The organism is Mycobacterium lacus (genome assembly GCF_010731535.1).
GTDB lineage: Bacteria > Actinomycetota > Actinomycetes > Mycobacteriales > Mycobacteriaceae > Mycobacterium > Mycobacterium lacus.
This window is the reverse complement of the sequence record NZ_AP022581.1, coordinates 3,109,676-3,167,071: the sequence shown is the minus strand read 5'-3', so window position 1 is coordinate 3,167,071 and position 57,396 is coordinate 3,109,676. Positions and strand designations below refer to the sequence as shown.

General features: G+C 67.4%; 53 protein-coding genes, 2 tRNA genes and 4 pseudogenes (2 of these 59 only partly in view). 40 read left to right on the top strand and 19 right to left on the bottom strand.

From position 1 onward, the window contains the following. The 4 genes in view from G6N24_RS14460 to G6N24_RS14445 are tightly spaced (at most 40 nt apart) and all read left to right on the top strand, a layout consistent with a single transcriptional unit that may run on beyond the window. Positions 1-145, top strand: the end of a protein-coding gene (locus tag G6N24_RS14460; RefSeq protein ID WP_163745521.1) for a PPW family C-terminal domain-containing PPE protein. Its footprint begins 494 nt before the window's first position; only the last 145 of its 639 coding nucleotides appear in the window; the start codon falls outside the window, past its left edge; its stop codon occupies positions 143-145. 40 nt (positions 146-185) lie between these two features. Beyond that, complete coding sequence (esxG, locus tag G6N24_RS14455) at positions 186-479, top strand: type VII secretion system protein EsxG (protein WP_163745520.1); 294 nt, start codon at positions 186-188, stop codon at positions 477-479. Positions 480-513: 34 nt separating this feature from the next. Continuing rightward, a complete protein-coding gene (locus tag G6N24_RS14450) occupies positions 514-801 on the top strand; it encodes a WXG100 family type VII secretion target (protein ID WP_163745519.1) in 288 nt (95 codons plus the stop codon). Positions 802-821: 20 nt separating this feature from the next. Beyond that, positions 822-1,691 (top strand): ESX secretion-associated protein EspG, encoded by an 870-nt coding sequence (locus G6N24_RS14445; protein ID WP_085157632.1) that lies wholly within the window; start codon positions 822-824, stop codon positions 1,689-1,691. Between the two features lie 20 nt (positions 1,692-1,711). Here G6N24_RS14445 and G6N24_RS14440 read toward each other — a convergent pair. Continuing rightward, positions 1,712-2,025: pseudogene (locus tag G6N24_RS14440) on the bottom strand (hypothetical protein); the annotation flags it as partial. 95 nt (positions 2,026-2,120) lie between these two features. Here G6N24_RS14440 and G6N24_RS14435 point away from each other — a divergent pair. After that, positions 2,121-3,146, top strand: a complete 1,026-nt coding sequence (locus tag G6N24_RS14435; RefSeq protein ID WP_085157762.1) for a uroporphyrinogen decarboxylase/cobalamine-independent methonine synthase family protein — start codon at positions 2,121-2,123, stop codon at positions 3,144-3,146. Positions 3,147-3,151: 5 nt separating this feature from the next. Here G6N24_RS14435 and G6N24_RS25390 read toward each other — a convergent pair whose 3' ends face one another. Then, positions 3,152-3,508, bottom strand: coding sequence for a hypothetical protein (locus G6N24_RS25390; RefSeq protein WP_179963433.1), 357 nt, complete (start codon positions 3,506-3,508; stop codon positions 3,152-3,154). A 38-nt stretch (positions 3,509-3,546) separates the two neighbouring features. On the opposite strand from G6N24_RS25390, the gene G6N24_RS14420 reads away from it, so the two are divergent. The 3 genes from G6N24_RS14420 (at position 3,547) to G6N24_RS14410 (ending at position 6,498) form a co-directional block, all read left to right on the top strand. Then, entirely contained in the window at positions 3,547-3,873 is a 327-nt protein-coding gene (locus G6N24_RS14420) for an ArsR/SmtB family transcription factor (RefSeq protein WP_085157634.1), read from the top strand. Positions 3,874-3,969: 96 nt separating this feature from the next. Next, the gene (ligA, locus tag G6N24_RS14415) at positions 3,970-6,063 is read left to right on the top strand and encodes an NAD-dependent DNA ligase LigA (protein WP_085157637.1); all 2,094 of its coding nucleotides are present in this window, start codon (positions 3,970-3,972) and stop codon (positions 6,061-6,063) included. Positions 6,064-6,069: 6 nt separating this feature from the next. Further along, positions 6,070-6,498 (top strand): tautomerase family protein, encoded by a 429-nt coding sequence (locus tag G6N24_RS14410; protein ID WP_085157640.1) that lies wholly within the window; start codon positions 6,070-6,072, stop codon positions 6,496-6,498. Between the two features lie 4 nt (positions 6,499-6,502). Here G6N24_RS14410 and G6N24_RS14405 read toward each other — a convergent pair whose 3' ends face one another. Next, positions 6,503-7,159, bottom strand: a complete 657-nt coding sequence (locus G6N24_RS14405; RefSeq protein WP_139822226.1) for an ACT domain-containing protein — start codon at positions 7,157-7,159, stop codon at positions 6,503-6,505. A 200-nt stretch (positions 7,160-7,359) separates the two neighbouring features. On the opposite strand from G6N24_RS14405, the gene gatC reads away from it, so the two are divergent. The 7 genes and pseudogenes from gatC to G6N24_RS14375 all read left to right on the top strand — a co-directional run bounded on the left by gatC (position 7,360) and on the right by G6N24_RS14375 (position 14,014). Beyond that, positions 7,360-7,659: an Asp-tRNA(Asn)/Glu-tRNA(Gln) amidotransferase subunit GatC gene (gatC, locus tag G6N24_RS14400; RefSeq protein WP_085157644.1), complete on the top strand. Its 300-nt coding sequence runs from the start codon at positions 7,360-7,362 to the stop codon at positions 7,657-7,659. Next, on the top strand, positions 7,656-9,137 hold the full coding sequence (gene gatA, locus G6N24_RS14395; protein WP_085157646.1) for an Asp-tRNA(Asn)/Glu-tRNA(Gln) amidotransferase subunit GatA: 1,482 nt from the start codon (positions 7,656-7,658) through the stop codon (positions 9,135-9,137). The genes gatC and gatA overlap by 4 nt, the downstream gene beginning before the upstream one ends. 92 nt (positions 9,138-9,229) lie before the next feature. Further along, positions 9,230-10,261 carry an ATP-dependent 6-phosphofructokinase gene (locus tag G6N24_RS14390; protein ID WP_085157648.1) on the top strand — a complete coding sequence of 344 codons (1,032 nt, stop codon included), beginning with the start codon at positions 9,230-9,232 and terminating at the stop codon, positions 10,259-10,261. Between the two features lie 453 nt (positions 10,262-10,714). Next, a pseudogene (locus tag G6N24_RS24715) lies at positions 10,715-11,116 on the top strand (AAA family ATPase); the annotation flags it as partial. Between the two features lie 110 nt (positions 11,117-11,226). Continuing rightward, complete coding sequence (locus tag G6N24_RS24710; protein WP_232070569.1) at positions 11,227-11,535, top strand: hypothetical protein; 309 nt, start codon at positions 11,227-11,229, stop codon at positions 11,533-11,535. 52 nt (positions 11,536-11,587) lie between these two features. Further along, the gene (gatB, locus tag G6N24_RS14380; RefSeq protein WP_085157650.1) at positions 11,588-13,117 is read left to right on the top strand and encodes an Asp-tRNA(Asn)/Glu-tRNA(Gln) amidotransferase subunit GatB; all 1,530 of its coding nucleotides are present in this window, start codon (positions 11,588-11,590) and stop codon (positions 13,115-13,117) included. Between the two features lie 342 nt (positions 13,118-13,459). Continuing rightward, a complete protein-coding gene (locus tag G6N24_RS14375) occupies positions 13,460-14,014 on the top strand; it encodes a flavin reductase family protein (protein WP_275997168.1) in 555 nt (184 codons plus the stop codon). Positions 14,015-14,023: 9 nt separating this feature from the next. On the opposite strand, the gene G6N24_RS14370 is transcribed toward G6N24_RS14375, so the two are convergent. Further along, a complete protein-coding gene (locus tag G6N24_RS14370; protein ID WP_085157652.1) occupies positions 14,024-15,145 on the bottom strand; it encodes a PQQ-dependent sugar dehydrogenase in 1,122 nt (373 codons plus the stop codon). Positions 15,146-15,309: 164 nt separating this feature from the next. Between G6N24_RS14370 and G6N24_RS14365 the strand changes: the two genes are divergently transcribed. After that, positions 15,310-16,155 carry a DoxX family protein gene (locus tag G6N24_RS14365; RefSeq protein WP_085157654.1) on the top strand — a complete coding sequence of 282 codons (846 nt, stop codon included), beginning with the start codon at positions 15,310-15,312 and terminating at the stop codon, positions 16,153-16,155. Between the two features lie 192 nt (positions 16,156-16,347). Here the strand turns inward: G6N24_RS14365 and G6N24_RS14355 are convergent, their stop codons facing one another. Next, positions 16,348-16,692 carry a PH domain-containing protein gene (locus G6N24_RS14355; protein ID WP_085157766.1) on the bottom strand — a complete coding sequence of 115 codons (345 nt, stop codon included), beginning with the start codon at positions 16,690-16,692 and terminating at the stop codon, positions 16,348-16,350. 283 nt (positions 16,693-16,975) lie between these two features. On the opposite strand from G6N24_RS14355, the gene G6N24_RS14350 reads away from it, so the two are divergent. The 3 genes from G6N24_RS14350 to ilvC are packed head-to-tail and all read left to right on the top strand — an operon-like array spanning position 16,976 to position 20,376. Next, a complete protein-coding gene (locus G6N24_RS14350) occupies positions 16,976-18,832 on the top strand; it encodes an acetolactate synthase large subunit (protein ID WP_085157656.1) in 1,857 nt (618 codons plus the stop codon). Beyond that, entirely contained in the window at positions 18,832-19,338 is a 507-nt protein-coding gene (ilvN, locus tag G6N24_RS14345; RefSeq protein WP_085157658.1) for an acetolactate synthase small subunit, read from the top strand. The genes G6N24_RS14350 and ilvN overlap by 1 nt, the downstream gene beginning before the upstream one ends. Positions 19,339-19,374: 36 nt before the next feature. Then, on the top strand, positions 19,375-20,376 hold the full coding sequence (ilvC, locus tag G6N24_RS14340; RefSeq protein WP_139822231.1) for a ketol-acid reductoisomerase: 1,002 nt from the start codon (positions 19,375-19,377) through the stop codon (positions 20,374-20,376). Between the two features lie 56 nt (positions 20,377-20,432). On the opposite strand, the gene wrbA is transcribed toward ilvC, so the two are convergent. Beyond that, positions 20,433-21,035 (bottom strand): NAD(P)H:quinone oxidoreductase, encoded by a 603-nt coding sequence (gene wrbA / locus G6N24_RS14335; RefSeq protein WP_085157662.1) that lies wholly within the window; start codon positions 21,033-21,035, stop codon positions 20,433-20,435. Next, positions 21,032-22,462, bottom strand: coding sequence for a phytoene desaturase family protein (locus G6N24_RS14330; RefSeq protein ID WP_085157664.1), 1,431 nt, complete (start codon positions 22,460-22,462; stop codon positions 21,032-21,034). The genes wrbA and G6N24_RS14330 overlap by 4 nt, the downstream gene beginning before the upstream one ends. 116 nt (positions 22,463-22,578) lie before the next feature. Between G6N24_RS14330 and serA the strand changes: the two genes are divergently transcribed. Further along, complete coding sequence (serA, locus tag G6N24_RS14325; RefSeq protein WP_085157666.1) at positions 22,579-24,165, top strand: phosphoglycerate dehydrogenase; 1,587 nt, start codon at positions 22,579-22,581, stop codon at positions 24,163-24,165. A 49-nt stretch (positions 24,166-24,214) separates the two neighbouring features. Further along, positions 24,215-25,225, top strand: coding sequence for a 3-isopropylmalate dehydrogenase (locus tag G6N24_RS14320; RefSeq protein ID WP_085157668.1), 1,011 nt, complete (start codon positions 24,215-24,217; stop codon positions 25,223-25,225). Here G6N24_RS14320 and G6N24_RS14315 read toward each other — a convergent pair. Beyond that, positions 25,222-26,430, bottom strand: coding sequence for an MFS transporter (locus G6N24_RS14315; RefSeq protein WP_232070808.1), 1,209 nt, complete (start codon positions 26,428-26,430; stop codon positions 25,222-25,224). The genes G6N24_RS14320 and G6N24_RS14315 overlap by 4 nt on opposite strands. Before the next feature lie 215 nt (positions 26,431-26,645). Here G6N24_RS14315 and G6N24_RS14310 point away from each other — a divergent pair, with 215 nt between their 5' ends. The 4 genes from G6N24_RS14310 to G6N24_RS14295 all read left to right on the top strand — a co-directional run bounded on the left by G6N24_RS14310 (position 26,646) and on the right by G6N24_RS14295 (position 29,265). After that, a complete protein-coding gene (locus G6N24_RS14310) occupies positions 26,646-27,467 on the top strand; it encodes a fumarylacetoacetate hydrolase family protein (protein WP_085157671.1) in 822 nt (273 codons plus the stop codon). 71 nt (positions 27,468-27,538) lie between these two features. Further along, positions 27,539-28,939 (top strand): glutamate--tRNA ligase, encoded by a 1,401-nt coding sequence (gene gltX, locus G6N24_RS14305; RefSeq protein WP_232070807.1) that lies wholly within the window; start codon positions 27,539-27,541, stop codon positions 28,937-28,939. A gap of 109 nt (positions 28,940-29,048) precedes the next feature. Further along, positions 29,049-29,120 (top strand) — tRNA-Gln (locus G6N24_RS14300). 72 nt (positions 29,121-29,192) lie between these two features. Continuing rightward, positions 29,193-29,265 (top strand) — tRNA-Glu (locus G6N24_RS14295). 99 nt (positions 29,266-29,364) lie between these two features. Here the strand turns inward: G6N24_RS14295 and G6N24_RS14290 are convergent. Together G6N24_RS14290 and G6N24_RS14285 are read right to left on the bottom strand one after the other, a co-directional pair. Beyond that, positions 29,365-29,865, bottom strand: coding sequence for a PPOX class F420-dependent oxidoreductase (locus G6N24_RS14290; RefSeq protein ID WP_085157674.1), 501 nt, complete (start codon positions 29,863-29,865; stop codon positions 29,365-29,367). Positions 29,866-29,923: 58 nt separating this feature from the next. Further along, positions 29,924-30,679, bottom strand: coding sequence for an IclR family transcriptional regulator (locus G6N24_RS14285; RefSeq protein ID WP_085157676.1), 756 nt, complete (start codon positions 30,677-30,679; stop codon positions 29,924-29,926). 75 nt (positions 30,680-30,754) lie between these two features. Here G6N24_RS14285 and leuC point away from each other — a divergent pair, with 75 nt between their 5' ends. From leuC to G6N24_RS14270, 3 genes are all read left to right on the top strand, one after another. Continuing rightward, a complete protein-coding gene (gene leuC / locus G6N24_RS14280) occupies positions 30,755-32,197 on the top strand; it encodes a 3-isopropylmalate dehydratase large subunit (protein WP_085157678.1) in 1,443 nt (480 codons plus the stop codon). A 27-nt stretch (positions 32,198-32,224) separates the two neighbouring features. After that, positions 32,225-32,821: a 3-isopropylmalate dehydratase small subunit gene (gene leuD / locus G6N24_RS14275; RefSeq protein ID WP_085157680.1), complete on the top strand. Its 597-nt coding sequence runs from the start codon at positions 32,225-32,227 to the stop codon at positions 32,819-32,821. 221 nt (positions 32,822-33,042) lie between these two features. After that, entirely contained in the window at positions 33,043-33,693 is a 651-nt protein-coding gene (locus G6N24_RS14270) for an HU family DNA-binding protein (protein WP_085157682.1), read from the top strand. Positions 33,694-33,761: 68 nt separating this feature from the next. On the opposite strand, the gene mutT1 is transcribed toward G6N24_RS14270, so the two are convergent. The 3 genes from mutT1 to cofC form a co-directional block, all read right to left on the bottom strand. Beyond that, positions 33,762-34,727: an 8-oxo-(d)GTP phosphatase MutT1 gene (mutT1, locus tag G6N24_RS14265; RefSeq protein ID WP_085157684.1), complete on the bottom strand. Its 966-nt coding sequence runs from the start codon at positions 34,725-34,727 to the stop codon at positions 33,762-33,764. Positions 34,728-34,781: 54 nt separating this feature from the next. Further along, positions 34,782-36,998 carry an RNA degradosome polyphosphate kinase gene (locus tag G6N24_RS14260; RefSeq protein ID WP_085157686.1) on the bottom strand — a complete coding sequence of 739 codons (2,217 nt, stop codon included), beginning with the start codon at positions 36,996-36,998 and terminating at the stop codon, positions 34,782-34,784. 81 nt (positions 36,999-37,079) lie between these two features. Further along, positions 37,080-37,730 (bottom strand): 2-phospho-L-lactate guanylyltransferase, encoded by a 651-nt coding sequence (gene cofC, locus G6N24_RS14255; protein WP_085157687.1) that lies wholly within the window; start codon positions 37,728-37,730, stop codon positions 37,080-37,082. A 98-nt stretch (positions 37,731-37,828) separates the two neighbouring features. On the opposite strand from cofC, the gene G6N24_RS14250 reads away from it, so the two are divergent. Then, the gene (locus tag G6N24_RS14250) at positions 37,829-38,860 is read left to right on the top strand and encodes an NAD(P)H-dependent glycerol-3-phosphate dehydrogenase (RefSeq protein WP_085157768.1); all 1,032 of its coding nucleotides are present in this window, start codon (positions 37,829-37,831) and stop codon (positions 38,858-38,860) included. Positions 38,861-38,939: 79 nt separating this feature from the next. Continuing rightward, on the top strand, positions 38,940-40,052 hold the full coding sequence (locus G6N24_RS14245) for a D-alanine--D-alanine ligase family protein (protein ID WP_085157689.1): 1,113 nt from the start codon (positions 38,940-38,942) through the stop codon (positions 40,050-40,052). Between the two features lie 231 nt (positions 40,053-40,283). On the opposite strand, the gene G6N24_RS14240 is transcribed toward G6N24_RS14245, so the two are convergent. From G6N24_RS14240 to G6N24_RS14230, 3 genes and pseudogenes are all read right to left on the bottom strand, one after another. Beyond that, on the bottom strand, positions 40,284-40,823 hold the full coding sequence (locus G6N24_RS14240; RefSeq protein WP_139822227.1) for a DUF3515 domain-containing protein: 540 nt from the start codon (positions 40,821-40,823) through the stop codon (positions 40,284-40,286). 54 nt (positions 40,824-40,877) lie between these two features. Continuing rightward, positions 40,878-42,245 carry an IS607 family element RNA-guided endonuclease TnpB gene (gene tnpB / locus G6N24_RS14235; protein ID WP_085157693.1) on the bottom strand — a complete coding sequence of 456 codons (1,368 nt, stop codon included), beginning with the start codon at positions 42,243-42,245 and terminating at the stop codon, positions 40,878-40,880. Next, positions 42,245-42,830 (bottom strand): annotated as a pseudogene (locus G6N24_RS14230) (IS607 family transposase). The gene tnpB and the pseudogene G6N24_RS14230 overlap by 1 nt, the downstream one beginning before the upstream one ends. Positions 42,831-42,950: 120 nt before the next feature. On the opposite strand from G6N24_RS14230, the gene G6N24_RS14225 reads away from it, so the two are divergent. Then, the gene (locus tag G6N24_RS14225) at positions 42,951-43,928 is read left to right on the top strand and encodes a thiamine-phosphate kinase (protein ID WP_085157695.1); all 978 of its coding nucleotides are present in this window, start codon (positions 42,951-42,953) and stop codon (positions 43,926-43,928) included. 183 nt (positions 43,929-44,111) lie between these two features. Then, positions 44,112-44,795, top strand: a complete 684-nt coding sequence (locus tag G6N24_RS14220; RefSeq protein WP_085157697.1) for a uracil-DNA glycosylase — start codon at positions 44,112-44,114, stop codon at positions 44,793-44,795. Between the two features lie 21 nt (positions 44,796-44,816). Here the strand turns inward: G6N24_RS14220 and rpmB are convergent, their stop codons facing one another. After that, the gene (rpmB, locus tag G6N24_RS14215; protein WP_085157699.1) at positions 44,817-45,011 is read right to left on the bottom strand and encodes a 50S ribosomal protein L28; all 195 of its coding nucleotides are present in this window, start codon (positions 45,009-45,011) and stop codon (positions 44,817-44,819) included. A gap of 295 nt (positions 45,012-45,306) precedes the next feature. Between rpmB and G6N24_RS14210 the strand changes: the two genes are divergently transcribed. Genes G6N24_RS14210 through G6N24_RS14200 form a run of 3 tightly spaced genes read left to right on the top strand, consistent with a single transcriptional unit; the run spans position 45,307 to position 49,903 of the window. Next, a complete protein-coding gene (locus tag G6N24_RS14210) occupies positions 45,307-46,971 on the top strand; it encodes a DAK2 domain-containing protein (protein ID WP_179963502.1) in 1,665 nt (554 codons plus the stop codon). Between the two features lie 2 nt (positions 46,972-46,973). After that, on the top strand, positions 46,974-49,193 hold the full coding sequence (gene recG, locus G6N24_RS14205) for an ATP-dependent DNA helicase RecG (protein WP_085157703.1): 2,220 nt from the start codon (positions 46,974-46,976) through the stop codon (positions 49,191-49,193). After that, positions 49,190-49,903, top strand: a complete 714-nt coding sequence (locus G6N24_RS14200; RefSeq protein WP_085157705.1) for an HNH endonuclease family protein — start codon at positions 49,190-49,192, stop codon at positions 49,901-49,903. The genes recG and G6N24_RS14200 overlap by 4 nt, the downstream gene beginning before the upstream one ends. A 92-nt stretch (positions 49,904-49,995) precedes the next feature. Here G6N24_RS14200 and G6N24_RS14195 read toward each other — a convergent pair whose 3' ends face one another. Together G6N24_RS14195 and G6N24_RS14190 are read right to left on the bottom strand one after the other, a co-directional pair. Next, positions 49,996-50,844, bottom strand: coding sequence for an aldo/keto reductase (locus G6N24_RS14195; protein ID WP_139822228.1), 849 nt, complete (start codon positions 50,842-50,844; stop codon positions 49,996-49,998). 6 nt (positions 50,845-50,850) lie between these two features. After that, positions 50,851-51,093: pseudogene (locus tag G6N24_RS14190) on the bottom strand (aldo/keto reductase); the annotation flags it as partial. 163 nt (positions 51,094-51,256) lie between these two features. On the opposite strand from G6N24_RS14190, the gene G6N24_RS14185 reads away from it, so the two are divergent. The 5 genes from G6N24_RS14185 to rsmD form a co-directional block, all read left to right on the top strand. Beyond that, on the top strand, positions 51,257-52,375 hold the full coding sequence (locus G6N24_RS14185) for an alpha/beta hydrolase (RefSeq protein ID WP_085157707.1): 1,119 nt from the start codon (positions 51,257-51,259) through the stop codon (positions 52,373-52,375). Positions 52,376-52,463: 88 nt separating this feature from the next. Further along, complete coding sequence (locus G6N24_RS14180; RefSeq protein WP_085157709.1) at positions 52,464-53,228, top strand: DsbA family protein; 765 nt, start codon at positions 52,464-52,466, stop codon at positions 53,226-53,228. An 8-nt stretch (positions 53,229-53,236) separates the two neighbouring features. Further along, positions 53,237-53,854, top strand: a complete 618-nt coding sequence (locus G6N24_RS14175; RefSeq protein ID WP_179963432.1) for a vitamin K epoxide reductase family protein — start codon at positions 53,237-53,239, stop codon at positions 53,852-53,854. A gap of 11 nt (positions 53,855-53,865) precedes the next feature. Beyond that, a complete protein-coding gene (locus G6N24_RS14170) occupies positions 53,866-57,276 on the top strand; it encodes a pyruvate carboxylase (RefSeq protein ID WP_085157713.1) in 3,411 nt (1,136 codons plus the stop codon). Further along, positions 57,273-57,396 carry the 5' end (the start) of a 16S rRNA (guanine(966)-N(2))-methyltransferase RsmD gene (gene rsmD / locus G6N24_RS14165; RefSeq protein WP_085157773.1) on the top strand. The gene runs 443 nt beyond the window's last position, so 124 of the gene's 567 nt are visible here — the first part of the coding sequence; its start codon is at positions 57,273-57,275; its stop codon lies beyond the right edge, outside the window. Before G6N24_RS14170 ends, rsmD begins: the two co-directional genes overlap by 4 nt.

Genomic DNA, 57,396 nt, shown 5'->3' with positions numbered 1-57,396 from the left:
GGGGTTTGCCGGGACGGCCGGTAAGGAGGCGGTTGCGGCGCCGTGTGGTTTGACGGTGTTGGCCGGCGATGGGCTTGGTGGTGGTGTGCGGGTGCCGATGCTGCCGGCGAGCTGGGAGCCGAATGTGGTTGGCGCCGTGTGTTAACGGCGTTGTCAAGGGAAACCCGAAAAAGAGAGGGATCGTGATGAGTTTGTTGGATGCCCATATTCCGCAGTTGGTGGCCTCGCAGTCGGCGTTTGCCGCCAAGGCGGGGTTGATGCGCCACACGATCGGTCAGGCCGAGCAGTCGGCGATGTCGGCGCAGGCGTTTCACCAGGGGGAGTCCGCGGCGGCGTTTCAGGCCGCCCATGCCCGGTTTGTCGCCGCGGCCGCCAAGGTCAACGCCTTGCTGGATCTCGCGCAGGCCAACCTGGGGGATGCCGCGGGCACCTATGTGGCCGCCGATGCCGCCGCTGCGTCCAGCTACACCGGGTTCTAAAGCCGCCCGTTACTGATTATCGAAAGGGTTTGTGATGTCGCAGATTATGTACAACTACCCGGCGATGATGGCCCATGCCGGGGACATGTCGGGGTATGCGGGCACGCTGCAGAGCCTGGGCGCCGATATCGCCAGCGAGCAGGCCGCGCTGTCGAATGCCTGGCAGGGTGATACCGGGATCACCTATCAGGGTTGGCAGGCGCAGTGGAACCAGGCCCTAGAGGACCTGGTGCGGGCCTATCAGTCGATGGCCTCCACGCATGAGGCCAACACCATGGCCATGTTGGCCCGCGACGGCGCCGAAGCCGCCAAATGGGGCTAGCCCGTTCGTCGGTTAGCTAGATGCAAACAGCACCCAACGCCGTCGAGCTGACGGTCGATCACGCCTGGTTCATCGCCGAAACCATTGAAGCGGGCAGCTTTCCGTGGGTGCTGGCAATCACCACGCCGTATCGCGATGCCGCAGAACGCGATGGGTGGGCGAGTCGTCAGGCCACGGAGTTGGCCCGGATGGGCGTGCTGTCCGCGGGCGGCGTCGTCAACCGGGCAGTGGCCGACTGGGTCAAGGTGCTGTGCTTCCCGGACCGGTGGCTCGACCTGCGCTATGTGGGTCCAGCACCGGCCACCGGCGCCGAGGAACTACTGCGCGGCGTCGTCGCGCGGCGTGGCGATGTCAGCGACAAGACCGTCGTCGCGCTGCGCAACGCGCAGCTGATCACGTTGACAGCTTTGGATATTCACGAACCCCGGGCGCTGGTTCCGGTCCTGGGCGCCGGGCTGGCGAACCGGCCCCCGGCGCGGTTCGATGAGTTCAGCCTGCCGGCGCGGGTCGGGACTCGGGCCGACGAGCGCCTGCGGGCCGGGGCGTCACTAGCGGAAGTCGTTGACTACCTGGGTATCCCGGAATCGGCGCGCGCGGTGGTGGAGTCGGTGTTCAACGGCCCGCGCAATTACGTCGAGGTCGTGGCGGGCGCCCGCGACCAAGACGGCCAGTCCGCCACCACTGAAGTGGGCCTGAGCATCGTCGACACCACCGGGGGCCGCATTCTGGTCAGTCCGTCCCGCGCATACGACGGCGAGTGGGTATCGACGTTTAGCCCCGGGACGCCGTATGCGATAGCCGTCGCGATCGACCAACTCACCGCCGGTTTGCCCGACGGCCAATGGTTCCCGGACGTACGGCTGTCCCGGGATTTCGCCGTCCAATCTTGACGACGGCCCCGACGGCGCGAACCTGGCACGTTCGCCGCGATGTTCGTTAGCGCGATGTCAGACACGATTCCGGAAAGCCGCAAAAGGTGACTTCCAGCAACGCCACCGACAGGACCCGATACCTGCCGTCCATCGAGGCAATGATCGTCAGGTGCTCGCCCGCGCCGGTGATCGCGCGCATCCGCGATTGGCCCAGCAGGATCGTGGCGACGTCGAGCACACCCCGCTGCCCGGCGCCGAACGCCGGCAGTGCGGTGCCACCCACCACCCGCGTGCACGCCGCTGTCGGCAACGTTGCGCAGCACAACAGCGGCGGCCGCATCAGTCTCGCCATTTGCCGCCCTTCCGGGCTCGAACCTGCTCGCGTGACGTGGTGGTGACTCCCCCCTGCCGGCCTGGGCGCGAGAGGTGGTCGAATACGGTTGCCGGGTGAGTGTTTTCGCCTCGCCTTTTGCGAAGGCCACCGGCATCGGATCCTGGCCCGGCATCGTCCCGCGGCAGGCCGCCGAGGTCGTCGTCGGTGAGTTGGCGGGCGCGCTGGCCCACATTGTCGAGCTGCCCGCCCGGGGGGTGGGAGCCGACATGCTCGGGCGCGCCGGCGGGTTGCTGGTCGACGTGGCCATCGACACCGTGCCGCGCGGTTACCGCATCGCCGCCCGGCCCGGCGCGGTGACACGTAGGGCCGCGAGCATGCTGGACGAAGACATGGACGCGCTGGAAGAGGCCTGGGAGACCGCCGGCCTGCGCGGCGGCGGGCGGGTGGTCAAGGTGCAGGCTCCCGGGCCGATCACGCTGGCCGCGGGGTTGGAGCTGGCCAACGGCCACCGGGCGATCACCGACCCCGGTGCGCTGCGTGACCTTGCGGAGTCGCTGGCCGAAGGCGTTGCCGCACACCGCGCGGAGCTGGCCCGTCGACTCGACACGCCGGTGGTGGTGCAGTTCGACGAGCCGTCGCTGCCGGCGGCATTGGGCGGACGGCTGGCCGGGGTGACCGCGCTGAGCCCGGTCGCCGCGCTCGACGAGGCGGTGGCGGGCGCCCTGCTCGACACCTGTGTGGCGGGCGCCGGCGCCGACGTCATGCTGCATAGCTGCGCTCCCGAGTTGCCGTGGAATCTGTTGCAGCGCAATGGTATTAGTGCGGTAGCGGTGGACGCCGGCACGCTGCAAGCCGCGGATCTGGACGGCATCGCGGCGTTCGTCGAGTCGGGGCGGGTCATCGTGCTGGGCGTCGTGCCCGCGACCGCGCCGGAGCGGCGGCCGTCGGTGGAGGAGGTGGCGGCCGCGGTGGTGGCGGTGACGGATCGGCTCGGTTTCGGGCGCGCGGTGCTGCGCGACCACCTCGGTGTGGCCCCGGCGTGTGGTCTGGCTGGTGCAACCCACGAGTGGGCGCGGACCGCGATCCAGCTTGCCCGCAAGGCCGCCGAGGCGTTGGCCCACGACCCGGACGCCCTCTGACCGCGTCAGCCCGGACGTCCGGCTGCGCCCGTAGTTCCGGTGGCGCCCTGATTGCCGGTGCTGCCGGTGATGCCGTTGATGGCGCCCTTGCCGCCGGCACCGCCCGCGCCCCCGACGCCGCCCGTCCCGCCCTGACCGCCGGCGCCGCCCAGGCCGGCGCTGCCCGACTGGCCGCCGAATAGTCCGCCCGCGCCGCCGTGGCCGCCGATGCCGCCGTCACCGCCGTCGCCGCCGGCCTGGCCGGCGACGGTGGCGTTGCCACCCATGCCGCCCTTGCCGCCGTTGCCGTATAGCCATCCGCCATTCCGGAGGCGCGCCGCTCCACCTCGTTCGAGGCCAATTCCGAGGGCTGGGCCATCCAAACCGGCCTGGTGCGTAGGTATTTGGAAGAAACCCGGGTGTGAGCACGGTCGCGGCACCGCTCTTCGATGCGCTCGGGGACCCGCATCGGCTGCGCATCATCGTCCGGCTCTGCGATCTCGGCCCGAGCTCAACGTCTCAAGTCAAACGGGCGATTCCGGTCAGTCGGCAGGCGGTCACCAAGCATTTGCAACTGTTAGAGTCCGCGGGATTGGTCACCAGCACGCGACGCGGCCGGGAGCGCCTCTGGACTGTGCAGACCGCGCCGCTGGCCTGGGCTAGCGATTTCCTCACCCAGCTGTCGCGCAAGTGGGACGCCGCGGTGGATCGTCTGCGGGCTCATGTCGAAGAGGAGGCCGAGGACTGATCTCGTCGAGATTGCCACCACGGCTGTGGCTGGGCGACCGGGCACGACCATCACGGCAATCTCGGCTGTGTCAGCCGGTTTCGATAGCCTGCCAGGGTGACTTCGCCTGAGGTGTTGCGCCCAGAAGTGTTGCGCGAGTGGCAGGAGCTGGCCGAGGAGGTGCGCGAACACCAGTTCCGCTACTACGTGCGGGACGCGCCGATCATCTCCGACGCGGAGTTCGACGCCCTAGTGCGCCGGCTGGAGGCCCTCGAGGAGCAGTACCCCGAGCTGCGCACCCCCGACTCACCCACCCAGCTGGTCGGCGGCGCCGGCTTCGCCACCGAGTTCGAGCCGGTTGACCACCTGGACAGAATGCTCAGCCTGGACAATGCATTCAGCACGGAGGAACTCGACGCCTGGGCCACCCGCATCCGTGCGGAGGTCGGCCCGGACATCGGGGCCGCGCACTATCTATGTGAGCTCAAGATCGACGGTGTCGCATTGTCGCTGGTCTACCGGGGCGGACGCCTGACCGCGGCGGCGACCCGGGGCGACGGGCGCACCGGCGAGGACGTCACGCTGAACGCCCGCACCATCGACGACGTCCCCGAACGGCTCAGCGCCAGCGACGATTACCCGGTGCCCGAGGTTCTCGAGGTCCGCGGCGAGGTGTTCTTCCGGCTGGAGGACTTCCAGGCGCTCAACGCCAGCCTCGTCGAGGCGGGCAAGGCGCCGTTCGCCAACCCTCGCAACAGCGCGGCGGGATCGCTGCGTCAGAAAGACCCTGCGGTTACGGCGCGCCGTAAGCTGCGGATGATCTGCCACGGGCTGGGGCACACCGAAGGCTTTCGCCCGGCCACGCAGCACGAAGCCTATCTGGCATTGCGGGCCTGGGGGCTGCCGGTTTCCGAGCACACCACCGTCGTGAACGACATCGCCGGCGTGCGGGAGCGCATCGACTACTGGGGCGAGCATCGCCACGAGGTGGACCACGAAATCGACGGTGTGGTAGTCAAAGTCGACGAGATGGCGCTGCAGCGCAGGCTGGGTTCCACCTCGCGGGCTCCGCGCTGGGCCATCGCCTACAAGTACCCGCCCGAGGAAGCGCAGACCAAGCTGCTCGACATCCGGGTGAACGTCGGTCGCACCGGGCGGGTCACGCCGTTCGCGTTCATGACGCCGGTGAAGGTCGCCGGGTCGACGGTGGGGCAGGCGACGCTGCACAACGCCTCGGAGGTGAAGCGCAAGGGCGTGCTGATCGGCGACACCGTGGTGATCCGCAAGGCTGGCGACGTGATCCCCGAGGTGCTGGGTCCCGTGGTCGACCTGCGCGACGGGTCCGAGCGCGAATTCGTCATGCCCACAACATGTCCCGAGTGCGGCGCCCCGTTGGCGCCGGAGAAGGAAGGCGATGCCGACATTCGCTGCCCCAATGCCCGCGGCTGCCCGGCGCAATTGCGGGAGCGGGTATTTCACGTCGCCAGCCGAAACGCCTTGGACATCGAGGTGCTGGGCTATGAGGCCGCGGTCGAGCTGCTGCAGACACACGTGATCGCGGACGAGGGCGACCTGTTTGCCCTCACCGAAGACGGCCTGTTGCGCACCGAACTCTTCCGGACCAAGGCCGGCGACTTGTCGGCCAACGGCAAACGGCTACTCGCCAACCTCGACAAGGCAAAGGCCGCACCGCTGTGGCGGGTGCTCGTGGCGTTGTCGATCCGCCATGTCGGCCCGACGGCCGCCCGCGCACTGGCCACCGAGTTCGGCAGTCTCGACGCGATTATCGCCGCATCCACTGACCAGCTGGCCGCGGTGGAGGGTGTGGGACCTACCATCGCTGCCGCGGTCACCGAGTGGTTCACCGTCGACTGGCACCGCGAGATCGTCGACAAGTGGCGCGCGGCCGGGGTTCGACTGGTCGACGAGCGCGACGCCACCGTCCCACGCACCCTGGCCGGGCTGACCATCGTGGTCACGGGCTCGCTGACCGGCTTTTCCCGCGACGACGCCAAGGAGGCAATCGTGGCGCGCGGCGGCAAGGCCGCCGGATCGGTGTCAAAGAAGACCTCCTACGTTGTCGCCGGCGACTCCCCGGGATCCAAATACGACAAAGCGGTGCAGTTGGGCGTGCCCATTCTCGATGAGGACGGGTTCCGAAGGCTCTTGGCGGAAGGGCCTGGTGACACCGAAGCAGCAGGCGTGCCATAGTGGCTGATGCCGCTGTATCAATGTGTCGTTCCAGCAGGATCGCTCAGCGCGGATAACCGCTCCGCATTGGCCGAAGCCATCACCGAAATTCATTGCACCGTAACGGGTGCACCCCGCGGATTCGTCAACGTCTTGTTCGTCGAGTACGACCCGGCGGCATACTTCACCGCCGGCAAACCCAACACGTGTTCGGTGATCAACGGGAACATTCGCGCAGGCCGGGACCGCGAGACGCGGGCGCGACTGCTCACCGAACTGTCGCAAGCGTGGGTGTCGATCACCGGCCAGGACGCTCGCTCGCTGCTGATCGGCCTGAACGAAGTCGACCCCACCTCGATCATGGAAGCCGGGCTGATCATGCCGGCGCCCGGTGAAGAGGCGGACTGGTTGCAGCGCAACCATGACGTGCTCGGGGAGTTGCTCTCCAGCCAATGACCGATCAGCGCAGCATGGTCGCCACGATGCCGGCCAGATAGCCCAGCCGAGCCACCTCCGAAGGCCGGAATTCGGGCCCCGGACGGCCCAGCACCACCGCGGTGTGCGGGTCGCCCAACGGTGCCGCCACCATCGTGGTGTCCATGTCGCGCCATGCCTGCGGCACCCACTCGGCATTACCGTCCAGCGGCGCCGCGTGCTCAATCGGCAGCCACGGCGCCGAATCAGCCCGAGTCTCCGGCGCACCCGGACTGCCGGCGAGCCGGCGCAGCTCGCCGTGGGAACTGCGCAACACCGTGCACCAGCTCACCCGCAGCACCCGGGGCGCCTCGTCGGCCAGAACCTGCAACCTGGACGCATTGTCCCCGGCCGCTGCGACGTGGTCGAGGAGCTCCAGCTCGCGGTGCGCTTCCAGCAGGCCGGTATGTGGGCGGAGGCTATCGACCCGGACGCCGGGGAGTTTCTCCGCGGCGGTAATCAGGGTGTCGGGCATCGCTCCCGGGGGCAGTTCGACCACCAGGTCATCGATCGCATAGCCGTTGCCGCGCTCGACGACGTCGAGCGAGAGGATGTCGGCACCCACCGAACCGAGCGCGACCGCCAGCGACCCCAGGCTGCCAGGTCGGTCGGCTAGCTCGATGCGCAACAGATAAGAACGCACGGCCAACACTGTCGCACAGCGATGTATCCACGGCATTTCGGCAGCGTTGGATTGCCCGGCTCCCTCTGGGTCGCGTCGGCCGGCTTCACACTCCCCTAGCCTGAGTGCCCGGCTCGCCCCCGCAAGCGGGTGGTGCCCCCACCTCAGGCCGTTCCGGCCTACTCTTAACGATCCGAGCCGCCGGGCTAGGCTTTTCGCTCGTGTCCCAGATCTCCCGCGACGAGGTAGCCCACCTGGCCCGGCTGGCCCGGCTGGCGTTGACCGAGGCCGAGCTGGACAGCTTCGCCGGTCAACTCGACGCCATCCTGACCCACGTCAGCCAGATCCAGGCCGTCGACGTCACCGGCGTCGAACCGACCGACAACCCGCTCAAGGACGTCAACGTCACCCGCGCGGACGAGACGACACCGTGCCTGACGCAGCAGGAGGCGCTGGCCGAGGCGCCCGAAGCCGTCGACGGCCGCTTCGCCGTCCCCCAAATCCTGGGAGACGAAGAGTGACGGACATCATCCGATCCGACGCCGCCACGCTGGCCGCCAAGGTCGCCGCCAAAGAGCTGTCATCCACCGAAATCACCCAGGCTTACCTGGACCAGATCGAGGCGACCGACGACCGGTATCATGCGTTCCTGCATGTGGCCGCCGACGAGGCGCTTGGCGCCGCGGCCGCCGTCGACAACAAGCTGGCCGCCGGTGAACAGCTGCCTTCGGCGCTGGCCGGGGTGCCGCTGGCGCTCAAGGACGTCTTCACCACGATCGACATGCCCACCACCTGCGGGTCCAAGATCCTGCAGGGCTGGCGATCTCCCTACGACGCCACCCTGACCGCGCGGCTGCGCGCGGCCGGCTTACCGATCCTGGGCAAGACCAACATGGACGAGTTCGCGATGGGCTCGTCCACCGAGAACTCCGCCTACGGCCCGACCCGCAACCCGTGGAACCTCGACCGGGTGCCCGGTGGGTCCGGCGGCGGCAGCGCGGCGGCACTGGCCGCGTATCAGGCGCCGCTGGCCATCGGATCCGACACCGGGGGCTCCATCCGTCAACCCGCCGCGCTGACCGCGACGGTCGGCGTCAAACCCACCTACGGCACGGTGTCGCGCTACGGGCTGGTGGCGTGCGCGTCGTCGCTGGATCAGGGTGGCCCGTGTGCGCGCACCGTGCTGGACACCGCGCTGCTGCATCAGGTGATCGCCGGGCACGACACCCGCGATTCGACGTCGATTGACGCCGAGGTGCCCGACGTCGTCGGCGCGGCCAGGGCCGGCGCGGCCGGTGATCTGCGCGGCGTGCGCATCGGGGTGGTCAAGCAGCTGCGCGGTGAGGGCTATCAGCCGGGCGTCTTGGCGTCGTTTCAGGCCGCTGTCGAGCAGCTGACCGCGCTGGGCGCCGAGGTGAGCGAGGTCGATTGCCCGCATTTCGATCACGCGTTGGCCGCCTATTACCTGATCCTGCCGTCGGAGGTGTCGTCCAACCTGGCGCGCTTCGACGCGATGCGGTACGGGCTGCGGGTCGGCGACGACGGCACCCACAGTGCCGAAGAGGTAATGGCGTTGACCCGGGCGGCCGGTTTCGGGCCGGAGGTCAAGCGCCGCATCATGATCGGCACCTACGCGTTGTCGGCGGGCTACTACGACGCCTACTACAACCAGGCGCAGAAGGTGCGCACGTTGATCGCGCGCGACCTCGACGAGGCCTACCGGTCGGTCGACGTGCTGGTGTCGCCGGCGACCCCGACCACCGCGTTCCGGCTGGGCGAGAAGGTCGACGATCCGCTGGCGATGTACCTGTTCGACCTGTGCACGTTGCCGCTGAACCTGGCCGGCCATTGCGGCATGTCGGTGCCGTCCGGGCTGTCCCCGGACGACGGGCTGCCGGTCGGGCTGCAGATCATGGCGCCCGCGTTGGCCGACGACCGGTTGTATCGGGTGGGTGCCTCCTACGAGGCCGCCCGCGGCCCGCTGCCGAGCGCCATCTAGCGCGAAAAGACGCAAAAGCACCCAAAACGTGCCGTTTTGGGTGCTTTTGCGACTGCTCGCGCCACTCACCCGGCACGAGGCAAGATGAAGGCATGCGGATCGGAGTTCTCACCGGGGGCGGGGACTGCCCCGGGCTTAATGCCGTCATCCGGGCGGTGGTGCGCACCTGCGACGCCCGGTACGGCTCGTCGGTGGTCGGATTCCAGGACGGGTGGCGCGGGTTGCTGGAGAACCGGCGCATGCAGCTGCGCAACGACGACCGCAACGACCGCTTGCTGGCCAAGGGCGGAACCATGCTGGGCACCGCGCGGGTGCATCCCGACAAGCTGCGCGCCGGGTTGGAGCAGATCAAGCAAACCCTGGACGACAACGGCATCGATGTGCTCATCCCTATCGGCGGCGAAGGCACGCTGACCGCCGCGCACTGGCTGTCGGAGGAGAACGTCCCCGTGGTCGGCGTGCCGAAGACCATTGACAACGACATCGACTGCACCGACGTAACTTTCGGCCACGACACCGCGTTGACGGTGGCCACCGAGGCCATAGACCGGTTGCACAGCACCGCCGAATCCCACCAGCGGGTGATGCTGGTGGAGGTGATGGGGAGGCACGCCGGCTGGATCGCGCTGAACTCCGGGCTGGCGTCCGGCGCTCACATGACGCTGATCCCCGAACAGCCCTTCGACGTCGAAGAGGTATGCAGGCTCGTTAAGCGACGCTTTCAGCGTGGCGACTCGCACTTCATTTGCGTGGTGGCGGAAGGAGCCAAGCCGATTCCGGGGTCAATGCAGTTGCGTGAGGGCGGGCTTGACGAGTTCGGCCATGAGCGTTTCACCGGGGTCGCGGCGCAGCTCGGGCTCGAGGTGGAAAAGCGCATCAACAAGGACGTCCGGGTGACCGTGCTGGGCCACGTCCAGCGGGGCGGCACCCCGACGGCCTTCGACCGGGTGCTGGCCACCCGGTTCGGCGTCAACGCGGCCGACGCCGCGCATGCGGGCGAATACGGCCAGATGGTATCGCTGCGCGGGCAGGACATCGGCCGAGTTCCGCTGGCCGATGCGGTGCGCCAGCTCAAACTGGTGCCGCCGAGCCGCTACGACGATGCTGCGGCGTTCTTCGGTTAGCCCCGAATTCGTCGAACGCGGGCTTAACGACTGGCTGAATGCGGTGTGGTATTCGCTGGTTTTCGGTTTTCGGACAATCTGAACGGCTATACCGTCAACCATGAGCAACCGCGGTCATTCTCGCGGAGATCTCACGCGGGCCGCTCGTCGGGCGCCCTCGCCAAGCTGGCGCGTTACCGACCGGGCGTCCACTACGGTGCCGCGGCCCTGCGTGGCAGATGCGCCCCAGCGCCGCGAGTCCCCCGGGTGGTCTCGGTCCCGCGCACCGACCCCGTCGGCAACGCAGCTGCAGACACCGGTCCGTCGTGAGCGGATCCCGGGCGGGACGGCGCTCGACGGCCTCGATCAGCGGGTTACCGCGGGCTCCGCGGGATTGGGCTGGCGAGACCTGATCTATCCGCCTCACCAGGATCGACCTTGGGCCAAGCAAAGACTTGACGTGACGAACTCAGGCTGCGCGAGCGCATCCGCGCAGTCGTCGAGAGCGCGTTTCCTATCGCGGTCCTCAACCTCAAAGGTGGGGTCGGCAAGACCACGGTCGTTGAGGCGCTCGGGTCAACTTTCGCCGACGTGCGCGACGACCGGGTCATCGCCGTCGACATCGATGGTGGCGATCTGTCCGAGCGGCATGGTCGCCGGAGCCGACTCAATATGGTCGACATCCTCAGGGACGATTCGGTCACGGGGTATCTCGATGTGCGCGCGCATACATACATGAACAGCTGCGGGCTGGAAGTGCTTGGTCTACCGGAATATGCGAACACCAATTGGCGTATCGAGCGCTTCGACGTGGTCAAAGTGTTTTCGATTCTGAGGAACCATTACTCGGTGGTGCTGGTGGACTGCGTCAAGGCGCTGAAGTCCGGTGTCATGGAAGCGGTTCTGCCGGCGCCACGGGCCTTGGTGGTGGTCAGCAACACCTCTATCGACGCGATAGAGAAACCAGAATCACCCTGGAAGAGTGGTTGCGTAACAACGGATATCAGCGATTGCTTACCTCGACGGTGCTGGCGATCAACCACACCGAACTGGCCAAGCCGAATACTTTGGCCGCGAAGGAACTTGAGCAGTTGTCCGCCCAGGTGCCCGCCACGGTGGCGTTGCCGTTCGATCGGCCTATACATGCAGGCGAAGAGATTGGCCTGGACCGGCTGAGCAAGCAAAGTCGACGCAGCTACCTGGAGATGGCGGCGGCGTTGGCCGACATGTTCGCCGGCAAGGGTAGAGAGCGCGACCTTGCCGCGGGATCTCGGATACATTTGCGTCCCCGCTAGCCGGTCTTCGCCCGGCTCCGCCGGCCTCGCGATCACCACTAGGATCGGATCCATGACTGTTGCTGCCGGGGCACCCAAGGCTGCTGGGGCTGACCTGCTGGACTACGACGACGTCGTCGCGCGCTTTGACCCAGTGCTGGGACTCGAAGTGCACGTCGAACTGTCCACCGTCACCAAAATGTTCTGCGGCTGCGCCACCACATTCGGCGCCGAACCGAACACTCAGGTGTGCCCGGTGTGTCTGGGCCTGCCCGGCTCGCTGCCGGTGCTCAACCGGGCGGCGGTGGAGTCCGCCATCCGGATCGGGCTGGCGCTGAACTGCGAGATCGTGCCCTGGTGCCGCTTTGCCCGGAAGAACTACTTCTACCCGGACATGCCCAAGAATTACCAGATCTCGCAGTACGACGAGCCGATCGCCATCAACGGATACCTCGACGCGCCACTAGACGATGGCACCACCTGGCGTGTGGAGATCGAGCGGGCGCACATGGAGGAGGACACCGGCAAGCTGACTCACATCGGCAGCGAGACCGGCCGCATCCACGGCGCGACGACGTCGCTGATCGACTACAACCGCGCCGGCGTGCCGCTCATCGAAATCGTCACCAAACCCATTGTGGGAACCGGGGCCCGGGCACCGCAGATTGCCCGCGCCTACGTGACTGCGCTACGAGACCTATTGAGAGCGCTGGATGTATCCGACGTGCGGATGGACCAGGGCTCGATGCGGTGCGACGCCAACGTCTCCCTGAAGCCGATCGGAACGACCGAGTTCGGCACCCGCACCGAAACCAAGAACGTCAACTCACTGAAAAGCGTCGAAGTGGCCGTCCGTTACGAAATGCAGCGCCAAGCCGCGATCTTGGTGGCCGGCGGCCGGATCACCCAGGAAACCAGGCACTTTCACGAGGCCGGGTACACCAGCCCAGGTCGCACCAAGGAGACGGCACAGGACTATCGTTATTTTCCCGAGCCGGACCTGGAACCCGTAGCGCCCAGCCGCGAGCTGGTCGAGCGGCTGCGCCAGACCATTCCCGAGCTGCCGTGGTTGACCCGCAAGCGGATTCAGCAAGAATGGGGTGTTTCCGACGAGGTGATGCGCGACCTGGTCAACGCCGGCGCGGTCGAATTGGTCGCCGAGACCGTCAAGCACGGCGCGTCCAGCAAGGAAGCGCGCGCCTGGTGGGGAAACTTCCTGGTGCAGAAGGCCAACGAGGCCGGCGTCGGCCTCGACGAATTGGCCATCACCCCCGCGCAGGTCGCCGACGTGGTGGCGCTGGTCGAGGAGGGCAAGCTGTCCAACAAGCTCGCCCGCCAGGTCGTGGAGGGTGTGTTGGCCGGTGAAGGCGAGCCCGAGCAGGTGATGACGGCCCGCGGCTTGGCGCTGGTGCGCGACGACTCATTGACGCAGGCCGCAGTCGCTGAGGCTTTGGCCGCCAATCCCGATGTGGCGGAAAAGATTCGCGGCGGCAAGGTGGCCGCGGCGGGCGCGATCGTCGGCGCGGTGATGAAGGCCACCCGCGGGCAGGCCGACGCGGCGCGGGTGCGCGAACTCGTCCTGGCGGCCTGCGGTCAGGGTTAGCGCTAACCGCTGGTACCGTCGGCGCCGGTGGTGCCGTTGGCGCCGGCGTCGCCGGTGACGGCGGGTCGCCGCTGCCCGTGACCTGCGCGGTGCCGCCGTGTCCTCCGGTGCCGCCGATCACGTTGGGGCCGCCGTTGCCGCCCGTCGCGCCACTGTCATCGGTGGCGGGGCCGCTAGCGGATTGACCGCTGCCAGTGCAGGGGCGTGGCGTTTCATGGTTTGCACGACACCGCTACCAGGCGGCGTACGTCGAACTTGCCGACCGATCGCTCGGAACCAGTGTTGCAACGCGTCGTACGCATTCATGATGGTCATGTGATCGGTGAAGCGTTCGACGACTTGATGGGCATGCTGGACGGCCCAGTGTTCGTGGTGACGACCCAGGCCGACGGTCACCCTTCGGGTTGTCTCGTCGGCTTCGCCACCCAAACGAGCGTGCTCCCCCCGAGTTTTATGGTCGGTCTGCCGAGGAACGCCGACATCGCCGAGGTGGCGAGCCGATCCGAGCACCTCGCGGTCCACGTGCTTGCACAGCGCCAGCATGTGCTCGCCGGACTGTTCGCCAACCAAACCGACGAAGAGATCGACCCATTCATGCGTTGCAGGTGGCGCGCCGGCCCCTACGGGATGCCGATTCTCGACGATGCGGTGGCCTGGTTTGTCGGCAGGACGGCCAGTCGCAGTGAAGTCGGGGACTATGTGGCCTACCTGTTGGAGCCCGTGAGTGTGTGGGCTCCGGAGTGCACGGAAGACCTGCTCTACCTCTCCGACCTCGATTTTGAGGTTGACGATATCGACCCCGGTCAGGAGGCTGCGCAGCAGCGGTTCTACAACCGCGAAAGGGGCGAAGAGACACGCCGATACGGCGGCGTGAGGTTCACACTCGACGTGCCGTGACCGGGCGCGTCAGGTCTTGTCGTCGTTGTTCCGCGGGAAGCCGCCACCCTGCGGGAACAGGGGGAACACCACGTCGTCGAGCTTCTCGGCGTCACCGGCGGTCTTGTTGACGGTCGCGCCCCAGACGTTGCCGTCCGGCGACATCCTCAGTGCCCACGCGTGCGCGTGAGTGTCCTTGCGGACCACGTCGGGTTCACCCGTGACGGCACCGGTCGACGGCGCCAGCCGGACCGCCACGGTCAACTTGGTGTCGATCAGGTTGACCAGCACAGTGCCGTCCATGGCCGCACACCCGGCCACGCCGGGCTTGTCGGGCCAGGTCCACACGGTGGAGACCTCCGACTTCTTGGTGATGCGCTGCAGCCGGTCCGCGGTGGCAGTGCGGTCGGCGACGTACAGGGAGCCGTCGACGGGATCGATGCACAGGCCGCCGCCCGAGCCGACGCCGGACAGCGCCGTCGTCGGCGGCGCCTGCCCGATGGTGGTGGGCTGCTCGATCCGCAGCACCTTACCTGCCAATGATTTGGGATCGGCCGCCATCGCCGGGTTGCCCGCATCGCCGGTCATCACCACCAACGTGGTGGGGCTGGTGAAGATCAGCGCCCCGGTGTTCCCGGCGGCGCCCTTGGGGATCCCGGTCAGGATGTCCTTCGGGACGTCGCCGTCGGCGATCCGGATGACCCGGTTGTCGGTGGGCGTGCTGACGTAGGCGTACATCAGCCGGTCCTGGTTGTAGGTGGGTGAGAGCACGATGTCCATCAAGCCGCCATCACCGGACGGGTCGACCGGGATGACCATCTTCACCTTCGGCTCGGCGCTGATGGAAATCTCCTTGATCGCCCCGGTGGCGCGTTCGGCGACCAGTGCGGTCTTGCTGTCCATGCCCATGATTAGGCCGCTGGTGCTTTCCAGGCAGCCCTGCATGACCCCGGGGGCCGGACATGCCTTGGGGAAAGGCGTGGGCGGCAGTGGCGGCGGCGGGGGAGGCGTCGAGCTGGGCGGGGGCCGCAGTTCCGGGTTGGTCGTGAACGGCTGGGACTGGGCGTCGTTGAAGCGGGCGCAGCCGCTCGATGCCAGCACTGCCGCGCACAGCGCGGCAAGCCCGTATCGAACCGACCGTCTTATCCGCATGATCGACAGGCTACGGGAATGGTCGACGCATGGCTCCCGTCACGCCCGTCTGGGGCCCGATCTGGGCGGTTTGGCGGGCTCTTGGCGGTCCAGATGCGGATTTGTCTGGCGAAAGCGCCGCTCAAATCCCCAATACGGGACTAAATGCCCTTACCCTGGCACGCGTGACCAGTCAATCGAACGAATCGCATTGGCGGCGGCCGGGCGACTCACCGGAGTCAATCCCGGGACGTCCCGTCTCGGCCAGCGTAGTCGACCCCGAAGACGACCTGACACCAGTCGGGTATCCAGGTGAGTTTGGTACCACCACCGTCATCCCGCCGTACGACCCCGCAAACGCGGGTGTCTCCGCCGGCACGGGATACAACTTGATCGACCAGCAGGAGCCGTTGCCGTACGTCCAGCCCCAGCCCGCGGCCCGGCACGCTGCGCTGGAGCCCGTCGAGATCGATCCGGAAGCGCGCGACGAGCGGCTGCGCGCCGTCGGTCGGCGTGGAACCCAGCACCTCGGTCTGCTGATCTTGCGGGTTGGGCTGGGAGTGGTGCTGGGCGCCCACGGACTGCAGAAGCTGTTCGGCTGGTGGGATGGTCAGGGGCTGACTGGGTTCAAGCACTCGTTGTCCGACGTCGGCTACCAACACGCCGACGTCCTCGCTTACGTGAGTGCCGGTGGCGAGATCGCCGCTGGGGTGCTTCTGGTGCTCGGATTGTTCACACCGCTGGCCGCTGCGGGCGCGTTGGCGTTCCTGATCAACGGCCTGCTCGCTACCCTCGCGGCGCGGCCGCACCCGCATTTCTCGTACTTCCTGCCGGACGGCCACGAATACCAGATCAGCTTGATCGTCATGGCCGTCGCCGTCATCTTGGCCGGTCCCGGACGTTACGGCCTCGATGCCGGCCGTGGCTGGGCCTATCGGCCTTTCATCGGGTCATTTGTCGCGCTCCTCGGTGGCGTTGCCGCCGGTATCGGCGTGTGGGTGGTGCTCAACGGCGTCAATCCGCTCGCCTAACGCCCGGCTACGCCGCGCTCGCGATCACCACGGGCGTCGATGGTGGTGACCCGCTTCGCCCGGCTACGCCGCGCTCGCGATCACCACGGGCGTCGATGGTGGTGACCCGCTTCGCCCGGCTACGCCGCGCTCGCGATCACCACGGGCGTCGATGGTGGTGACCCGCTTCGCCCGGCTACGCCGCGCTCGCGATCACCACGGGCCGTACGGGTTGGGGACCCGTCCCGAGCTGGCCTCGGCCAGCAGCGGCAGGGTCGCAAACGTCACCGCGGGCAATCGCAGTTCCGCACCGCTCTTGAGCCGGGCGCGTGCCCAGGAGCCCCTGTTGAAGCGCAGCCCGTCGATCTCGTCCCAGGACACGGTCCGGCTGCCCAGTAGCGTCCGTGCGGTCACGCCCTGATCATCGGCGACCGTGCGCTGCCGGATTATCAGAGCCGACAACAGCATCGGGATGACGAGCAGGGGGGCGGTCGCCGGCCAGGTCAGCACCGGCACCGGCAGGCCCAGGGTCAGGAATCCGACGGCGAAGTGCGCCATCGGCGACACCTTGATCACCACCGGCGAGCCAGTAACCACCCTGGCATCATTCCATCGCCCGGATTGTGCCGTCGGTGCGATCGGATGACGGCCCCGGATTTGACGGCTGAGCTGTGCGAAGGCTACCGTCGGACGCTATGGATACCGCCGGAATGCTCGTAGTAATTGGTCGGCGCGTTGGTGCCTGACTAGCCCGATCGAGCACCAACGCGACCCTCGTGCAGCAGCTGAGCTGACGGGGGTTTTTTCTTGCCCAGGGACTAAGAGGACAAAGAGGACCACAGTGAGCGCACCTACCAAGCCACAGGCGCAGACGACCAATGGAGCGCCTGACACCGGGCAACCCGCACCAAAGCCCCCGGCTGCCCATCCGAAACGCGTTGCACCACAGCAACTTACCGGAGCCCAGTCGGTAATCCGGTCGTTAGAGGAACTCGACGTTGACATCATCTTCGGGATCCCCGGCGGCGCCGTGCTGCCGGTGTATGACCCGCTGTTCGACTCGAAAAGGCTGCGCCACGTGCTGGTCCGCCACGAGCAAGGCGCCGGTCACGCGGCCAGCGGCTACGCGCACGCCACCGGCCGGGTTGGGGTGTGCATGGCGACTTCTGGTCCCGGCGCCACCAACCTGGTGACACCGCTGGCCGATGCGCAGATGGACTCGATCCCGGTGGTCGCCATCACCGGGCAGGTCGGGCGTGGGCTGATCGGTACCGATGCCTTCCAAGAGGCCGACATCTCGGGCATTACGATGCCGATCACCAAGCACAACTTCCTGGTCCGCTCCGGCGACGACATTCCCCGGGTGTTAGCCGAGGCCTTCCACATCGCGGCCTCGGGGCGTCCCGGCGCGGTGCTCGTCGACATCCCCAAGGACGTGCTGCAGGGCCAGTGCACGTTCAGCTGGCCACCGCGAATGGATCTGCCCGGCTACAAGCCGAACACCAAACCGCACAGCCGCCAGGTCCGGGAGGCCGCCAAGCTAATCGCCAGGGCCCGCAAGCCGGTGCTGTACGTCGGCGGAGGCATCATCCGCGGCGAGGCGACCGATCAGCTCCGGGAGTTGGCCGAGCTGACCGGCATCCCGGTGGTCACCACGCTGATGGCCCGCGGCGCGTTTCCGGACAGCCATCGGCAGAACCTGGGCATGCCCGGCATGCACGGCACGGTGGCCGCGGTGGCGGCGTTGCAGCGCAGCGACTTGCTGATCGCGCTCGGCACCCGGTTCGACGACCGGGTGACCGGAAAGCTCGACTCCTTCGCCCCCGAGGCCAAGGTCATCCACGCCGATATTGACCCGGCCGAGATTGGCAAGAACCGCCACGCCGACGTACCGATCGTCGGCGACGTCAAGGCCGTCATCACCGAGCTCATCGCGATGCTGCGCCATTGCCAGACCCCCGGCAACATCGACATGACCGACTGGTGGGCATACCTGGAGGACGTGCGGGCCAGGTATCCGCTGAGCTACGGGCCGCAGAGCGACGGCAGCCTGAGCCCGGAGTACGTGATCGAGAAGCTGGGCGAAATCGCCGGCCCGGACGCCGTTTACGTCGCCGGAGTCGGCCAGCATCAGATGTGGGCGGCGCAGTTCATCAAGTACGAGAAGCCGCGCACCTGGCTCAACTCCGGCGGGCTGGGCACCATGGGGTTCGCTATTCCGGCGGCCATGGGCGCCAAGATCGCGCTGCCTGACACCGAGGTCTGGGCGATCGACGGCGACGGTTGCTTCCAGATGACCAACCAGGAGCTGGCCACCTGCGCGATCGAGGGCGTGCCGATCAAGGTGGCGCTGATCAACAACGGCAACCTGGGCATGGTGCGGCAGTGGCAGAGCCTGTTCTACGAGGAGCGTTACTCGCAGACCGACCTGGCCACCCATTCACACCGCATCCCGGACTTCGTGAAACTGGCCGAGGCGCTGGGTTGCGTCGGATTGCGTTGCGAGCGTGAAGAAGACGTCATCGACGTCATCAGCCAGGCGCGGGCGATCAACGACCAACCGGTGGTGATCGACTTTATCGTCGGCGCCGACGCGCAAGTGTGGCCGATGGTGGCAGCGGGGACCAGCAACGACGAGATCCAGGCCGCCCGGGGCATCCGTCCGTTGTTCGACGACATCAGCGAAGGGCACGCCTGATGAACGCGAAGACCCACACGCTGTCGGTACTCGTCGAGGACAAGCCCGGCGTGCTCGCGCGGGTCGCGGCGCTATTCTCGCGGCGCGGTTTCAACATCGAGTCGTTGGCGGTCGGGGCCACCGAGCAGAAGGACAGGTCGCGGATGACCATCGTGGTCTCCGCGGAGGAGACTCCGCTCGAGCAGATCACCAAGCAGCTCAACAAGTTGATCAACGTCATCAAGATCGTCGAACAGGACGACGAGCATTCGGTGTCACGCGAGTTGGCGCTGATCAAGGTGCGGGCCGACGCCGGTAGCCGCAGCCAAGTGATCGAAGCGGTTAATCTGTTCCGCGCCAACGTGATTGACGTTTCTCCGGACTCCCTGACCGTCGAGGCCACAGGCAACCGCGGCAAGCTGGAGGCCCTGCTGCGGGTACTGGAGCCGTTCGGTATCCGCGAAATCGCCCAATCGGGAATGGTGTCGTTGTCCCGCGGCCCGCGCGGCATCGGCACCGCTAAGTAGTCAACAAGAAGGAGAAATGCAGCAGTGGCATTAGAGATGTTCTACGACGACGACGCCGACCTGTCCATCATCGGTGGCCGCAAGGTCGGTGTGATCGGATACGGCAGCCAAGGCCACGCCCACTCGCTGAGCCTGCGCGACTCTGGGGTCCAGGTGCGCGTCGGCCTGAAGGAGGGCTCGAAGTCCCGGCCCAAGGTCACCGAGCAAGGCTTGGACGTCGACACCCCCGCCGAGGTCGCGAAGTGGGCTGATGTGATCATGCTGCTGGCGCCCGACACCGCGCAGGCCGAGATCTTTGCCAACGACATCGAGCCCAACCTGAAGCCCGGTGACGCACTGTTTTTCGGTCACGGACTCAACATCCACTTCAACCTGATCAAGCCGCCCGCCGACGTCACCGTCGCGATGGTGGCCCCGAAGGGTCCCGGCCACCTGGTGCGGCGCCAGTTCGTCGACGGCAAGGGCGTGCCGTGTCTGGTTGCGGTAGAGCAGGATCCGGATGGCGACGGCTTGGCGCTCGCGCTGTCCTACGCCAAGGCGATTGGCGGCACCCGCGCAGGCGTCATCAAGACCACGTTCAAAGACGAGACGGAAACCGACCTGTTTGGCGAGCAAACGGTGTTGTGCGGCGGTACCGAGGAATTGGTCAAGGCCGGATTCGAGGTCATGGTCGAAGCCGGCTACCCCGCGGAATTGGCCTACTTCGAGGTGCTGCACGAGCTAAAGCTGATCGTCGACCTGATGTACGAGGGCGGCCTGGCGCGGATGTATTACTCGGTGTCTGACACCGCCGAATTCGGTGGCTACCTCTCGGGTCCGCGCGTCATCGATGCCGGCACCAAGGAGCGGATGCGCCAGATCTTGCACGAGATCCAGGACGGCACCTTTGTCAGGAAGCTGGTCGCCAACGTCGAGGGTGGCAACAAGCAGCTCGAGGCGCTGCGCAAGCAAATTGCCGAGCACCCCATCGAGGTCACCGGCAAGAAGCTGCGTGACTTGATGAGCTGGGTCGACCGCCCGATCACCGAGACTGCTTGAGTCGCCGTCGCGAAACTGTAGTTGCCGCACACGCTCGCGGCGTGTCGTCGCGGTAACTACAGTGTCGCGAGTCGCCCGGCGACTGTTACCACCCGGTGCGCCAGGTGGTCGAGCGCGTTGGCCGTGGCATCGTCGATTCCGTTGATGTTGTCGCGGGTGGCAACCAGGCTCACCCCGTACGGATTGCCGTCGACGAACTTCAGGTGATCGGTGTATCCCGGCGGCACGATGATGCCGCCGAAATGCATCAGCGAGACATAGAGGCCCATGAGGGTGGTTTCCTGACCGCCGTGCGGCGATTCCGTCGAGGTCCACGCCGCGTAGACCTTGTCGGCCAGCTTGCCTTCCGCCCAAAGGCGGCCGAGGGAGTCCATGAATGTCTGGAATTGCGATGTGGTGGAGCCGAAGCGGGTCGGCGAACCGAAAATCACTGCGTCGGCCCAAACGATATCCTCCCCGGTCGCAACGGGAAGGTCCTTCGTCGCTTCATAGTTCGCCGTCCAGGCTGGGTTCTGCGCGAACGATTCCGGGTCCCGTGTCTCGGCGACGTGCCGCACTCGGACTTCGGCGCCGGCGGATTCGGCCGCCGCGGCGACGCGACGCGCCATCGTCGTTCCGTGGCCGGTGGCGGAATAGTAGATGATCGCGAGTTTCGTCATGGCGTCAGCTTAGGCATTTCGGTGATGCCGAATTCGCGGCGCAGCAGAGTGCGGGCGGCGTAGTAACCGGCCATGCCGTGCACCCCGGGACCGGGCGGGGTGGCCGCCGAACACAGGTACACCTTGGGAACCGGTGTGCACCAAGGGTTTAGGCGTGGTATGGGACCGGCGATGGCGCGCCAGACCGAACCAGTGCCCAGCGTGATGTCGCCGCCGACGTAGTTGGCGTTGTGGTCCGTCATCCGCGAGGCGGGCACGGGCCGCACGGCCACGACGACATCGCGGAAGCCCGGCGCGAACCGCTCAACAACGCGGGTCACCGCCTCGGTCGCATCGACGTTAGACCCCGATGGCACATGGGCGTAGGTCCAGAACGGACGGCGACCGTCGGCGTCTATCCGCCCGGGGTCGGCCACGTGCGGACAGGCGGCCAGCACCATCGGCCACTGTGCGTGGCGTCCGGCGGTGACATCGGCTTCGGCCTGCGCCATCTGCTCGCGGGTGCCGCCGAGATGCAGCGTCGGCGCCTTGAGCAGCCGCGGATCCGACCACGGAATCTCGTCGCTGAGCACGAAGTCGACCTTCGCCGCGCCAGCACCAAATCGGTAGCGGCGCAATGCCTTAGCGTAACGGCTCGGCAGCGCGCCACCGTAGATCGGTAGCAGCGCGGTCGGAGCGGTATCAAAAACGGCGACGCCGCCTGGAGGTTCGGTGACCTCGACACCGGCGGTCAGCTCGCCGCCGTGCGCGCGCAGGTCGGCAATCAACGCGTCGGCGATCGCTTGGCTGCCGCCCAACGGAATCGGCCAGCCGACCGAATGGGCAAGGGTCGCTAGCATCAACCCGGCGCCCGCCGACACCAAGGATGGCAACCGTGAAATCGCGTGGGCGGCAACACCGGTGAATAGTGCGCGGGCATCCTCGCCCACCAGCGACCGCCACGCCGGGGTGCCTTGGGCCAGCATCCGCACGCCGAGGCGCAGAGCCGGTCCCAGCGGCCGGGGTACCGACCGCTTGTCGCCGAGCATGAAGTCCTTGACAGCGGCGGCGTCCCGCACCAGCGGGCCGAGCAGGCGCCGCCACGACGCGCCGTCTTCCAACTCGGCACAGGTGCGCGTCAGATCGCGGTAGGCGACTGCCGCGGGACGGCCCGGCAGTGGGTTGGCATACGCGATCTCCGGAACGGCCAGCGTCACGCCGCGCGCCCGCAGGTCGAACTCGGCGAGAAACGGCGACGCCAGCGCCAGTGGGTGAACCGCCGAGCACACGTCGTGAAACACCGAAGGGAAAGTCGAGTCGGCCGCGGTGCGGGCGCCGCCGCCAAGCGTCGGCTGCGCCTCGATCACCTGGACTTTGAGGCCCGCGCGGGCGCAGATTACGGCGGCGGCGAGCCCGTTGGGGCCGCTGCCCACGACGGTGACGTCCACACAGTCGATTACAGCCGACTGACCCGCTTGCGGGCGACCCGTCGCCCGCAAGCGGGTGGTATCCCAGCGCCCGGCTCCACCGCGCCGCTGACGGCGAACACCGCTACGCTGGCCGCGTGAACCTGCCTGTTGTGTTAATCGCCGACAAACTTGCCCAATCAACCGTCGCCGCCCTGGGAGACCAGGTCGAGGTGCGCTGGGTCGACGGTCCGGATCGGGAGAAGCTGCTGGCCGCGGTGCCCGAGGCCGACGCGCTGCTGGTGAGGTCGGCCACCACGGTCGACGCCGAGGTGCTGGCCGCGGCCCCCAACTTGAAGATCGTCGCGCGCGCCGGCGTTGGGCTCGACAACGTCGACGTGGAGGCCGCCACCGCCCGCGGTGTGCTTGTGGTCAACGCGCCGACGTCGAACATCCATAGCGCGGCAGAACACGCGGTGGCGCTGCTGCTGGCCGCCGCCCGTCAGATTCCGGCCGCCGACGCGTCTTTGCGCGAGCACACCTGGAAACGGTCGTCGTTCTCGGGCACCGAAATCTTTGGCAAGACCGTCGGTGTGGTGGGCCTGGGCCGGATCGGGCAGCTGGTCGCGCAGCGGGTCGCCGCCTTCGGCGCCGACGTCGTGGCCTACGACCCCTACGTGTCCCCGGCCCGGGCCGCCCAGCTGGGCATCGAGCTGTTGTCCCTGGACGACCTGCTCGCGCGGGCCGACTTTATCTCGGTGCATCTGCCCAAGACGCCCGAGACGGCAGGCTTGATCGACAAGGAAGCGCTGGCCAAGACCAAGCCCGGTGTCATCATCGTCAACGCCGCGCGCGGCGGTTTGGTGGATGAGGCCGCGCTGGCCGATGCGATCACCAGCGGCCATGTGCGCGCGGCGGGCCTCGACGTGTTCGCCACCGAACCATGCACCGACAGCCCGCTTTTCGAGCTGTCGCAGGTGGTGGTCACCCCGCATCTGGGAGCGTCCACCGCTGAGGCGCAGGACCGGGCGGGCACCGACGTCGCCGAGAGCGTGCGACTGGCGTTGGCGGGGGAGTTCGTTCCCGACGCGGTCAACGTCGGCGGCGGTGTGGTCAGCGAGGAGGTGACGCCCTGGCTGGACCTGGCGCGCAAGCTCGGGGTGCTGGTGGCCGCGCTGTCCGACGAACTGCCGGTGTCGTTGTCGGTGCAGGTGCGCGGTGAGCTGGCTGCCGAAGACGTCGAGGTGTTGAAGCTTTCGGCGCTGCGCGGCCTGTTCTCGGCGGTTATCGAGGATCCGGTGACGTTCGTCAACGCGCCGGCTTTGGCCGCCGAACGCGGAGTCACCGCCGAGATCACCAAGGCCTCGGAAAGCCCCAATCACCGCAGTGTCGTCGACGTGCGGGCGGTCGCCGCTGACGGTTCGGTCGTCAACGTCGCCGGCACGCTGTACGGGCCGCAAGAGGTGCACAAGATCGTGCAGATCAACGGCCGGCACTTCGATATGCGTGCCGAGGGCAGCAACCTGGTCATCCACTACGTCGATCGGCCCGGAGCGCTGGGCAAGATCGGCACCCTGCTTGGCAGTGCGGGGGTCAATATCAATGCCGCGCAGCTGTCCGAGGACGTCGAGGGTCCGGGCGCGACGATTCTGCTGCGCCTGGACCGCGACGTGCCCGACGACGTGCGGTCGGCGATCGCTGCGGCCGTCGACGCCTACAAGCTCGAGGTGGTCGATCTCTCGTGAGGCGCGCAGGCGACGATGCAGAGCGACGCGATGAGGAGGAGCGGCGCCAATGAGGTTGGCTGTGATCGCCGGCGACGGCATCGGTCCTGAGGTGGTCGCCGAAGCGGTCAAAGTTCTCGACGCGGTCCTGCCGGGCGTCCAGAAAACCACGTACGACCTCGGAGCCCGGCGCTTTCATGCCACCGGCGAGGTACTGCCGGATTCGGTCGTCGCAGAACTGCGTGAGCACGACGCGATCCTGCTCGGGGCGATCGGTGATCCGTCGGTCCCCAGTGGCGTGCTGGAGCGAGGTCTGTTACTGAGGCTGCGCTTCGAACTGGATCATCACATCAATCTGCGACCGGCCCGGCTCTATCCGGGGGTGAGCAGCCCCCTAGTGGGCCACCCCAGCATCGACTTCGTGGTGGTCCGCGAGGGCACCGAGGGGCCCTACACCGGCAACGGCGGCGCGATACGCGTCGGCACACCCAACGAGGTGGCCACCGAGGTCAGCGTGAACACGGCGTTCGGGGTGCGACGAGTGGTCGCCGACGCGTTCGAGCGGGCCCGGCAGCGTCGCAACCACCTGACGCTGGTGCACAAGACCAACGTGCTGACGTTCGCCGGAGGGCTGTGGTCGCGGACCGTGCAGGAGGTCGGCGAAAAGTATCCCGACGTCGAGGTGGCCTATCAACATGTCGACGCCGCCACCATCCACCTGGTCACCGACCCCGGTCGGTTCGACGTGGTCGTCACCGATAATCTGTTCGGCGACATCATCACCGACTTGGCCGCCGCGGTGTGCGGTGGAATTGGCTTGGCCGCCAGCGGAAATATCGACGCGACTCGGACCAATCCTTCGATGTTCGAGCCGGTGCACGGCAGCGCGCCAGATATCGCCGGCCAGGGCATCGCCGATCCGACCGCGGCGATCATGTCGGTGGCGTTGTTGCTTTCCCACCTCGGCGAGCACGACGCCGCCGCTCGGGTGGACCGGGCCGTCGAGACCCATTTGGCAAGTCGCGGGAACGAACGACTTGCCACCAGCGATGTCGGCGAACGGATCGCAGCCGCGCTCTAGCCTGGCGACGATGCAGACGGCGGGGTCGTCCGAGGTGGCGCCGGGCCATCAGACCTGGTCTGCAAGCCCGGTGGGAGCACATGTGTCGGCACCAGCGGAACTGCCAGGAGCGGGAACAATCCGCATAGGGCCCATGCCGGCGGGTATTGGGCCGTGGTGATCAGGACACCGAACAGCGGAGGCCCGGCAGCCGCCGCCAGCCGCTGGATGGTGTTCTGGGCGCCTAGCGCGCGTCCGCTCCAGAAGGGCCCGGCGAACTCGGTGATTGCCGTTGCCTCCAGCCCGTTGTCGAGCACCGCGATCACAGATATGACGATCATCAGCATCACGTCGTAGCGCGAACCGATGTCGTCGGTAAGGGCGAGCAGGAACAGGGCCGATGCGGCGGCGACGGCAATCGTGCGGACCGGTCGCATTCGGGAGCCGACGCGGTCAGACCAGCGGCCCACCACGATGCGGCCCAGCGCACCGAGCAGCTGCGAGATGGTAACCAGGCCGCCGGCCACTGCGACCGACCAGCCGTGATGGTTCATCAGCCAGACCAGCATGAACGTCACCGTCACCGTCTGCGGCATCATCAGCAGCGCCGATACCGCGTGAATGCGCCACAACACGGACGATCCGCGATAAGGGCTGGCCAGCTCGGCTTCCGTGGCCGTTTCGCGGGATTTCCGCGGCGGTTCAATGACGCCCACCGTGCTGGCCACCGCCGCCAGCGTGCACGCGATTGCCGGGAACATGAGCCCCGCATGTGGGCCATGTTCGGCCAGCTCGGGCATCACCAACGCGCCCATGGCGATCCCCAGCGGTTGTGCGGTCTGGCGGATTCCCATCGCCAGGCCGCGCTGGTGCGGCGGAAACCAGCCGGACACCAGCCGCCCGCCGGCGGTATTACAGCTGGCCGCCGCCATGCCACCGAGGAACAGATAGATACCGATCGCCACCAGGGAATGGGCCGACGCCGCGGCATAAGCCGCAGCCGCGGTAAGCGCCGAGCCCACGCTCATCACGACGCGCTCGCCGACGTGGTCCAGCAGGTAGCCCCAGACGACCAGGGTGAACACCATGCCCCAGCTGGGCATCGACGACAGCAGACTGGCTTGGGTTAGCGGGGTTCCACGAGCGGCTTCCAGGGACGGGATCAGGAAGGCCACGCCGTTGATGAACAAGAACGAGCTCGCCGTGACGTAGAGCGAGACGATCATGATCGACCAGCGCGCGCCCGCGCTAGTCGAGTCCTTCGCCATCCGCCCATGCTCGCACACACATACCTGCGATGCCGGGCGGCGCAGAATGTGCTGGGCCAGGCCCCGGGGGCCGTCACGCCAGTCCGTGCCGGCCCGCTCGGACGTTCCCGCTCGCCCGCGAGAGCAGCCCGCCGCTTGGCGGCGTGCCTCGTCGCCGGTCTAGGCTCAACCGAATGCGCCTCGGTCGAATCGCCAGCCCGGACGGCCCCTCCGGTCGATCGACCTTTGTCAGCATCGAAGGCGAGCGGGATGATTCCGGCGGGCTGACTGCCCGTGAGATCGCCGAGCACCCCTTTGGCACGCCGACTTTCACCGGTCGCTCATGGCCGCTGGCCGATGTCCGGCTGCTGGCTCCGATCCTGGCCGGCAAGGTGGTGTGCGTCGGGAAGAATTACGCCGACCATATCGCCGAGATGGGGGGGTTCGAACTGGGAGGGGCGCCGGCCGACCCGGTGATATTCCTCAAGCCCAATACCGCGATCATCGGACCGAACGCGCCGATTCGATTGCCGGCCAACGCATCACCCGTGCACTTCGAGGGCGAGCTGGCGATCGTGATCGGCCGGCCGTGCAAGGATGTTCCAGCCGCGCAAGCTGCCGCCAATATTCTCGGCTACACCATCGCCAACGACGTGTCGGCCCGCGATCAACAGCAGGCCGATGGCCAATGGACGCGGGCCAAAGGGCACGACACCTTCTGCCCGGTTGGGCCATGGATCGTCACCGACCTAGGTCCCCTGGACCCCGCTGATCTCGAATTGCGCACCGAAGTCAACGGCGAAGTCAAACAGCACAGCCGCACTTCGCTGATGATCCACGACGTCGGCGCCATCGTGGAATGGATCTCGGCGGTAATGACATTGCTGCCCGGTGATCTCATCCTCACCGGAACGCCCGCCGGAGTCGGTCCCATCGAACACGGTGACACCGTCTGCATCACTGTCGAGGGCATTGGCACCCTAACCAATCCCGTAGTCCGCAAAGGAAAGTCGTGACCCCAGCAACTGGAGGAGCCACGGTCCGCGTCCGATTCTGCCCGTCGCCCACCGGCATTCCCCACGTCGGGATGGTCCGCACCGCGCTGTTCAACTGGGCCTACGCCCGGCACACCGGCGGTACCTTCGTCTTCCGCGTCGAGGACACTGACGCCGCGCGCGACAGCGAGGAAAGCTATCTGGCGCTGCTCGACGCGCTGCGTTGGCTCGGCTTGGACTGGGACGAAGGACCCGAGGTGGGCGGACCCTACGGCCCATACCGGCAGTCCGAGCGCACCGATATCTACCGCGATGTGGTGGCCCAGCTGCTCGCGGCGGGCGAGGCCTACCACGCCTTTTCGACGCCCGAAGAGGTCGAGGCCCGCCATGTCGCCGCGGGTCGCAATCCGAAATTGGGTTACGACAACTTCGACCGTGACCTGACCGAAGCGCAGCGCGCGGCATTCCTGGCCGAGGGCCGCAAGCCAGTGGTGCGGCTGCGGATGCCCGACGAGGATCTCAGCTGGGACGACCTGGTGCGCGGGCCCACCACCTTCGCGGCGGGCACCGTGCCCGATTTCGCACTGACCCGCGCCAGCGGAGACCCGTTGTACACCTTGGTCAACCCGTGTGACGACGCGCTGATGAGGATCACCCACGTGCTGCGCGGCGAGGATCTGCTGCCCTCGACTCCGCGCCAGCTGGCGCTGTATCAGGCGCTGATCCGGGTCGGGGTCACCGAGCGCGTTCCGGAATTCGCCCATCTGCCAACGGTATTGGGGGAGGGCACCAAAAAACTCTCCAAGCGCGACCCGCAGTCGAATCTGTTCGCCCACCGCGAACGGGGCTTCATCCCCGAAGGGCTGCTGAATTACCTTGCGTTGCTGGGCTGGGCGATCGCCGACGATCACGACGTGTTCAGCCTCGACGAGATGGTGGCCGTGTTCGACGTCGCCGACGTCAACTCCAACCCGGCCCGGTTCGACCAGAAAAAGGCCGACGCGATCAATGCCGAGCACATCCGGATGCTCGATGCGGATGACTTCGCCGCCAGGCTCCGCGCCTACTTGGACGCGCACGGCCGTCACATCGAGTTGGGCGACACCGAATTCGCGGCCGCGGCTCGGCTGGTGCAGACCCGTATCGTCGTCCTTGGTGACGCGTGGGACCTGCTGAAGTTCCTCAACGACGACCAGTACGCGATCGACCCCAAGGCCGCCGCGAAAGAGCTGGGTCCGGACGGGCGCCCGGTCCTCGACGCCGCCGTCGCCGCGCTGGACGGCGTGGCGGAGTGGGCCGCGGCCCGAATCGAGGATGCCCTCAAGGCGGCGCTCATCGAGGGTCTCGGGCTCAAGCCGCGCAAGGCGTTCGGCCCGATCCGGGTTGCCGCCACCGGGACGTCGGTGAGCCCCCCGTTGTTCGAATCGCTGGAGCTGCTGGGCCGCGACCGCAGCCTGCGGCGGTTGCGCGCTGCGAGCGAGCGGGTGGGCTGAGGAGGAGGATTACCGGGCGAGTCTTTGGTAGTCTGCACTGGCGGCGGCGGTCTCTGGGCGCCAATTTTGGCCCGGAATTGTCGTCTGACCAGCGGTTTTAGGCGGCCAATGGGGTATGGTGTAATTGGCAACACAGCTGATTCTGGTTCAGCCATTCTAGGTTCGAGTCCTGGTACCCCAGCAAAGTTTCGCCACAGCAAGCGATTAGGTGGGCTTTCCGGGGTGAGCTATGCTGGCTCCTCGGATCAGTTCCGGCCCCGTCGTCTAGCGGCCTAGGACGCCGCCCTCTCACGGCGGTAGCGTGGGTTCGAATCCCATCGGGGCTACTTATCCGCAGCGCTGTGGGGACCCCCACCCGCTTGCGGGCAGACGCAAAATCACCCAATTTCGTGCCGAAATGGGGGATTTTGCGTCTGCCCGGCGCGTCAGCGCGCGGCCGGTGCGGTCGTACCACCCACCGGCATGTGCGGCAGCCCGAGCTTGCGGTGATCCCACGAGCGGGTGCGGCGGCTGACGATGCGTACGCCGACCCGCTTATGCATCATCTGGTCGACCATGGGCTTCATGTCGTCGGTGTAGGGGCCGGTATAGCGCTCCCACACGCTGACCCCAATCCGGTGCAGGGTGTCGGGATCGTCGACGATCTCGGCAACGCCCTCGAAGGACACGCCGCGCAACGTGTCGTAGGTGTTGCCACCCTCGAGCAGAAAGCTCACCCGCGGGTCCCGCCTCAGGTTGACGGCCTTCTGCGACTTGGCCTTGGTCTCCAGCCAGATTTCGCCGTCGACCACCGCGTACCACATCGCCGTCAAATGCGGCTGGCCGTCGGGTCCAATGGTGGCCAGTGTGCCGGTACGGCTGTTGGTGACGAAGTCGGCGATTTCGGATTGGGACATGACGATCTCGGCGCGCTGGTTGGTTCCCATGGCGTCAGTGTGTCAGGTGGTGTGCAGCGACCCTGCACTGGCGGCGGTGAGCCTGCGCCTAGGGCGTCAGCTTCGGCGATTGGCGCGCCGTGGACGCAGGCTCGGCGCGCAGCGAGAGGCGCCGCGTGATTTCGTCGGCCGCGGCCAGCAGGTCGGCGGCCCAACGTGCGCCCGGGCGCCGGCCCATCCGGTCGATCGGACCGGAGACCGATATTGCCGCGACGACGACACCGCGGCCGTCGCGTACCGGCGCCGAAACGCTCGCCACCCCCGGCTCGCGCTCGGCCACGCTTTGGGCCCACCCGCGCCGGCGTACTTCGGCCAGCGCCCGGTCGGTGAACATCGCCGTCGGCAGCACGGCCTCCCGGGTGGCGGTGTCGCTGTGGGCCAGCAGCACTTTGGCCCCCGAGCCCGCGGTCATCGGCAACCGCGCTCCGACCGGAACCGTATCGCGAAGGCCCGCAGGCGGTTCCAACGCGGCCACGCAGACTCTCGACATGCCTTCGCGGCGGTACAGCTGCACGCTCTCGCCGGTGGTTTCGCGCAACCGGGGTAGCACCGCCGCGCTCGCGGCCAACAGCGGATCGGTGACGTGGGTCGCCAGTTCGGATACCGCGGGACCAAGCCGCCAGCGGCCCTCACCGTCGCGGTCGAGCAGTCGATGAACCTCTAGGGCGGCCGCCAACCGGTACGCGGTGGCCCTTGGCAGGCCGGTCCGGCCACACAGTTCGGCCAGCCCACACGGCGATTCCGCGATTGCGTGCAGTACACCCACGGCTTTGTCGAGGACGCCGATACCGCTATGCTGTCTCACAAAGAGATACTAGCGTCTCGCATCCTGAGAGCCCATCGGCGAGCCGCAATCAAGCGAATCGAGGCGAACTTCGTGATGGCACAGACAGCTCACGGGGCGGGCAAGCCGCGCACGCTGGCCGAGAAGGTTTGGGACGACCACGTTGTGGTATCCGGTGCGGGCTCACAGCAGGGTGGGGCGCCCGACTTGATCTACATCGATCTGCATTTGGTGCACGAGGTCACCAGTCCGCAGGCCTTTGACGGCCTGCGGCTGAATGGCCGCCGAGTGCGCCGGCCCGACCTCACGATCGCCACGGAGGATCACAACGTCCCCACCGTCGACATCGACAAGCCGATCGTCGACCCGGTGTCGCGCACCCAGGTGGAGACCTTGCGGCGAAACTGCGCCGAATTCGGTGTCCGGCTACATCCGATGGGTGACGTCGAGCAGGGCATCGTGCATGTCGTCGGACCTCAATTGGGACTCACCCAACCGGGTATGACGATCGTCTGCGGCGACAGCCACACCTCTACCCACGGCGCGTTCGGTGCGCTGGCGATGGGCATCGGAACCTCGGAGGTCGAGCATGTGCTCGCCACCCAGACGCTGCCGCTGCGGCCGTTCAAGACGATGGCGGTCACTGTCGACGGGTGCTTGCCCGCGGGTGTGACGGCCAAAGACATCATCCTGGCGTTGATTGCCAAGATCGGAACGGGTGGCGGGCAGGGCCATGTCATCGAATACCGCGGCAGCGCCATCGAATCCCTGTCGATGGAAGGCCGGATGACGATCTGCAACATGAGCATCGAGGCCGGCGCCCGAGCGGGCATGGTGGCCCCGGACGAGACCACCTACGAGTTCTTGCGCGGCCGTCCGCACGCGCCGACCGGCGCGCAGTGGGACGCGGCACTGGCGTATTGGCAGCAGTTGCGCAGCGACGACGGCGCCGTCTTCGATACCGAGGTCTATCTGGACGCGGCTTCGCTGAGCCCGTTCGTCACCTGGGGAACCAACCCCGGCCAGGGGGTGCCGTTGGCCGCCGCCGTGCCGGATCCCGAACTGATGACCGATGACGCCGAGCGGCAGGCCGCCGAGAAAGCGTTGGCGTACATGGATCTTCGGCCCGGGGTCCCGATGCGGGATATCGCGGTCGATGCGGTGTTCGTGGGGTCGTGTACCAACGGTCGCATTGAGGATTTGCGGGTGGTGGCCGACGTTTTGCGCGGCCGGACGGTCGCCCCGGGTGTTCGGATGTTGATCGTTCCCGGCTCGATGCGGGTACGCGCGCAAGCCGAAGCTGAGGGACTCGGCGAGATTTTTGTCGCCGCCGGTGCGCAGTGGCGGCAGGCGGGATGCTCGATGTGCCTTGGCATGAACCCCGATCAGCTTTCGCCGGGTGAGCGGTGTGCGTCGACGTCCAACCGCAACTTCGAAGGGCGACAGGGCAAAGGTGGCCGCACGCATTTGGTGTCCCCGGCGGTCGCCGCGGCCACCGCGGTTCGCGGCACCCTTTCCGCCCCTGCCGATTTGAATTGATCTTGATTGGCCGAATTAGGGGAGAACATGGAAGCCTTTCACACCCACACCGGCATCGGCGTCCCGTTGCGGCGGTCCAATGTCGACACCGACCAGATCATTCCAGCGGTCTTCTTGAAGCGGGTCACCCGAACCGGTTTTGAGGACGGCTTGTTCGCGTCGTGGCGGTCGGATCCGTCTTTCGTGCTAAACCTGAGCCCCTTCGACCGGGGTTCGGTCCTGGTTGCCGGGCCCGATTTCGGCACCGGGTCCTCACGGGAGCACGCGGTGTGGGCGCTCATGGACTACGGGTTCCGGGTGGTTATCTCGTCTCGATTCGGTGACATTTTTCGCGGCAACGCCGGCAAGGCGGGGCTACTGGCCGCCGAAGTCGACCAAGACGGTGTGGAACTGCTGTGGAAGCTGATCGAGCAGAGCCCCGGCTTGGAAATCACTGCCAATCTTCAAGATCGCAATATCATCGCGGGAACGGCGGTGCTGCCGTTCAAGATTGATGATCACACCGCCTGGCGACTGCTCGAAGGGCTCGACGATATAGCCCTTACGCTGCGGAAACTCGCTGAGATCGAGTCGTTCGAGGCGGCTTATCCGGAGTGGAAGCCGCGTACTCTGCCCACACCCTGAAGGGTCGACCGGCGCGGACATCGAGAACCGACGACCCTGAGTAGCTCGGCTAAGTGAGCCGCAATCGGGGCCCGCCACCGGTCAAGGGCGGCAACCGGATTGCGAAAATTTCGATTGTCGGGTCCTGAAATTGCGCGTGGCTCTTGGAAATTTGCTAGGTAAGGGTTTACCGTGTCCACTAGTCGGTTCCAAAACGAGGACCACTAGCTTCGGAGGATTGGATGAACAAAGCAGAGCTCATTGACGTGCTCACACAGAAATTGGGCTCGGACCGTCGGCAAGCGACCGCCGCCGTCGAGAATGTCGTCGACACGATTGTGCGGGCGGTGCACAAGGGCGACAGCGTCACCATTACCGGGTTCGGTGTGTTCGAACAGCGTCGCCGCGCGGCTCGCGTAGCCCGCAATCCGCGTACCGGCGAGACGGTGAAGGTGAAGCCGACGTCCGTCCCGGCGTTCCGTCCCGGGGCCCAATTCAAGGCGGTTGTGTCTGGCGCACAGAAGCTCCCGGCAGAAGGCCCCGCTGTGAAGCGCGGCGTCATGGCCGGCGCGGCCAAGAGGACGGCGGCGAAGAAGTCGCCCGCCAAGAAGGCTGCGAGCAAGGCACCGGCCAAGAAGGCCGCGAGCAAGGCGCCGGCCAAGAAGGCAGCCACCAAGAGGGCACCGGCCAAGGCCGCAAAGGCGCCCGCCAAGAAGGCCGTCAAAGCCGTGAAGGCGCCCGCCAAGAAGGCGACCAAAGTGGTAAAGAAGGCCGCCGCCAAGGCGCCCGTGCGCAAGGCGGCCACCAAGGCACCGGCCAAGAAGGCGGCGGCAAAGCGGCCGGCCAGCAAGGCTCCAGCCAAGAAGGCTACGGCCAGGCGGGGCCGCAAGTAGCGCTAACGACGCAAATACCCTTCGGGCGGCAGCGATGTCTCCGAAGGGTATTCGCGTTTGGCCCAGTGTTAGGCCCGTACGTTGGCGGCCAGCGCGCCGCCGATGTGGTCGGCTGCCACCAACCGGCCGGCCGAGAGCGACAGCACCCACGTACTGCCCTTGTGGTTGCGGGATTTGTCGGGGTGTACCCCGTCGCGCTCGCACCACCACGCGATCAGGTCCGGAATCACCTTGCCCTGTGTGCAGATCACCGGTGTGCCTTTTTGGCGGGCGATCCGGAGAACTCGGCGTCGGCCGCGTTTGGGGTTCTTGGCGTAGCCCTCCTCGGTCAGGTCGGGCTCGTTGTGGATGGCCACACCGAGTTCCGCGGCGAGCGGTTCGACCGTCTGATGGCAGCGCAACCGGTCGGCCGCGTACACGTCGGTGGCGCCGAACGCCAGCAGCTGGCCAACCAGTGCTTCGGCCTGCGCGCGGCCCTTCTTGTCCAACGGTCGCGCGGTGTCGTCCCCGGAGAAGCGGGCCTTGCTGCCCGCGGTGCCGTGCCGCACGACCAGCACCGTGTGCGTGCCGGCCGGGTGTTTGGTGAACCGGCGCAAGACCTTTCGATCTTGTTCGTAGTGGAGTTTTTTCATCGCCTCGGCAATCGGCAACCAGACCAGGTCGTCGACCTCGCGTCCCGGGACGAATGCCCCGCCGGTGCTGCGCGCCGCCCAGTAGTGCACCTTCTTGATGCCCTGGAAGGGTGGGTCGACTGGGTAACTCACCGCGAGGATCCGCCTGCCAAGGACGCAGCGGTGCCCCGTCTCCTCGAGTACCTCCCGCATGGCCGCCACGGGCGCGGTCTCGCCAGGATCCACCTTGCCCTTGGGCAGCGACCAGTCGTCGTAGCGAGGGCGGTGGATCACGGCGATCTCGACGGCGCCTGCGGCCGAATCGGCGGACTTGTCATTGCCGGGCCGCCACAACACCGCGCCTGCGGCATACACGATCCGGTTCCCCGATCGGCGGCGGGCCGACGAGTCTTGGATCGACACCTTAACTCCTGCAGGTCAATTCGGCCAGGGCCGCTCGCGGGAATCACGACACGATTAGGGGCTCGTATGCTTCTCCATGAGTGATTCCTGGTGGTCGCGCACGCTGTGGCCTTCCTGGGGTGAAGCGGTCCACTGCCCGTCGGGCCCGAGCTCCCAGCACCGAGTGGCGGGGTCGAGCGCGGACTCGAGCAACTCGTCTAGCTGCGCGGTAAGCCTGGGGTCCCTGACCTGAACCATCACCTCGACGCGGCGGTCCAGATTGCGGTGCATCATGTCGGCGCTGCCGATCCAGAACTCGTCGATGGCGTTGAAATGCAGTATCCGCGAATGCTCCAGGAAACGGCCGAGAATCGAGCGGACGAAGATGTTCTCGGAGAAGCCCGCCGCGCCCGGGCGCAGCGCACAGATGCCGCGCACCACCACTTCGACCCGCACGCCTGCCTGCGACGCGCGATACAGCGCATCGATGACCTGTTCGTCGACAAGCGCGTTCATCTTGAGCCGGATGCGGCCGTCACCGTTCTTCCGGTGAGCGGCAACCTCGCGCTCGACGCGTTCGATAATGCCGGTGCGGATTCCATGTGGGGCCACCAACAGGTTGCGGTAGGACAACTTGCGTGAGTAACCGGTGAGCGAGTTGAACAAATCGGTCAGGTCGGCGCCGATGTCGGGGGCCGCCGTCAACAGGCCCACATCCTCGTACAGACGCGCCGTCTTGCTGTTGTAGTTGCCGGTCCCGATGTGGCAGTACCGCCGGATGTTCGGGCCCTCGCGGCGCACCACGAGTGCCGTCTTGCAATGCGTCTTCAGCCCGACGAGGCCGTACGCGACGTGCACGCCGGCCTGCTCCAGTGCGCGTGCCCAGCGGATGTTGGCCTGTTCGTCGAAGCGTGCCTTGATTTCGACCAGCGCCACCACTTGCTTTCCGGCCTCGGCCGCGTCGATCAGCGCCCGCACGATTGGGGAGTCACCGGATGTGCGGTACAGCGTTTGTTTGATCGCCAGCACGTTGGGGTCGGCGGCGGCCTGCTCGATGAATCGCTGCACGCTGGTGGAGAACGAGTCGTACGGATGGTGCACCAGCACATCGCCTTCGCGCAGCGTTGCGAAGATGCTCTTTGGCGTCTCCCGCTCCGCGAAGGCCGGATGGGTGGCCGGAACGAATGTCCGATCCTTGAGCGCGGGCCGGTCCACGCCGTAGATCTGCCACAACGACGACAGGTCCAAGAGCCCGGGCACTTCGATGACATCACCGGGGTGCACGTCGAGTTCGCGCAGCAGCAACTCCGACATGCTCTCGGTCATGTCGTCGGCGACTTCCAGTCGCACGGGCGAACCGAACCGGCGGCGCGCCAATTCCCGTTCGAGCGCCTGCAGCAGGTCTTCGTCGCGGTCCTCTTCAACCTCGAAGTCGGCGTTGCGGGTGATGCGAAACGCGTGATGCTCGACGATCTCCATCCCGGGGAAGAGCACCGGGAGAAAGGCCGCGATCAACTCCTCCATTGGCAGGAATCGCAAGGTCGCACGGTTCTCGGTCCCTTCGGTCCCGTCTGTATCGCTACGACTTTCGAGTTCGACGAAGCGATCGACATTGTCGGGCACCTTGACCCTGGCGAAGTGCTGGGCACCGTCCTCGGGTTGGCGCACGGTGACCGCCAGGTTGAGGCTCAGCCCGCTGACAAATGGGAAGGGGTGCGCGGGGTCCACGGCCAGCGGTGTCAGGACGGGGAAGACCTGCTCATGGAAATACGTCGACAACTGGTCGCGCTCGGCCTCATCCAGGTCGGCCCACGTGACGATGTAAATGCCTTCTTTGCCGAGCGCGGGCAGGACCGAATCATGGAACTCACGCGCATGACGGATGGCGATCTGCTGGGTCTTCTCGCCGATGCGGCGCAGTTGCTCCCGCGGTGTCAGACCGTCGGCGGAGCGGACCGACAGCCCCATTTCGTCGCGGCGTTTGAGGCCGGCCACCCGAACCATGTAGAACTCGTCGAGATTGGAAGCGAAGATCGCCAGGAATTTCGCTCGTTCGAGCAAGGGCAATGAGTCGTCGGCGGCCAGTGCAAGCACACGGGCATTGAAGTCCAGCCAACTCAGTTCGCGGTTCAGGTAGCGGTCCGCCGGCAGCTGGTCGCTGGTCGCGGGACTGAACTCAGGGGCGGTCGCGGCGGGCGGTGCTGCCAGGGCGGAGTCGCCTGGATCCCAGGCATTCTCGTCGGGGCGTACCTTTGCTTGGATTTCCGTCACACTGCGATCATTGCTCATCACCCTCGCCCGCTGCCAGCGCCTGCTGCACTTCAATGCGTAGTTGGTCTGTCGTTCATCGCGCGGACGCTGTGCCGGCGCCTGCTAACGATGCGCGACGGCTCGGGCCGTCGCGGGGCCCACCCCCAGCCGGCGCGCGGCGGCCAGGTCGGCGGGTGTGTCGACGTCGCATCGCAGGCCAGGCCAGGCGCCCGTCAGCTCGATGGCGCCCGAACGGCGATGTCGCGCGGACGAATCCGGCCCGAACTGCGGGTCGAGCGCGGTTCCGAATGCGCAGAGTACCGACGTTCCGGTTCCCAGCCGGTCGGCGACGAAGCTGCGCCGATGGTGGCGGGCGGCCGCGATCGCCTCAGCCAGCTCCTGCGTCTGTAACGCCGGCAAATCACCTTGCAGCACAACGATATTGGAGAACGATACGGCCACGACGCGTTCGGCGGCGGCGATGGCGTTGTTCAACGGGTCGCGATCGTCTTGGGGCGTCGGGTCGGCCAGCACGTCGGCCCCGAGCTCAGCCGCCGCAGCCGCCGCGGCTTCGTCGGGCGTGATGACGGTGATCGAGCGCAACGCACCGACGCGGGCCGCCGCGGTCAAGGTGTCGACCAGCATCGCCAGCACCACGCTCTCCCGGGTCGGCGCCGAAAACACCGGCGCCAATCGGGTCTTGGCAGCCGCCAGCCGCTTGACGGCGACGATCAAGCCGATGTCACCCGTGCCGTCGGCTCGTGTGCCGCTCATGGGGTCATCCTATTTTCGGCGAGATTGCCGCCCCGGTCGTGGTCGGCGCCCGCAGCACAGCCCAGACGGCACTCTCGGCGCAGGGTAGGGTGCACATGATGACCAGCACGGGAGGCGCCATCGCGGTGATGGGCGCCGGTGCCTGGGGCACGGTCCTGGCCAAGGTGCTCGCCGAGGCCGGCGGACCGGAAGCCGAGGTCACGCTGTGGGCGCGGCGAGCGGACGTCGCGGAGCACATCAATGCCACCCGCTACAACCCCGACTATCTTCCCGGCACGCTGCTGCCGCCGGGCATCCGTGCCACCGCCGACGCGGAAGGTGCGCTGCGCGGTGCGTCGACGGTGCTGCTCGGAGTTCCGGCGCAGACGATGCGGACCAACCTCGAGCAGTGGGCGCCGCTGTTGCGCGACGGCGCGACGCTGGTCAGTCTGGCCAAGGGCATTGAGCTGGGCACCCTGATGCGGATGAGCCAAGTGATCGTTTCGGTGACCGGAGTGGACCCGGCGCAGGTCGCGGTGATTTCGGGCCCCAACTTGGCCAGTGAGATAGCGCAGTGCCAGCCCGCGGCGACCGTCGTCGCGTGCAGCGACTCCGGTAGGGCGGTGGCGCTGCAACGCTTCTTGAACAGCGGCTACTTCCGCCCCTACACCAACTCCGACGTTGTCGGCACCGAGATCGGCGGTGCCTGCAAGAACGTCATTGCGCTTGCCTGTGGGATGGCAGTCGGCGTCGGCCTGGGCGAAAACACCGCGGCTGCGATCATCACCCGGGGCCTCGCGGAGATCATGCGGCTCGGGCTTGCGCTCGGCGCCAGGGACGCCACGCTGGCTGGCCTGGCCGGGGTGGGTGACCTGGTGGCCACCTGCACGTCACCGCATTCGCGCAACCGGTCGTTGGGCGAACGCCTGGGCCGGGGCGAGACCATGGAATCCGCGCTGCACGGCGCCCCCAACGGCAGGGACGCTCACGTCGTAGAGGGGGTGACGTCGTGTGCGGCGATACTCTCGCTGGCGTCCAGCTACGGCGTCGAAATGCCGCTGACCGACGCGGTGCACCGGGTCTGTCACATGGGGTTGTCGGTGCACGACGCGATAGCCCTGCTGTTGGGTCGCAGCACCAAGCCGGAATGAGCCCCGACGGCCCGGTAAAACCCCAGCTCGGAGCGGGAACCCGGCCTTCGAGCGCGCCACCCGGTAGCCTCTTTAGGTTGTGAATGCCAGCGACCGGCGTATCCGGGTTGCCGTCGTGTTCGGCGGGCGCAGCAATGAACACGCGATCTCGTGTGTGTCGGCGGGCAGCATCTTGCGCAATCTCGACCCGCGGCGGTTCGACGTGATCGCGATTGGCATCACCCCGGAAGGCACCTGGGTGCTCACCGACGGCGACCCGGATGCACTGGCGATCACCGACCGGCGACTGCCCGAGGTCAGCGCCGGATCGGGCATCGAGTTGGCCCTGCCGGCCGATCCGCGCCGTGGCGGTCAGCTGGTCGCGCTGCCGCCCGGTGCGGGTGAGGCGTTGGCCTCGGTCGACGTGGTGTTCCCGGTGCTGCACGGCCCCTACGGCGAGGACGGCACGATCCAGGGGCTGCTCGAACTCGCCGGTGTGCCCTACGTCGGCGCCGGCGTGCTGGCCAGCGCGGTCGGCATGGACAAGGAATTCACCAAGAAGCTGCTCGCCGCCGAGGGACTGCCGGTCGGCCCGCACGCGGTGCTGCGCCCGTCCCGGCCGGCGCTGCAGCGGCAGGAGCGCGAGCGGTTGGGGCTGCCGGTATTCGTCAAACCCGCGCGGGGCGGGTCGTCGATCGGTGTCAGCCGGGTTTCGAGCTGGGACCAGCTGCCCGCAGCGGTCGCCGAGGCTCGCCGGCATGATCCGAAGGTGATCATCGAGGCCGCGATGATCGGTCGCGAGCTGGAATGTGGTGTGCTCGAAATGCCTGACGGCGCGGTGGAAGCCAGCACGGTGGGGGAGATCCGGGTGGCCGGGGTGCGCGGACGCGAGGACGCCTTCTACGACTTCGCGACCAAATACCTTGATGACGCGGCCGAATTGGACGTGCCGGCCAAGGTTGACGACGACGTCGCCGACGCCGTTCGTGAGCTCGCGATCCGGGCGTTTCGCGCCATCGACTGCCAGGGCCTGGCCCGGGTTGATTTCTTCCTCACCGACGAGGGGCCGGTGATCAACGAGGTGAACACGATGCCGGGGTTCACCACGATCTCGATGTACCCGCGGATGTGGGCGGCCAGCCACGTCGACTATCCCACGCTGGTGGCGACCATGGTGGACACGGCGTTGGCGCGGGGCGTGGGTCTGCACTAAGCCCGATGGTGCCGACCCGCCGCGCCCGGCGCTAGCGCCGCGCTTGCGATCGGCACTAAGCCCGATGGTGCCGACCCGCCGCGCCCGGCGCTAGCGCCGCGCTTGCGATCGTCACTACGCCCGATGGTGCCGACCCGCCGCGCCCGGCGCTAGCGCCGCGCTTGCGATCGGCACTAGCGAGCTGGTGCCGACCCGCCGCGCCCGGCGCTAGCGCCGCGCTTGCGATCGGCACTAGCGAGCTGGCGCCGGGTCGATGGGCACCGCCGCGACCGTGCGGTCGATCACCTCGGACAGCTGCTGGATTGGAGTGGGCCCTGATCCCGCGGGCAGCGTCAGCGCCACATATACCGGTCGGTCGACGGTGTACCAGGTGGAGCGGCCCCCGTCGGTGGATTGCGCGGCGACCTCGAACCACTGCACCCGGTCGACGATCTGGATGGGCGAACCAACGACGAAGTCGGCCGGGCGTTCGAGTCCGCAGCGCAGCACCACAGGTGCGCCGTCCCACCCGGCCCGCCAGGCGGCGGCGCCTTCGGGCGCCGGTTGCGCCACCGGCGCGCGCTGGTAGTCGCCGAGTCGCTGCGGCAGCGCCGCGACCAATGCCCGGCAGGCCGGGGTGGTGGCGTCCGGGGCGGGTGCGGCAGGCAACGTAACGGGTGGTTGTGGCGCCTGGCGGGTCACGGCGATGCCCAGGATTACTCCGGTCGCCGTCACCGCCAAGGCCACGGCGGCGATGATCAGGGCGCGCGGCGGCCCGCCTGAGTCGGGCACCCACCACCTAGACACCTCCGGCTTCTCCCGTTGCAAGTGAGTGATCTTTAGTGGTCACGCGACTTGCACCCCATCTCGGGGTTGTTCGGCAGCCTTGTGGCTGCGTCCCTTCCGCGCTTCACGGCCACCCGCCCGGCCAGGCCGGGGCTTACGGTCGGCTCCACGCTTGACGGCGGCCCCAACTGGGCCGACGACGCTAGATGTTTCCTCGTAGCGTGCGAGGTTGATCGCGGCGTTGTCATCACGCTGGTGTGTGACCAAACAGCCGCCGCATTGCCATTTTTCGTCCCAGCCGATGTCCTGCACATGCCGGCACACGTGGCAGGTTTTCGACGAAGGAAACCAGCGGTCGGCGACCACCAGTGCCGACCCGTACCAGCCCGTCTTGTACGGCAGGTGGCGTCGAGGCGTGCCCAGGGCCGCGTCCGACAGTCCGCGCCGTCTGGCGCGGGAACCCGGCAAGCCCTTTTGCCGCAGCATCCCCGCCGCGTCCAAACCTTCAACAACGATCTGGCCGTGGGTTTTGGCCAATCGTGTTGTCAGGACGTGCAGGTGATGAGTGCGAACGTCGTTGATCCGGCGGTGCAACCGGGACATCTGGGTGGTGCGCTCACGATATTGCCGGGAGCCTTTCGTGCAGCGCGACCGGGCCCGGCAGACCTGGCGCAGCTCGCGCAACGCAACGTCGAGCGGTCGCGGGTTCTCAACTTGCTCGATCACGGCCCCGCACTCGTCGGCGACCGTGGCGAGCCGGCGCACCCCGACATCGACACCCACCCGCGAATCAGGACAGGCCACGCGCGGCTGTTGGGGCCGTTGGATGAGGACCCTCACGCTCGCATCCAGACGGGTGCCGTTGCGGCGCACCGAAATCGCCAACACCCGTGCCCGGTCCTTCGCAATGAGCCGTTCGATGCGGCGGGTGTTCTCGTGCGTGCGGACGGTGCCGATCACCGGCAGCGTCAGATGCCGGCCGTCGGGCTCCACACGCATCGCGCCGGTGGTGAAACACACCCGATCCGCGTCGCGGCCCTTGCGCTTAAACCGCGGAAACCCGACCCGCTTACCCGCGCGGGAGGTCTGCCAGTTCCAGTACGCGTCCACCGCGCCGCGGATTCCGTCGGCGTAGGCCTCCTTCGAGCATTCCTGCCACCACACCTGCCCGGTCTCGGCGTTGACGCACACCTTGTCCTTGACGGCGTTCCAGCGTTTCCGCAGCACCCGCAGCGACGGCTTCGCGCTCGCTATCCCGTCGGCGCGCCAGGCTTGGATATCGGCTTTCAAGCTGGCCACAGTCCAGTTGTATGCCTTGCGCCGGGCGCCGAAATGCCGTGCCAGCGACCTGGCTTGATCCTCGGTCGGGTCCAGCGTGAACCGGAACGCCTGCACACACCACCCGTCAGGCACCTCGAACCTCGCCATCACGCAGCCTCCGCGTCCTCGGTCGCTGCGGCAGCTGCTAGTGCGCGGCGAGCCCGGTTCTCCGCGGCCCGCTTGCCATACAGACGAGCGCACATCGAGGTCAGGATCTCGGTCATATCCCGCACCAGGTCGTCATCAACCTCGGCTGTGTCTACGACAACCAGCCCGCGGCCCTGAGCGGCGAGCGCGGCCTGCACATTCCGAACCGAACCGGCAGAACCGGTGCCGATGCTCGACCACGATCCGATTCACCGACCGATCACGCAGCAGAGCAAGGAACTTGCGGCGGTGCCCATTCAAGGCGGAACCGACCTCGGTGACGACTTTGTCGACCGGAATCTGCTGGGCCGCGGCCCACGCGGTCACCCGCGCCACCTGCCGATCCAGATCCGCTCCCTGATCCGCCGACGACACACGCGCATACACAGCCGTCCGCAGGCGAGCACCAGCCTTCTCGCTCGGCTCGTCCACCAGAATCAGACGACCCACTTTCCGCGCCGTGACCGGCAAATGGCCACCATGGAACCAGCGATACGCAGTCACCCGCGCAACACCGTTGCGCTCAGCCCACGCCGCGAGATTCATACGACTGTTCCTACAGCACACCACCGACAACGACCGACCACTCAACCAGCAACAGCTGGCAGCCCTACACTGGCGCGGGCAGGGACCCAACTTACCGCAGGTGGGGAAGGTGTAGGCGACGTGCGCGACGATGCATCGGGGGAGTCTCCGACGCTGGAGCAGGTCGGTGAGTTCGCCGTCATCGACCGGTTGGTGCGGGGCCGCGGGCAGCCGCCGGGGGTCGAGCTCGGGCCCGGCGACGACGCGGCGGTGGTGTCGGTCGGCGACGGTCGCGTCGTGGTGTCGACCGACATGCTCGTGCAGGAGCGGCACTTCCGCCTGGATTGGTCGACCCCCCACGACGTCGGACGCAAGGCGATCGCCCAGAACGCCGCCGACATCGAGGCGATGGGCGCGCGGGCCACCGCGTTCGTGGTGAGCTTCGGCGCGCCAGGTGATACGCCGATCGCGAAAGTGGATGCTCTGGTCGACGGACTGTGGGACGAGGCGGAGCGGGTCGGGGCCAGCATCGTCGGCGGCGACCTCGTCAGCTGTCCGCAGTGGGTGATGTCGGTGGCGGCGCTCGGAGACCTTGACGGTCGTGCGCCGGTGTTGCGGTCAGGGGCCAAAGCCGGCTCGGTGATAGCCGTCGTCGGTGAACTGGGCCGATCGGCCGCCGGATATGCACTGTGGCGCAAGGATATTGGGGGGGTTGACGGGTTCGACGAGTTGCGGCGCCGCCACCTGGTGCCTGAGCCACCCTACGGGCAGGGAGCGGCGGCCGCCGCTGCCGGCGCCCAGGCGATGATCGACGTCTCCGACGGTCTGATCGCCGATGCGCGGCACGTCGCCGAGGCATCCGGGGTGAGTATCGACTTGTCCACCGCGGCCTTGGCCGCCGATCGTGCCGCGCTGACCGCGGCCGGCGCCGCCGTCGGCACCGATCCGTGGTCGTGGGTGCTGGGCGGCGGAGAGGATCACGCCCTGGTGGCCTGTTTCGCCGGTCCGCTGCCGGCGGGATGGCGCGTCATCGGGCGGGTGTTCGACGGGCCGGCCCGGGTGCTCGTCGACGGCGCGGAGTGGGGTGGTTACGCGGGCTGGCAGTCGTTCGAGCGGTGAGTCAACCGCTCGAACGTGCGCAGAATGCCAGTCCACGCGGCGTGTCGCTGTACTGACACGCACGCTCGCGGGCAGGAAAAAGTAGGGTAGCTGAGGTTCACCGACCGAGGAGGCATTCCGTGGCTGGGTGCAATCGCCTGAGTACCAGGACATTTCGAAGGCGCTGCTGGTGAAGGGGTTGGGATGACCGCGCGCCCGTTGTGTGAACTCGTCGAGCAGGGGTGGGCGGCCGCGCTGGAACCTGTCGCCGATCAGGTGGCCCAAATGGGGCAGTTTCTCCGGGCCGAGATCGCGGCCGGGCGCAAATATCTCCCTGCTGGTCCGAATGTGTTGCGCGCCTTCACGTTTCCGTTCGACGATGTCCGGGTTTTGATCGTCGGGCAGGACCCCTACCCGACACCCGGGCATGCTGTGGGCCTGAGCTTCTCGGTGGCCCCCGACGTACGACCGCTGCCGCGCAGCCTGGAAAACATCTTCGGTGAATACAGCGCCGACCTGGGCTATCCCCAGCCCTCGTGCGGTGATCTGACGCCCTGGGCGCAGCGCGGCGTGCTGCTGTTGAACAGGGTGCTCACGGTGCGGCCCAGTAACCCGGCGTCGCATCGGGGCAAGGGCTGGGAAGCCGTCACGGAGTGCGCGATCCGCGCGCTGGCCGCGCGGTCGCGGCCGATGGTGGCGATCTTGTGGGGGCGCGACGCGTCGACGCTCAAGCCGATGCTGGCGGCCGGCAACTGCGTTGCCATCGAGTCGGCGCATCCTTCACCGCTGTCGGCCTCCCGCGGATTCTTTGGATCGCGGCCGTTCAGTCGTGCCAACGAGATGCTCGTGGGGATGGGCGCCAACCCGATCGACTGGCGGCTGCCCTGACCGGTCGCGCGCTCAAACAGGTCAGCCGCGGCTGACCTTGCCAGCTTTGATGCAGGAAGTGCAGACGTTGAGCCGCTTCTTGTTGCCGCCGGGACGGGCAACGGCGTGCACGGTCTGAACATTGGGGTCCCACCGGCGGCTAGTGCGGCGGTGGGAGTGCGACACCGACTTGCCGAAGCCGGGGCCTTTCCCGCAGATATCGCACACAGCGGCCATCTTCAAACTCCTCAAATCTCTGGCTAGCATCCGGCGACTCTCCCGCTGGGGTGGCCGGAGCAGAGCCCAGGCTGAACCGGGCCAGCCCAGGATAGCCATTGTCGTGGGCAAAGGCCAAAACGATCAACCGGTCGAAGACGCGTCATGACCAGTGCTGTCGTCGCCGCTCGCTACGCTCTAGGCGCCAAGACTGGCCGTGGCCGCCGGTGGGGGGCCGGGCTACGCTGGCGCGCACCGGCGCCGGCGCGGAGGAGGTGTGTCTGCGGTGGGCACTCGCGCTGGACGAGATCGTCTGCTGGATGCCTCGGCATTGCGGGACTGGGCGCACATCGCCGTCGGCGACCTCATCACCCACATCGACGAGATCAACCGGCTCAACGTGTTCCCGGTCGCCGATTCCGACACCGGCACCAACATGTTGTTCACCATGCGCTCCGCGCTCGCTGAAGCCAATACGGTGAGCTCCCCGGACGATGTCGCCCGAGTCGCCGCGGCGTTGTCCGCCGGCGCGCTGAACGGAGCACGCGGCAACTCCGGGGTGATCCTGTCGCAGATCTTGCGCGGTATTGCCGACGTGACCGCGTGTGCGGCCGACTCCGGTGGCGGATTGCCCGTGATCGACGCGGCCGTCCTGGGGGCCGCGTTGTGGCGCGGCGTCGAGCTGGTCATCACCTCGATGGGAGGCGTGGAGGTTCCGGGAACCATCGTGTCGGTGCTGCGCGCGGCCGCCGGTGCCGTCGAGCAGTGCGCCCAGGGCGGAGAGGGTCTGGCCGGCGCGGTCATCGCCGCCGGTGATGCGGCGGTTGTCGCCCTGGAGAAGACCCCCGAGCAGCTCGACGTTCTCGCCGAGGCCGGCGCGGTGGACGCCGGCGGACGGGGCCTGCTGGTCCTGTTGGACGCGCTGCGCTCGACGATCACCGGGCAGGCGCCCGCCCGTTCGGTCTATGAGCCGTCGCCGACGCGGGCGTCGCCGGTAAAGGCGGCCGCGGAGCGCCGTGCCCCACAATTCGAGGTGATGTACCTGTTGGATGGGTGCGAGGCCGCAGAAGCGGAATCGCTGCGGTATCGGCTCGCGGAGCTGGGCGAATCGGTGGCCATTGCGGCCGCGCCCTCGGCGACCGGGGGCAGCTACTCCGTGCACGTCCACACCGACGACGCTGGTGCCGCTGTCGAGGCAGGACTGGCGGCCGGGCAACTGCGCCGGATCGTCATCTCGGCGCTTAGCTCCGGCGCCGTCGGACTGCCCGCGGGCAGCTGGACGCGGGAGCGTGCGGTGCTTGCCGTCGTCGACGGCGACGGTGCTGCCGAGTTGTTCACGGGGGAGGGTGCCAGCGTGCTGCGACCGAGCCCGAACGCGTGGGGTCCCGGGCCGGCAGCGGCCCCCGATATCAGCGCCCATCAGCTGGTGCGGGCCGTGGTGGACACCGGTGCCGCGCAGGTGATGGTGCTGCCCAACGGTTACGTCGCCGCCGAGGAACTGGTCGCCGGATGCGCTGCGGCTATCGGTTGGGGTGTCGACGTGGTGCCCGTGCCGACCGGCTCGATGGTGCAGGGTTTGGCCGCGCTGGCCGTGCACGAGCCTGGCCGCCACGCCGTCGACGACGGCTACACCATGGCCAGGGCCGCCGGCGCCGCCCGGCACGGATCGGTGCGCATCGCCACCGAGAAGGCGCTGACCTGGGCCGGCACCTGTGAGCCGGGCGACGGCCTGGGCATCGCGGGCGACGAGGTGCTGATCGTGGCCGCCGACGTCGCCGCCGCGGCGATCGGTCTGCTCGACCTGCTGCTGGCCTCCGGCGGCGACCTGGTGACCGTCTTGGTGGGCGCCGGCACCGCGACAGGGACCGACGACATAGCCGGCATCCTGCAAGAGCATGTGCACGACCAGCATCCGGGCACCGAGCTGGTCGTCTACCACACCGGACACCGCGGCGATACGCTGCTGATCGGGGTCGAGTAGCCGTGGTCTCACTGAGCGATCGACTGGATCGCGTGCTGGGCGCCAAGTCCGCCGTTCCCCTCGACGAGGAATTCGGCATCCGGACCGTGGACGACCTGCTGCGGCACTATCCGCGCAGCTACGTCGAGGGCGCGACGAGGGTGGGCGCCGATGGTACGCGGCCCGAGGAGGGTGAGCACATCACCATCGTCGACGTCATCACCGATACGAAGTCGTTCCCGATGAAGAAGACCCCGAAGCGGAAGTGTCTCCGGATCAGCGTCGGTGCCGGCCGCAACAAGGTGACCGCCACCTTCTTCAACGCGGACTACATCATGAAAGACCTCACCAAGCACACGCGGGTCATGCTGTCCGGGGAAGTCGGCTACTTCAAGGGGGCCATGCAGCTCACACACCCCGCGTTTCTCATCCTCGACTCGCCGGACGGGAAGAACCGCGGCACCAAGTCGCTGAAAAGCATCGCCGATGCCTCCAAGGCCATCAGCGGCGAGCTAGCCATGGAGGAGTTCGAGCGCCGCTTCTTCCCCATCTATCCGGCTAGCACGAAGGTGCAGAGCTGGGACATCTTCAAGTGCGTGCGTCAGGTGCTCGACGTGCTTGACCCGGTGGCCGATCCGTTGCCCGCGGACCTGCGCGCCGAGCACTGCCTGATCTCCGAGGACGAAGCCCTGCGCGCCATCCACCTCGCCGAGAGCGAGTCCGAACGCGAGCGCGCGCGCCGGCGGCTCACCTTCGACGAAGCCGTCGGCCTGCAATGGGCGCTGGTCGCTCGCCGGCACGGTGAGCTGTCGGAGTCAGGCCCCTCGGCACCGCCGCGCGTTGATGGTCTGGCGGCCGAACTGCTGCGGCGGCTGCCGTTCGAGCTGACGGCGGGACAGCGCGAGGTGCTCGACGTGCTGTCCGACGGGCTCGCGTCGAACCGCCCGATGAATCGTCTGCTGCAGGGTGAGGTCGGATCGGGCAAGACGATCGTCGCGGTGCTAGCCATGCTGCAGATGGTCGACGCCGGTTACCAGTGCGCCCTGCTGGCACCGACGGAAGTCCTTGCCGCACAACATCTGCTGTCGATCCGTGACGTGCTGGGCCCATTGGCGATGGGGGGCCAGCTGGGTGGCGCCGACGATGCCACCCGGGCAGCGTTGCTCACCGGCTCGATGACGGCGGCGCAGAAAAAGCGAGCTCGTGCCGAGATCGCTAGTGGTCAGGTCGGCATCGTGATCGGCACGCACGCGCTGCTGCAGGATGCGGTGGACTTCCACAACCTGGGCATGGTGGTGGTCGACGAGCAACACCGGTTCGGTGTCGAGCAGCGAGATCGGTTGCGCGCCAAGGCGCGTGCCGGTATCACGCCGCACCTGTTGGTGATGACCGCGACGCCGATCCCGCGCACCGTCGCACTCACCGTCTACGGCGACTTGGAGACCTCGACGCTGCGCGAGCTTCCGCTCGGGCGTCAGCCGATCGCCACCAACGCCATCTTCGTCAAGGAAAAGCCCGCCTGGCTCGACCGGGCCTGGCAGCGCATCCTCGAGGAGATCGCCGAAGGCCGCCAGGCCTATGTGGTGGCGCCCCGGATCGACGAGACCGACGACCCGCACGAGGGTGACGAGGGCGGTCGCCCATCGGCGACCGCGGTGGGTCTTTTCGATCGGTTGCGTTCTGGTGAATTGGCGAAACTGCGGCTGGCGCTCATGCACGGAAGGTTGTCGGCCGACGAGAAGGACGCCGCGATGGCGGCTTTCCGGGTGGGTGAGGTCGATGTGCTGGTGTGCACCACCGTGATCGAGGTGGGCGTCGACGTCCCCAACGCCACGGTCATGCTGGTGATGGACGCCGACCGCTTCGGAATCAGCCAGCTGCATCAGCTGCGCGGCCGCATCGGCCGGGGCGAGCATCCGAGCCTGTGTCTGCTGGTCAGTTGGGTGCCGCCCGATTCGCCGGCGGGACGGCGGCTGCGTGCGGTCGCCGCGACAATGGACGGGTTCGCCCTCGCCGACCTGGATCTGAAGGAGCGCAAGGAGGGAGATGTGCTGGGCCGCAACCAGTCCGGCAAGGCGATCACGCTGCGGTTGCTGTCGTTGGCCGAGCATCAGGTGTTCATCGAGGCCGCCCGGGATTTCTGCACGCACGCCTACGACGACCACCGCCCGCATCCCGGATTGGCGCTGCTGGCAGCACGATTCACCGACACCGACCGCATCGAATACCTGGACAAGTCATGAACCGCAAAATGCTGCTGGGGCTGGCGGCGACCGCGGGCCTTGCGCTCGTGGTCGCCTATCAGACGCTGGGGTCATCGGCGGCCAGGCACGCCCAGGAGTTCGCCGCGCGCGCTGACATCCCGACCGTGCAACCCGGTACCGATGTGCTCGCCGGCATCGCCGTGCTGCCGCAGCGGATCCACCGCTATGACTACCGCCGGGCGGCCTACGGCGACGCCTGGGACGACAACAACGACGCCCCGCTCGGGCACAACGGGTGCGACACCCGCGACGACATCCTCGACCGCGATCTCGTCGACAAGACGTATGTGTCGATCAAGCGGTGCCCGAATGCCGTGGCCACCGGCATCCTGCACGACCCGTACACCAACACCGTCATCGCTTTCCAGCGCGGCGCCAAGGTCGGCGAATCGGTGCAGATCGACCACATCGTGCCGCTGGCGTACGCGTGGGACATGGGGGCCAGCGGCTGGGCCGATCCCGAACGGCTGCGGTTCGCCAACGATCCGGCGAACCTACTGGCCGTCCAGGGCCAAGCGAATCAGGACAAGGGCGACTTGCCGCCCGCTCAGTGGATGCCGCCCAACACCGCGTTCGCGTGCCAGTACGCCATGCAATTCATCGCCGTGCTGCGGGGCTATTCGTTGCCGGTGGACCAGGCGTCCGCGGGCGTCCTGCGAAAAGCCGCGGAAACCTGCCCGACGGCATAGCGGCGCTGGGCCGGTTCGCCGCCGACAGTGAATCTGACGACGCGACTCGCCGACGAAACGTCGTGAGGTTCACAGTCGTCGGTTCGAAACGGCTACGTTCCGGCGTAGGTCAGCGGGTCCTCCCGCACCCGGGTGCCGTCGTTGAGTCCGTTCAGCCGATCCATATGCTCGGTCGCCAATTCGAAATCGAAGACGTCGAAGTTGCTGGCGATGCGCTCGGGTTTCGTCGAACGGAAAATCACCGCATTACCGAGCTGCAGGTTCCACCGAAGCAGCACTTGCGCCGGGGTGCGGTCGTATTCGGCGGCCACCGATGTGACGGTCGGATTGTCCATCAGCCTGCCCAGAACCAACGGGGTATAGGACTGTGTGACGACGTTGTGCTGCGCATTTGCTGTCCGCAGTTCGAGCTGGTTGAGCAGTGGATGCAGCTCGATCTGGTTGACCGCCGGTGTGAAGAACGTGAGATCGATGACGTTCGAGAGATGCTCCTCGGTGAAGTTGGACACGCCGATCGAGCGGGTATGCCCGTTCCCGCGCGATTGGATCATGCCGCCGAAGGCATCCACGTACTTCCCCACCGACGGGGCCGGCCAGTGGATCAGGTAGAGGTCGACGTAATCGAGGCCGAGTCGCTCCAGGCTGGCCTTGCAAGCTTCCTGCGCGCTGGTGAAGCCGTGGTCCGCGGTGGCCAGTTTGGTGGTGACGAACAGCTCCGCGCGCGGAATGCCGGAGGCCGCGATCGCGCGGCCGACCGCGGCTTCATTGCCATAGACCGCGGCGGTATCGATGAGCCGGCAACCGATTTCCAGGGCCGCCGACACCGCGCGTTCGGTCTCGTCCTCGGACAATTCCGCCACGCCGAGGCCAAGCACCGGCATCGTGTTTTCGTCATTGAGGGCTATTGAGGGTATGGCGGCGGCGCCCGACTCGCCAGTCACGTCATCTCACCTGCCTGTGAAATTGAATGTTCTCGGATCAGGACCAAGTCGGGGCCGACATCTTGCGAGGAGATCGACGCCCGTTTCGGCGCCGAGTTCGAGGCGCTGAGTTCGAAGTCGAACACGTCGAAGTTGCTCGCAATCCGTGCGGGTTGACCGACTGGGGATCACGATATTACCGAGTTGAATATGCCACCTAATCAACACCTGGGCAGGTGTTCGCCCGCGGCCTTCGGTGACGGCGTTTACTTGGTCACCACGTACAGTTGGTCGCGGGGAACGCCGGAGTCGGCTCGATATCCCGGTGACCGAGGCGCAACGCGGCGGCGGCGTCTGGAAAACTCCAAGCCCGACGGTGGGGATCGAAAGACGGCCTTTCAGCGTGACCCCGCAGTTATCGAGGGAGCAGCCCATGACCAAGAGTTTGCCAGGCGCGCAGGACCTCCACCTCGGAGCACGGCCCACGCCGATTCGGTGGACGAGTCGCGTGCAGAGCACCGTCATCAACGTTGGCGTCAAGGCCATTCCGTGGATCCCGGAGCGCGCCAAGCGGCTGCTAACGGGCGGCCGGGCGGTCGTCATCGACGGCAATACGCTTGATCCCACGCTGCAATTGATGCTGTCGAGTCTGCGGGTCGTCGGCATCGACGGCCTGGTCGTCGACGACGACGCGGCCGCTTCCCGGGCCCAGTTTCGCCAGAGCATGCACGACTTTCCCGGCCCGCAGATTCATGTCGAGGTGCGCGAAACGTCGATACCAGGACCGGCCGGCGAACTCCGGGCGCGGCACTACAGCCCGCCCAACGACGTGGCCGCGCCGTTGCTGGTCTTCTACCACGGCGGCGGCTGGGTAATCGGCGACCTGGACACCCATGACGCCCTGTGCCGGTTGACCTGTCGCGACGCCGGCATCCACGTGCTGTCGATCGACTATCGCCTGGCCCCGGAGCATCCGGCCCCGGCCGCGGTTGACGATGCTTACGCGGCCTTCAAGTGGGCGTACGAGCACGCCGAGGACCTCGGCGCGGTCGCGGGGAAGGTCGCGGTCGGCGGGGACAGCGCGGGCGGCAACCTCGCGGCCGTCGTGTGCCAACTGGCGCGCGATGACGGGGGCCCGGCCCCCGTGCTGCAGTGGCTGATCTACCCGCGTACCGATTTCACCTCTCGGAGCCGATCGCTGAGCCTGTTCGGGCACGGTTTTTTGCTGACCAAACGGGACATCGATTGGTTCGAGGCTCAATATTTGCGGGCTGCCGGGATCGACCGCGCCGACCCCCGGGTGTCGCCGTTGCTGGCCGAGTCGCTGTCCGGGCTGGCGCCGGCGCTGATGGCGGTCGCGGGTTTCGACCCGCTGCGCGACGAGGGCGAGAGCTACGCCGCCGCACTGCGGGCCGCCGGGACCCCGGTCGACTTGCGTAGCCAGGGTTCGTTGACGCACGGCTTCGTCAATCTGTTTCAGCTCGGGGGCGGCAGCGCCGCCGGGACCAGCGAGCTGATCTCGGCGCTCCGTGCGCACCTGAGCCGGGCCTGAGCTGGCCGTTGTTTGCCGCCGGTACTCTAGAGGCGCCGTCGCCCAACCGCGCTCGGGCAAAATCCAGTACCGGAGGATCAGCGAACCTGTGGCCGACAAACCTAAACGTCCCCCGAAATTCGACTTGAAGAACGCCGACAGCGGGTTCGGCCGGCTTCTCCAGATCGGGGGCACCGCGCTCGTCGTCATCTTCGCGGTCGTCCTGGTGTTCTACATCGTGACGTCGCACCACAAGGACGGCGGCGCCGAGGGTGCGGGCGGCGCGGTGCGCGTGACTTCGAGCAAGTTGGTCACCCAACCCGGCACCAGCAACCCCAAGGCCGTCGTGACCTTTTACGAGGACTTCTTGTGTCCGGCGTGCGGCAATTTCGAGCGGAATTTCGGCCCGACGGTGTCCAAACTCATCGACGTCGGCGCCATTGCGGCCGATTACGACATGGTCGCCATTCTGGACAGCCCGCGGAACCAGAACTATTCGTCGCGGGCGGGCGCCGCGGCGTATTGCGTCGCCGATGAATCCATCGATGCGTTCCGTCGTTTCCATGCCGCGTTGTTCAGTGCGGACCTGCAGCCCGCTGAAGGCGGCAAGAACTTCCCCGACAACGCGCGGCTGATCGAAATCGCCCGCGAAGCCGGCGTCGTGGGCAAGGTCGGCGACTGTATCAACAGCGGGAAGTACATCGCCAAGGTTGAGGGGGCGGCCGCCGCGGCAAACGTGCGCGCGACCCCGACGATCAAGATCAACGGCACCGACTACGACCCGACTACTCCGGACGCGCTCGTCGCCAAGATCAAAGAAATCGTCGGCGACGTGCCGGGCCTGGACGCCGCCGTAACCCCCGCGGCGTCGTGACCGGTGCGGTGTCAGCTCACCTCGCCGAACCACCCGGCGACCTGACACCGCGTGAGGTATGGGTTCCCACGCTCAGCGCGTGGTGGCTGCTGATCGCGGGTGTGATCGGCCTGGGTGCCTCGATGACGCTGACGGTGGAGAAGATCAGGATTCTGCTCAACCCGTCCTATGTGCCCTCGTGCAACGTCAACCCGATAGTGTCGTGCGGCTCGGTGATGGTGACCCCCCAGGCGTCACTGCTGGGCTTCCCCAACCCGCTGGTCGGCATCGCCGCCTTCACCGTGGTGCTGGTCACCGGCGTGTTGGCGGTGGCGAAAGTGCCTCTGCCCCGGTGGTATTGGATCGGGCTGACGGTTGGGACGCTGATTGGTGCGGCGTTCGTGCACTGGCTGATCTTCCAGAGCCTGTACCGCATCGGGGCGTTGTGCCCGTATTGCATGGTGGTCTGGGCCGTCACCATCACCCTGCTGGTCGTGGTCTCCTCCATCGCGTTTCGGCCGGCGAGCCAAAGCCGCGTCGCGCGGGCGGCCCACCAGTGGCGATGGTCGATCGCCGCGCTCTGGTTCACCGCCGTGTTCCTGCTCATCATGGTGCGGTTCTGGAATTATTGGTCGACACTCGTCTGAAAGGCCAAGGGTTGATCGCCAAGGTGCTCGTCGCCAATCGCGGGGAGATCGCGATCCGCGCATTCCGCGCCGCCTACGAGTTGGGTGTTGCCACCGTGGCCGTGTACCCATACGAGGACCGTAATTCGCAGCATCGCCTCAAGGCCGACGAGTCATATCAAATCGGTGAGATCGGCCATCCGGTGCGGGCGTACCTGTCCGTCGACGAAATCGTCGACACCGCCCGCCGCGCGGGCGCCGACGCCGTCTACCCCGGTTACGGATTTCTTTCGGAGAACCCGGATTTGGCGGCGGCATGCGCGGCCGCGGGCATCACGTTCGTCGGCCCCAGCGCCGAAGTGCTTGAGCTGACCGGCAATAAGTCCCGGGCCATCGCGGCGGCCCGCGCGGCCGGCTTGCCCGTACTCATGTCGTCGGCACCGTCGGCTTCGGTCGACGAGCTGGTGGCAGCCGCGGATGACATGCGATTTCCGTTGTTCGTCAAGGCGGTCGCCGGCGGCGGGGGCCGTGGCATGCGCCGCGTCAGCGATATCGCGGCGTTGCCCGAAGCGATCGCAGCCGCCAGCCGGGAAGCCGAGTCGGCGTTCGGCGATCCGACGGTCTATCTCGAACAGGCGGTGCTCAAGCCGCGTCACATCGAGGTGCAGATCCTGGCCGACACCCACGGCAACGTGATCCACCTCTACGAACGTGACTGCAGCGTGCAGCGTCGCCATCAGAAGGTCATCGAACTGGCCCCGGCGCCGAACCTGTCCGCCGAGTTGCGGATGAAGATCTGCGCGGACGCCGTCGCCTTCGCTCGCCATATCGGATACAGCTGCGCCGGCACCGTCGAATATCTCGTCGACGAAGACGGCCAGTACGTCTTCATCGAGATGAATCCGCGGATTCAGGTGGAGCACACCGTGACCGAGGAGGTCACCGACGTCGACCTGGTGTCTAGCCAGCTGCGTATCGCCGCCGGGGAGACGCTTGCCGATCTGGGTCTGCGGCAGGAGGAGATCGCACCGCACGGCGCCGCGCTGCAGTGCCGGATCACCACCGAGGATCCCGCCAACGGCTTTAGGCCCGACACCGGGCGGATCAGCGCCTTGCGCACCCCCGGCGGGGCCGGCATCCGCCTGGACGGCAGCACCAACCTCGGCGCGGAGGTCAGCGCCCACTTCGACTCCATGCTGGTCAAGCTGACCTGCCGGGGCCGCGACTTCTCGACGGCGGTGGCGCGGGCGCGCCGGGCCATCGCGGAATTCCGGATTCGCGGGGTGTCGACGAATATTCCTTTCCTGCAAGCGGTTCTGGACGACCCGGACTTTCGTGCCGGTCGCGTCGACACGTCGTTCATCGACGAGCGCCCGCGGCTGTTGACCGCGCGCGCCTCGGCCGACCGTGGCACGAAGATCCTCAACTACCTGGCCGATGTCACCGTCAACAAGCCGCACGGCACCCGGCCGTCAACGGTCTACCCGCACGACAAGCTGCCCGATGTTGACTTGGAAGTCCCCCCGCCCGCCGGATCCAAGCAACGGCTGGTCGAGCTGGGACCGGCGGGCTTCGCGCGTTGGCTTCGGGAGTCGGCGGCCCTGTGCGTTACCGACACGACATTTCGTGACGCCCACCAATCGCTGTTGGCCACCCGGGTGCGCACCAGCGGATTGGGTGGGGTGGCACCCCATCTCGCGCGGACCATGCCGCAGCTGTTGTCCGTGGAGTGTTGGGGCGGTGCGACTTACGACGTGGCGCTGCGTTTCCTCAAGGAGGACCCCTGGGAGCGGCTGGCCGTACTGCGGGAACGGATGCCCAACATCTGCCTGCAGATGCTGTTGCGGGGGCGCAACACCGTGGGCTACACGCCGTACCCGGAAATCGTCACGTCGGCGTTCATCGAAGAGGCGACGGCCACCGGCATCGACATCTTCCGCATCTTCGACGCACTCAACAACCTTGAGTCGATGCGCCCGGCGATCGACGCGGTACGCGAAACGGGTTCTGCGGTAGCCGAAGTCGCGATGTGCTACACCGGCGACCTGTCGGACCCGGGGGAGCGGCTGTACACCCTCGACTACTACCTGAAACTGGCCGAGCGGATCGTGGATGCCGGCGCCCACGTGCTGGCCATCAAGGACATGGCCGGTCTGTTGCGACCACCGGCGGCGCATACGCTGGTCAGCGCGCTGCGAAGTCGCTTCGACCTGCCCGTGCACGTTCACACCCATGACACACCCGGCGGCCAGCTGGCCAGCTATGTGGCCGCTTGGCAGGCCGGGGCCGACGCCGTCGACGGCGCCGCCGCACCCATGGCGGGCACCACCAGCCAGCCCGCGCTGAGCTCGATCGTGGCCGCCGCCGCGCACACCGAGTACGATACGGGCCTGTCGCTCTCGGCGGTGTGCGCGCTGGAGCCGTACTGGGAGGCGCTACGAAAGGTCTACGCGCCCTTCGAGTCCGGGTTACCCGGGCCCACCGGGCGGGTGTATCACCACGAGATTCCGGGCGGTCAATTGTCGAACCTGCGCCAGCAGGCGATCGCGCTGGGGCTGGGGGATCGCTTCGAGGAGGTAGAAGACGCGTACGCCGCCGCCGACCGGGTGCTGGGCAGGCTGATCAAGGTCACCCCGTCGTCAAAAGTGGTCGGCGATCTGGCGCTGGCGCTGGTCGGCGCTGGGATAAGCGCAGACGAATTCGCTTCTGAGCCAGGACGATTCGATATCCCCGAATCCGTGATCGGGTTCCTGCGCGGCGAGTTGGGCGAGCCGCCCGGCGGGTGGCCCGAACCGCTGCGCAGTGCGGCGCTGGCCGGCCGCGCGCCGGCCCGGCCCACCCCGCAACTGACGCCGGCCGACGAGGCCGCCCTGTCGCTAACCGGGGCGAGGCGCCAGGCCACCCTTAACCGGCTGTTATTCCCCGGCCCGACAAAGGAATTCGAGGAGCACCGGGAAACCTACGGCGACACTTCGCAATTGTCGGCCAACCAGTTCTTCTACGGCCTGCGACAGGGCGAAGAGCACCGGGTGAAGCTGGAGCGCGGGGTGGAGTTGTTGATCGGGCTGGAGGCCATCTCCGAACCCGACGAACGCGGCATGCGAACGGTGATGTGCATCATCAACGGTCAGCTGCGGCCGGTGTTGGTGCGCGACCGCAGCATTGCCAGCTCGGTTCCGGTCGCGGAGAAGGCCGATCGCGGCCATCCGGGGCACGTCGCCGCCCCGTTCGCGGGGGTCGTCACGGTGTCGGTGTCCGCCGGCGATCGAGTGAGCGCGGGCCAGACCATCGCCGCGATCGAGGCGATGAAGATGGAGGCCGCGATCACCGCACCCCACGACGGCGTCGTGGAGCGGGTGGCGGTGTCGAGCACTGTCCAAGTGGAGGGCGGAGACCTGCTGGTGGTGGTGAGTCCCCCGCAAGCGGAAGGTGTCCGCAGCTGACCAGGATCATCGGCGGCGTCGCCGGGGGCCGGCGCCTCGTCGTCCCACCCGGGGGGACCAGGCCGACCACGGATCGGGTGCGTGAGGCGCTGTTCAACATCGTGACCGCGCGGCGGGATT

Coding starts and splice junctions, on each gene's coding strand:
- esxG (WP_163745520.1), top strand. CDS start 186: ATGAGTTTGTTGGATGCCCATATTCCGCAGTTGGTGGCCTCGCAGTCG.
- G6N24_RS14450 (WP_163745519.1), top strand. CDS start 514: ATGTCGCAGATTATGTACAACTACCCGGCGATGATGGCCCATGCCGGG.
- G6N24_RS14445 (WP_085157632.1), top strand. CDS start 822: ATGCAAACAGCACCCAACGCCGTCGAGCTGACGGTCGATCACGCCTGG.
- G6N24_RS14410 (WP_085157640.1), top strand. CDS start 6,070: ATGCCGCTGTATCAATGTGTCGTTCCAGCAGGATCGCTCAGCGCGGAT.
- G6N24_RS14390 (WP_085157648.1), top strand. CDS start 9,230: ATGCGGATCGGAGTTCTCACCGGGGGCGGGGACTGCCCCGGGCTTAAT.
- gatB (WP_085157650.1), top strand. CDS start 11,588: ATGACTGTTGCTGCCGGGGCACCCAAGGCTGCTGGGGCTGACCTGCTG.
- G6N24_RS14375 (WP_275997168.1), top strand. CDS start 13,460: ATGGGCATGCTGGACGGCCCAGTGTTCGTGGTGACGACCCAGGCCGAC.
- G6N24_RS14370 (WP_085157652.1), bottom strand. CDS start 15,145: ATGCGGATAAGACGGTCGGTTCGATACGGGCTTGCCGCGCTGTGCGCG.
- G6N24_RS14355 (WP_085157766.1), bottom strand. CDS start 16,692: ATGGCGCACTTCGCCGTCGGATTCCTGACCCTGGGCCTGCCGGTGCCG.
- ilvN (WP_085157658.1), top strand. CDS start 18,832: ATGAACGCGAAGACCCACACGCTGTCGGTACTCGTCGAGGACAAGCCC.
- ilvC (WP_139822231.1), top strand. CDS start 19,375: ATGTTCTACGACGACGACGCCGACCTGTCCATCATCGGTGGCCGCAAG.
- wrbA (WP_085157662.1), bottom strand. CDS start 21,035: ATGACGAAACTCGCGATCATCTACTATTCCGCCACCGGCCACGGAACG.
- G6N24_RS14320 (WP_085157668.1), top strand. CDS start 24,215: ATGAGGTTGGCTGTGATCGCCGGCGACGGCATCGGTCCTGAGGTGGTC.
- G6N24_RS14315 (WP_232070808.1), bottom strand. CDS start 26,430: ATGATCGTCTCGCTCTACGTCACGGCGAGCTCGTTCTTGTTCATCAAC.
- G6N24_RS14310 (WP_085157671.1), top strand. CDS start 26,646: ATGCGCCTCGGTCGAATCGCCAGCCCGGACGGCCCCTCCGGTCGATCG.
- gltX (WP_232070807.1), top strand. CDS start 27,539: ATGGTCCGCACCGCGCTGTTCAACTGGGCCTACGCCCGGCACACCGGC.
- G6N24_RS14290 (WP_085157674.1), bottom strand. CDS start 29,865: ATGGGAACCAACCAGCGCGCCGAGATCGTCATGTCCCAATCCGAAATC.
- leuC (WP_085157678.1), top strand. CDS start 30,755: ATGGCACAGACAGCTCACGGGGCGGGCAAGCCGCGCACGCTGGCCGAG.
- leuD (WP_085157680.1), top strand. CDS start 32,225: ATGGAAGCCTTTCACACCCACACCGGCATCGGCGTCCCGTTGCGGCGG.
- G6N24_RS14270 (WP_085157682.1), top strand. CDS start 33,043: ATGAACAAAGCAGAGCTCATTGACGTGCTCACACAGAAATTGGGCTCG.
- cofC (WP_085157687.1), bottom strand. CDS start 37,730: ATGAGCGGCACACGAGCCGACGGCACGGGTGACATCGGCTTGATCGTC.
- G6N24_RS14250 (WP_085157768.1), top strand. CDS start 37,829: ATGACCAGCACGGGAGGCGCCATCGCGGTGATGGGCGCCGGTGCCTGG.
- tnpB (WP_085157693.1), bottom strand. CDS start 42,245: ATGGCGAGGTTCGAGGTGCCTGACGGGTGGTGTGTGCAGGCGTTCCGG.
- G6N24_RS14220 (WP_085157697.1), top strand. CDS start 44,112: ATGACCGCGCGCCCGTTGTGTGAACTCGTCGAGCAGGGGTGGGCGGCC.
- rpmB (WP_085157699.1), bottom strand. CDS start 45,011: ATGGCCGCTGTGTGCGATATCTGCGGGAAAGGCCCCGGCTTCGGCAAG.
- G6N24_RS14200 (WP_085157705.1), top strand. CDS start 49,190: ATGAACCGCAAAATGCTGCTGGGGCTGGCGGCGACCGCGGGCCTTGCG.
- G6N24_RS14185 (WP_085157707.1), top strand. CDS start 51,257: ATGACCAAGAGTTTGCCAGGCGCGCAGGACCTCCACCTCGGAGCACGG.